The sequence below is a fragment of the Candidatus Methylomirabilota bacterium genome, from assembly GCA_036002485.1.
Classification (GTDB): domain Bacteria; phylum Methylomirabilota; class Methylomirabilia; order Rokubacteriales; family CSP1-6; genus AR37.
This window is the reverse complement of the sequence record DASYTI010000033.1, coordinates 1-57,671: the sequence shown is the minus strand read 5'-3', so window position 1 is coordinate 57,671 and position 57,671 is coordinate 1. Positions and strand designations below refer to the sequence as shown.

Sequence of the window (57,671 nt, the reverse complement as noted above, 5' to 3'; positions counted from 1 at the left end):
TGCTGCTTCTGCTCGATGGTCCAGGCGGGCGCGGGATCCCAGATGGTCAGGTCCGCATCCGCGCCCACGCGGATCACGCCCTTGCGCGGGTAGAGGCCGAAGATGCGCGCGGGGTTCTCGGCCATCACGCGTGCCATCCAGGTTACGGGCAAACCGCGATTGACCACGCCCTCGCTCCACATGAGCGAGGTCAGCGTCTCGAGCGAGGGCGCCCCGAAGGGGATGGGTTTGCCCTCTGTATCCACGAAGATGTTCGTCCGCCCAGGCTCCTTGGCCGCGGGCACGCGAGGGGAATGATCGCTCGCCACCGTCGACACGAAGCCCTGCGCGGTGCCCGCCCAGAGCGCGTTCTGATTGACCCCGTCGGCCGAGCGGAGGGGCGGGCCGATCTTGGCGAAGGGACCGAGACGCTCCATCTCCTTGTCGTTGAGCAAGAGGTATTGCGGGCAGGTCTCGGCCCAGACCCGCTGGCCTTCGCTCTGCGCCCGCTTGATGCGCTCGAGGCCAAGCCGGGTCGAGAGGTGGACGACATAGACGGGGCACTCGGCGAGCTTGCCGATCAGGATGGCGCGATTGATCGCCTCTTCTTCCGTCCAGTCGGGGCAGGTCCCCGGGAAATCCACGGGCGCCGTGCGCCCCGCCGCGATGGCCTTGTCCTCGAGGTAGCAGAGGATGTCGCCGTTCTCGCAGTGGAGCTGGCAGACGCCGCCCAGGCGGCCGAGGATGTCCATGGTCTTGGCGATGAACTCGTCGGAGACCATACGCTTGGGCCGCTTCTTGTACGTCATGAAGAGCTTGAAGGACGACACGCCCATCGAGAAGGCCTCGGCCAGGCCGGAGAGGATGGGGGGCTCGTGATTCAGGATGAAGTGGAAGCCGAAGTCGAGGACGGAGAGGGCCTGCGCTTCCTCGCGCAGCCGCGCCACGGCCTTGGGCAGCCTCTCGCCTTCGTCATAAATCACGAAGGGGAGGAGCGTGGTCAGGCCCGTCTGGGCGGCGGCGAGCGGGGCCGTCTTCCAGTCGTCGTACTCCGGGCCGACGTGGAGATGGCAGTCGATGAGCCCGGGCAGGACGTATCGCCCTCCCGCGTCGATGACGCGGTCGGCGGGGGGCAAGAGCTCCTCGGGACCGATGGCGGCGATCTTGTCGCCCTTGATGGCCACGGCCGCCTCGAAGACATCGGAGGCGGTCACGATCCGACCGCCGCGGACGATGGTGTCGACGCGCGGAGCGGTGAGTGCGCTCATCGGTGCGGCTCCTTCTCCGTCACGGGCTGGAGCAGGGTGGCGTAGTGCTGGGGCTGGCGGCGGCCGAGGAAGTTCCATCGCTTGCGCACAGGCGTCATCTGATCCAGGTCGATGCGCGAGACCACCAGCTCGTCGCCCGTGGTGGCCGCCTTGGCGAGCACCTGGCCGACAGGGTTGATGATGCACGAGCCGCCGATCAGCTCGATGCCGTCTTCCACGCCCGCTTTCGCGACGCCGACCACGAAGCACGCGTTGGCATAGGCGCCGGACCGCATGCACAGCTCGTTGAGGTCGAGAGCCAGCGCGGAGATGGGCGTGTTGTACCCGATCAGGATGATCTCGGCACCCTGGAGGGCCAGGGCCCGGTAGCTCTCGGGATAGCGGCGGTCCTGACAAATCGCGATGCCCACCTTGGCGCCGCAGGCCTCGAAGACCTTGTAGCCCGTGTCGCCGTGGGCGAAGTAATAGGGCTCGTAGACCTGGGCGAAGCCGTCGGCGGCCTTGGTGCCCGGGAGGTGGATTTTCCTGAAGGTCCCGACGAGCCGGCCTCCCGTGTCGGTCAAGAGCGCCGTGTTGAAGTACTTGCCGTCGGCCTTCTCGCAGAAGCCGACGTGGACGGCGACCCTGGCTTCCTTGGCGCGACGGAGCACGGGCTCGAGCGCCTTGGGCGGTATCTCGGTCTCGAAGAACTGATCGAAGTCCTTGCGGATCTTCTTGGGGAAATAGGTGGTGAGCGCCATCTCGGGATAGGCGATGAGCTCGGCGCCCTGCGCCTTGGCCTGCTCGAGGAGCGCGAGCATGCGCTCGACGATCTCCTCGCGGCTGCTACTTTCCTGATTGGGCCCCATCTGGGCGGCGGCGACGGTGACGATCCTAGCCATGGGCTCTCCTCTGCGGTGTTTTCAGTATCCTACCCGGTGACGCCGAGCTTGGCGACCTCTTCGCGGACCAGGCGCTTGATCTCCCGCTCGAGGGAGACGAACTCCGCGCTCGAGCGCTCACGCGGATGGGGCAGGGTCACGTCCACGATCTCCTTGATGGTACCGGGCTGCGTGGCCATGACCACGATGCGGTCGGCGAGGAAGATGGACTCGGAGATGCTGTGGGTGACGAAGACCACGGTCTTCTTGTCCTGCTGCCAGATCCTGAGCAGCTCCTCCTGCATGACCTCGCGGGTCTGGGCGTCGAGGGCGCCGAAGGGCTCGTCCATCAGGAGCACCGAGGGATGGTTGGCGAGCGCCCGCGCGATGGCCACCCGCTGCTTCATCCCGCCCGAGAGCTCGCGAGGGTACTTGCCCTCGTGCTCGGCGAGGCCCACCAGCGAGAGGTACTGGCGCGCGGTGGCGCGGCGGGCCGCGCGCGTCACGCCCTGGATCATGGGGCCGAACTCCACGTTCTCGATGGCCGTGCGCCAGGGGAAGAGCGCGTACTCCTGGAAGACCACGCCGCGGTCGGCCCCCGCGTGGGTGACCTCGCGGCCGTCCACCAGGATGTGGCCCGTGGTGGGCTCGAGGAAGCCCGCGATCATGTTCAGGAGCGTGGACTTGCCACAGCCGGAGGGCCCGAGGAGACAGGTGAAGCTGTTCTCTGACAGCTCGAGACTCACCTCGTCGAGGGCGAGGGCGCCCTCCGTGTAGCTCTTGGACACGCGCTCGATCTGGATGGACCTCACGACTGGCCCCGCGACTCCGCGCGCCAGCGCAGGAGACGGCCCTCGAGCTTGCGCAGGAGCACATTGGCGAGCACGCCGATGATGCCGATCACGGCCGCGCCCAGGAGCATGTTGGCGACGAGGAAGAAGGTCCGGGCGTCATTTATGAGATAGCCCAGCCCGGAGTCGGCGGCGATGAACTCCGCCGCCACGATGACGAAGAAGGACAGCCCGAAGGCCAGCCGCAGGCCCGTGATGATATTGGGCGTGGCCGCGGGCAGCACCACGTGCCAGAAGATCTGACGCTCGGTGGCCCCGAGGCTCGAGGCGGCCCGGATCAGCACCGGATCGACGTACTTGATGCCTTCGACCGTGGTGGTGAAGACGGGAAAGAAGGCGGCATAGGCGATGAAGGCGACCTTGGACGATTCGCCAATGCCGAACCACAGCACCATCATGGGCAGGAAGGCCAGGGGCGGAATGGGCCGCAGCATCTCGAGCGTCGGCTCGACCAGATGCTCCAGCACGCGGGAGCGGCCGAGGGCGGTGCCCACGACGACGCCGAGGACGGCGGCAATACCGAAACCCCAGAGGACCCGCGAGAGGCTCGCCGTGATGTGCCTCAGGAGCTCGCCCGAGGCGGCCATCTTGATCCCCGCCTGCAGGACCGCGTGGGGAGCGGGCAAGAGCACGGGGTTGAAGACCTTGAGCACATGCGCGTTGAGGAGGCTCACGCCCCACCACAGCGCGAAGAAGAGCAGCAGCGAGCACACGCGTAGCAGGACAGCGAGGGGGCGGCCGAGGGTCTTCCGCGGTCTCGGTCTCGCCGCGGCCGTGCTCGGAATGTCCGGTCGAGGAGAGACCGCGGCCGCGCCCGGCGTGTTTACCGCTTGGGCTTCCATGTCACGAGCTTCGGATCGATCTCGGCCAGGAGCTTGGGGGCCAGGATGTCCTCGGGCGCGACGGGCCCCTGGATGCGATTGATGCCGAGGGCCCAGTCGCTCTGGAACCGGATGCTGTTGGCCACGTCGTCGGTGAGGGCCAGGCTGTACTTGTTCTGCTCGGTCATCGCCTCGATGGCGTCGCGATCGATGCGGAGCTGCGAGACGAGCGCCTCGAGCGCCTTGGGCCGGTCCTTGACCATGAGGTCGTTGGCCTTGAGGAGCGCGCGCAGCACGGCCTTGAGCGTATTGGGCTTGTCCTTGATCCAGGCGTCGGCGGCCATGAGGACCGAATGGTTGAATTGCAGCTTGTCGGTGGCCGGATACGGCTCCGGCTTGCCTCCGATGAACGAGGTGGTGCCCGTCACGTACATGGTGCCGCCCATCTTGACGAGCCGGAAGAGGTTCGGCTGCCAGCCGAGGAAGCCCTGGACGTCTCCCTTCGATGCCGCGACCACCCCTTCCGACGGCTGCATGTTGACGAGCGTCACCTTGGAGGCATCGAAGCCGTAGATCTTGGCGAGCTTGGCCAGGATGAGCACCTGGGAATTGCCCTGGGTGAAGGCGAGCTTCTTGCCTTCGAGCTCGCGCGGATGGCCGAGCTTCACGCCGGGGGAGAGGGCGAAGCCCTGGGTGCCCGCGATGTCGGCGAGAGCGGAGATCGTGTGGACGGGAAGCTTCTGCCCGCCCAGGACGATCTGCGTGAAGGTGCCGCCGGTGCCGAGATACTGGCTGCCCCCCGCCATGAGGGTGATGACATCGGCGGCCGACTGCTGCCAGCGTACGTTGACGGTGAGGCCGACCTCCTTGAAGTAGCCGAAGGCATCCGCGATGGCAACCTGGGATCCGAGCTGTGGATCGCGGACGGCCGCGATCTCGATCTCCTTCTGCTCGATGGCGCCTTGAGCGCGGGCATGCCCAGGGGCGACGGTGAGGGCGAGCAAGATCAAGGCGAAGAGTCGAATGGCTGTGGCCACGACGTCCTCCTGAGATGGCGGTATGAAGCGTGGATCAGTGCTGCTCTAGGGAGATACTCCCATGCCTGTCCATTGGCAAGCTGCCGAAGACGCCGACACTCCGCGCCCCCTGCTTACCTCTCACTCACCCGGATGTATCACCCTGCCCTCCCCCCCGATGGGGGAGAGGGATGAATGAAAAGTCTCAACCTCAACGACGTCGTCTTGTTGCTTGGTAATTATCCCTCTCCCCGTCGCGGGGGAGAGGGCAGGGTGAGGGGGGTGACTCGACGAGCCGCGCGTCGCTACCTCATCTCCGGAATCACCCAGAGCGGCTTCTCCCCGCGCGCCACCCTTTGCACGTTGTCGAATGCGTTCCGGAACGCCTTCGGCCAGTTCTCCCACGTCGGCCCCGCCGAGTGCGGCGTGAAGGTCACGTTCTCCAGCCCGAAGAGCGGATGGTTGATGAGCGGCGGCTCCTCGACCATGACGTCGAGCCCCGCGGCCGCGATCTGCTTGGAGAGAAGCGCGTGCCGCAGCGCCTCCTCGTCGACCACGGGGCCGCGGCACGTATTGATGAAGATGGCCTCCTTCTTCATCATGGCGAACTCGCGGGCGCCCATCATCTTCCGCGTCGCCTCGTTCAGGGGCACGTGCAGGGTGACCACGTCGGAGGTCTGGAGCAGCTCGGGGAAGAGCGTGAACTTCACGCCGATGGCGTCCTCCTGGTCTTCGCTGAGCCGCGCGATGTCGTAGTACTGCACGTCCATGTCGAAGGCGAGGGCCCGGCGCGCCACCTTCTTGCCGATGGTGCCGAGCCCCACGATGCCCAGCGTCTTGCCGGCCAGCTCGTAGGTGCGCGTCTCGGAGAAGTCACCCACGCGCCACTTGCCGTGCACGACATTGTCGTGATGCCACGACAGCTTCTTGTACACGGCCAGGATCAGCATCATGGTGTGCTCGGCCACCGCCACGGAATTGGAGCCGCCGTTGTTCGCGATGGGCACGCCCGCCTTCTTGGCCGCGGCCAAATCCAGGCGGTCGTAGCCGGCGCTGATGAGCTGGATGAGCTTGAGCCCCGGCGCGGCCTTGAAGAAGTCCGGCCCCATCCCGGCCCGCGGAAAGCCCACGTAGTACTCCGCCCCGGCCACCGTCTTGAGGAAGTCAGGGCTGTCGGAATCGGTGACGACCAGCTCGAACCCCTGGGGCACCATGCTGCGGGCTCTTTCCATGATGGGGTCGGGCATCTTGGGAGCGAAGACGATCTTGGTGGCCACGATGGGGTCTCCTTTGATCCTGCTCGTCTAGGGCTTGGTGGTCAGCAGCATGTAGGTGGCACGGCCCACGGCGACCAGACGGCCCGAGGCATCGCTGATGCGGGCCTCGCCGAAAGCGATGGTGCGGCCGCGGCGGAGGAGGCGTCCCTCGGCGAAGAGATCGCCGTCGCCCGCCGCCGCGAGAAAGCTCACGTTGAGGTCGAGGGTGCTCTGGCCCACGCCGCCCCCCGGCCCTTCGTGGGTGGTGCCGACGGCGCCGCCCACGGCCATGTCCACGAGCGCGCTCAGCACGCCGCCGTGCACGGGCGCGCCCACGGCGTTGCGGAGCCCATCCTTGACGGGCACGCGCAGCTTGACCCAGCCCTCCCCGGCCTCCTCGACGTTCACCTCCAGATGCCGCCAGAAGAGGTTTTCCTGGGCGCGCTCACGGGCGAGAGTGAGGGGATCGGTGGGCATGGGTGAAGGGCTAGGTTATACCGAAAATGCGGGCGAGACTCAACGCCACCGCTCGGACTCACCACAGGCTCGCGAAGTGCTATGCTCGCGGCTCCGGGCGCGAGGCGCCCGAAATCCACGAAGGCAGGGGGAGACATGGCGACCAGGATCGGCATCATCGGCGCGGGGGCAATCGGGTCTGTCGTCGGCGGCATGCTGACGCGGGCTGGGCACGATGTCACGCTCATCGATCAATGGCCGGACCACATCGAGGCCATCAAGCGGCACGGTCTCCGGCTCTCGGGCACCTGCGGCGAGCACCTGATTCCCGTCAAGGCGCTGCACATTCACGAGACGCAGGGGCTCCGCGAGCCCTTCGACGTGATCTTCATCTCGGTCAAGAGTTATGACACCGAGTGGGCGACGGCCCTCGCCACGGTGTATCTCCGCCAGCCCTCCGGCATCGTGGTGGACTTCCAGAACGGGATCAATGACGAGCGCGTGGCCGCCGTGGCGGGACGCGAGCGGACGCTCGGCTGCGTCATCACCATCAGCGCCGGCATGTACGAGCCCGGCCACGCCATCCGCACCGACAGGGGCAGCATCGGCTTCAAGATCGGCGAACACGACGGCAAGGACACGCCGCGCGCCCAGGAGATCGCCCGCATCATGAATGACGTCGCGGTCACCAAGGTGACGCCCAATCTCTGGGGCGAGCGGTGGTCCAAGCTCGCCGTCAACTGCATGGTTAATCCGATCTCGGGGCTCTCCGGCTTCGACTCCGCCGAGGCGCGGACCAATCATGTCCCGCGCCGCATCGCCGTCTTCACCGCGGCCGAGGTCATCCAGGTGGGCCGGGCGCGCGGCTTCGAGGTCGAGCCGATCTACAGCATCGCCACCCAGCGCTTCGTGGACGCCGTGGCGGGCGACGGCCTCGCCGAGGTCGAAGCCGACATGTCCCGCGATGCCAAGAGCCGCGTGGGCGGCCGGCCCTCCATGCTCCAGGACGTGATGAAGGGCCGCCGCACCGAGATCAACTACCTGAACGGCTACGTGGCGGATCAGGGGCGCCAGGTCGGCGTCAAGACGCCCATCAACGACAAGATCGTCGAGCTGGTCAACGCCCCTGGGGTGGGCCAGCTCAAGCCGGATCCCAAGAACCTCGACCCCCTCTGGGCCATGGTCCCGCACTAGAGGAACGCCGGACAAGATCAACGGAGAATCTCGGGGTGGTGCAAGGGCCCGACCCCCTCACCCTGCCCTCTCCCCCAATGGGGAGGGATTTGGCCGAGAGGCATGGAGGTCACGCGCATGGAGCGAAAGAGAGCGGCGGATTTCGATCAGGAGCTTCTGAACCTCTTCGATCAGTATGTCCACGGGGCCATCGACCGCCGCGGCTTCCTGGATCGCGCGACGAAGTTCGCGGTGGCCGGCATGACGGCCGCCATGCTTCTCGACGCGCTGAATCCGAAGTTCGTGGAAGCACAGCAGGTACTCGAAGGACGACAAGCGCCTCAAGACTCAGTACGTCGACTACGAGTCGCCGCAAGGGTCGGGGAAGATGCGCGCGTACCTGGCGCGGCCGAGCGACGCCACCGGCAAGCTGCCGGGTATTCTCGTCGTCCACGAGAATCGCGGACTCAACCCCCACATCGAGGACATCACGCGGCGCCTCGCCCTCGACAATTTCATGGCCTTCGCGCCCGATGCCCTGACGCCGCTGGGCGGATATCCCGGCGGCGAGGACAAGGCGCGGGAGCCGTTCGCGAAGCTGGATGAGGCGAAGTCCCGCGAAGACTTCGTGGCCGCGGCGGCTATCTTGAAAGCCCGGTTTGACTGCACCGGCAAGATCGGCGTGGTGGGCTTCTGCTATGGGGGCGGCATCGCGCACATGCTGGCCACGCGCCTGCCGGATCTTGCCGCAGCCGTCCCGTTCTACGGCACCCAGCCCACCGCCTCGGAGGCCGCCAAGATCAAGGCGCCCCTCCTAGTTCACCATGCGGAAAACGACGAGCGGATCAACGCGGGCTGGCCCGCCTACGAGACCGCTCTGAAGGCGAGCAACGTGACATACGCTATGTATCAGTATCCGGGCACGCAGCACGGATTCAACAACGACACCACGCCACGATACGACGAGGCCGCCGCCAAGCTTGCCTGGCAGCGGACGCTGGAGTTCTTCACCAAGCACCTGCGGGGCTAGGCGCGGGCCGACATGCGTTTCGGCGTCTGCTTCATGGCCAATATCGACGAGATCGGGTTCTTCACCCATGCCGAGAGCCTGGGCTTCGATTCCGTCTGGGTCACGGACAGCCAGATGCTGTACTCCGACTGCTACGCGGTGCTGGCGCTGGCCGCCAAGGCGACCACACGCCTCCGCATCGGGCCCGGCACCGCGATCTCCGGCACGCGCATCCCGCCCGTGCACGTGGCGGGCGTGGCCACGATCAACCGGCTAGCCCCCGGGCGTGTGCATCTCGGCATCGGCACGGGCAACACGGCCATGCGCACGATGGGCCAGCGGCCGATGCGCGTGGCCGACTACGCCGAGTACCTCCGGGTCCTGAGCGCGCTCCTGCGCGGCGAGGTGGTGGACTACACCTACAACGGCGTCACGCGCCCCATCCAGATCCTCATGCGCGACCGCGAGTACATGAACCTCGAGCCGAGAATCCCCCTTTACGTCTCGGGCTTCGGGCCGCGGGCCATGGAGCTGGCGGGGCAATACGGCGACGGCCTGGTGTTCGCCATCCCGCCACGCGGGGTGCCGGTGGCGGAGGCCCTGGGGTATGCGGGAAAGGGCGCGGCGCGAGCCGGCCGCGCTCTCGAGGGCTTCCGCAACTGCGCGCTCACCAACATCGCGCTGCTCGACCCGGGCGAGGCCGTGGACTCCGAGCGGGTGATTCGCACCATCGGGCCCAACGTCATGGCCAGCGTCTACTATTTCTACGATGAAGTGCACGAGCGGGGGATCGATCCGCCGCCCTTCCTCCGGCCCATGTGGAAACGGTACTGCGCGCTCGTCGAGAAGACCCCGCCCGAGCACCGGCACTTCCGCACCCACGAGTTCCACTACACGCACCTGCATCCGGGGGAGGCCGAGCTGATCGATGCCGACCTGATCCGCGCCACGTGCCTGGTCGGCTCCGCAGAGGAGCTCGTCGAGCAGATCCGCGAGCTCGGCCGCCAGGGTCTGCAGGAGCTCATGTTCGCCACGGGTGTGGACGAGAAGTGGGGCTTGGCCGAATCCTTCGCGCGCCGGGTGATGGCGCGCGTCTAGCGACCGGTGATCGAGCGGCATCACCAGCATCGGGTAAGACCTGACCACCGATCCGGCCATCCCGTTGATGTTCGCGGTCGAGTCCGCTACAGTCCTCAGCCATCATGGCGACGGGCATCCCGCGTCGATTCGAGGACATCACGCCTGCCGGCCTAACCTCCCTCTTGCGTCAAAGTGGCGCCCTGCGTGCCGGTAGCGTGACGGCCGTCACGACCGAGTCGATCGGGACGGGCGTCGGCTTCCTCGGTCAAGTGGCCAGGATTCGTCCCACCTACGAGCGGCGCGACGACACTGCCCCGTGGAGTCTCGTCGGGAAGCTACCTACGCTGGATCCGGGGGGCCGCGAGATCTGTCGATTGTTCAGATTCTACGAGCGCGAGATCTGTTTCTACCGTGATCTCGCTCACCGCGTGCCGCTGCGGGTGCCGCGCTGCTACGCGGCCGCCATGGACGTGGCCGCCGACAAGTACCTCATCCTGCTGGAGGACCTCGGGTCCCTCTCGATGGGGAACGATGCGGCGGGATGTTCGGCGACGGAAGCCGAGCTCGCCATCCGGAGGATCGCGGGGCTTCATGCGGCCTGGTGGGCCAGCCCGGAGCTGGAGCGGCTGGATTGGATTCCCACGAGCAATGCGCCCGTGCACCAGTTCGCCGAGCCCGCCTACCAGGCGGCCCTCGTGCCTTATCTGAGGACGTTCGGCGACCATCTCTCGCCGAGGATGCGGGCGATCACCGAGAGTATGGGCACCCACGTCGTCGACCTGCTCAACAGCTTCACCGCGCCCCCGATGACGATCGCCCACGGCGACTATCGCCTCGACAATCTTTTCTTCGCCGATACGGGGCTAGCCGTCATCGACTGGCAGATTGCCTTCCGCGGACGTGGTGCGTTCGATGTCGCCTATTTCCTGTCCGGCTGCCTCGAGCCTCCGGTACGGCGGGCGGAGGAGATGCGCCTTCTCCGTCTCTGGCACGAGCTCGCAACGGGCGGCCGCGGGGACTACACGTTCGAGGATGCGCTCAGCGACTATCGGCGCTCGGTCCTGTATTGCAACGTCTACACGGTCATCGCCACCGGCTCGCTGAACCCAGCGAACGAGCGGGGGATGGCGGTATTCCACGCGTGGCTTCGGCGCCGGAGCGCGGCCATCGAGGATCTGGATGCGGGCGAGCTGATGCCCCGATGAGAGGCCCCACGGTGACGCTCACGTGCGGCCGGTGCTGCTTTCCAGGCGGAGGGCGGCGCATTCCTCGTAGAGAATCCCGTCGACGATGGTGACGGGCTGGTCGACCATGGCCAGCAGCTTCTCGATCGCGTAGTCGCCGAAGTGCAGGCCCATCCGGGCGTAGCGGGCGCCGATGACGACCCGGGCGATGCCGGATACGCAGATGGCGAAGCAGCACATGGCACAGGGCTCCACGGTGGTGTAGAGCACGCAGTCGGCGAGCGGACCCTGCCCCGCGCGGTAGGTGGGATTCACGACGCGGAGGCGGGTGGAGAGGCGTCGCAGGGCCACCGTCTCCGCGTGGGCGGTGACGTCGAAGGTGGACACTGCCTCGTTGTGGCCGCGCGCGAGCACTTCGCCGCCGCGCGCGATGACGCCGCCCACCGCCATGTTGCCCTCGGCGCGGCCGGCGCGCGCTTCTTCCAGGGCGATCCGCATGAACCGCTCGTGCTCTGTATCCATATCGCCTCTCCTCCGGAGCGTTCGACGTGTGGGCAGACAGCTACGCTCTTCGCATGCCCAACGCCGCATTGCAAGACCTTGCCCCAAGCCCTCGCGGATGACCGGTGGGGGGGTGTCGGGGGAGGAGCGGCGCCGCTCCCCCCTGACTTATCTAGACCGGTGGGGGGGTGTCGGGGGAAGAGCGGCGACGTTCCCCCTGACCTAAACAACCACGGCGAGCCAGCGGTCGAGGGCGGCGGTCAGGTCCGTGGGCTTCACCGGCTTGGACAGGTAGTCGTCCATGCCGGCCGAGAGGCATCGCTCTTGGTCGCCCTGCATGGCATTGGCGGTCAGCGCGATGATGGGGATCCTGGCCACTTCGGGCCGATCGGTGGCGCGAATCTGTAGGGTCGCCTCGAGCCCATCCATCTCGGGCATCTGGACGTCCATGAGCACCAGATCGTACCCGATCCTCGTGACCGCGTCGACGGCTTCGCGCCCATTGGCGACGACGTCCACGCGATGGCCCTTCTTCTCCAGGAGGCGCGCGATCAGCTTCTGGTTGACCGCGTTGTCCTCGGCCACGAGGATCCGTGCCGACCGAGTACCGGACGAGGGCAGCCCCACGTCCGTGGCCGGCCGCGGCGGGGTCGGGGCCTCGGCGCTGTCTCGACCGAGGAGCGCGACCAGCTGGGCGAGCAGGCGAGACGGGCGCACGGGCTTGGGTAGCCGCGCATCGATTCCCGCCGCCTGAACGTCGATGCTGTGGCCCGCTTCGGTCCAGGAGCTCAGGAGCAGGAGCTTGACGCCGGCAAGATCCGGATTGGCCCTGATGGCACGAGCCAGCGTGAGACCGTCCATGCCGGGCATCTGCATGTCGAGCAACGCTACCTGATGGACGGTGCCGGCGGCGGCGGCGTCGCGCAGGCCCTCGAGCGCGGTCGGCCCATCCGGCGCTACGTCCGCCTCCACACCCCATACGCGCAGCTGCTCGCGGAGGAAGACCCGGTTGGTGGCGTTGTCGTCGACGATGAGAATGCGCGCGCCCCGCAACGCCGCGGTCTGGGCGCCCCTATCGTGGGCACCGGCGAGGACCCGCTGGAGCCGCACGGTGAAGCGGAACGTGCTGCCCTGTCCCGGCTCGCTGTCCACCCCGATCTCGCCGCCCATCAGCTCCACGAGACGCCGGCAGATGGCGAGCCCGAGGCCGGTCCCGCCGAACTTCCGCGTGGTCGAGCTGTCGGCCTGGCTGAATGGCTGGAACAGGCGCGATCGGCCCTCGGCCGGGATCCCGATGCCGCTGTCGCGTACGGCAATGCGCAGATCGACGTCGTTCGAGCCTTCCTGCGCCACCTCGACCGTGATCACCACCTCGCCGCGCTCGGTGAACTTGATGGCGTTTCCGATCAGGTTGATGAGCACCTGGCGGAAGCGGCCGGGGTCGCCACGCAGGGTGGCCGGGATGGTCTCGTCGACCCGCGACAGGAGCTCGATTCGCTTGCTGTGGGCGCGCTCGGCGAGCAGCTCGGTCGCTTCCTCCACGGCGGCGGCCACGGAGAAGTCGATGTGCTCGAGCTCCATCCGGCCGGCTTCGATCTTGGAGAGGTCGAGGATCTCGTTCAGGATGCCCAGGAGCGCGCTGCCCGAGCTGCGGACGGTCTCCGCGTACTCGCGCTGCTCGGCGGTGAGGGATGTGTCGAGGAGGAGCCCGGTCATCCCCAGCACGCCGTTCATGGGCGTGCGGATCTCGTGGCTCATCATGGCCAGGAAATCGCTCTTGGCGCGGGCCGCCTGCTCCGCGGCGAGCCTGGCGCGATGAATCTCGTCCTCGGCCTCCTTGCGCGCCGTGATGTCCACGCACACGCCCAGCACGCAGCGGCCCCGTCCGGCGACGTCGATGGGCATCTTGCTGATCTGCAGCCACGTGCTTCGCCCGTGGGTGGTCAGGACCTGTTCGGGGATGAAGACCGCCTCACCCGTGTCGATGGCGCGCTGGTCGGCCTCGAGGAATCGCTGCACCTCTCCGTCGGGAGCGCCCAGGATTCGCCCGATTTCCATGTGGGACATGCCCGTCATGCGCTCGGCGGTCAGTCCGTAGACCGTCGCCATGGTCTGGTTGGCCAGGAGGAACGTCCCCTCCCGATCCTTGATGAAGATGAGGGTCGGGCTGGCGTCGATGATGCGCTGGAGGAGGGCCCGGTCGGCGGCGAGCATCGTCTGCGGGGCCGCCGGCCGGGCCACCTGTCGCGCTCGGCGGCCAGCCGCCCCGAGGGTGAGGCCGATCAGGATGCCCGCGCCCATGAGCGCGACGGCGGCCATGGGCACGATCGCGACCAGGAACAGCAGTCCAGTCAGATAGATGAGCCCGATGGACACCGTGAAACCCGAGGCGACATAGAGGCGCCGCAGGCGAAGTCTCCTCGATGTTCTCCGGCCCATGCTCCTCCCCACGCCTCCTCGGGGTCGTGGCACCCCAAGCCACAGTCTCCGGGCAGTGCCCATCGCGGGAGTTATCGGCGGGTGCCGGCCCGGAGCGGAGGGGGTACTGGGCCAATTTGCTTCGCCAGATCTACCCAGCTCTCGCCTCGCGGCAGGGCCGCTCGGCTCGAAACGCCACGTTCTCGGTCGCCAGCGACGCTCAACATACAATGTGGCTCGCAACTTGACCCAGTACCGGGGTGAGAGCGGAATTGACGGTTCCGACGGGTTGGGCTAGGCTCGGCGCGTGCTCGATCTCGTGATTCGCGGTGGACAGGTCGTGACGCCCCAGGGCGTGGCGATCTGCGATGTGGGCGTGGAGGGGGAGCGCATTGCCCTCCTCGGCACGCCGGGCTCGCTCCCGACGGAGTCGGCGCGCGTCATCGACGCCGCGGGCAAGATCGTGGTGCCGGGAGGCGTCGAGCCCCACGCGCACCTCGCGCATCCCATCATGTCCCACCCCGAGGAGCCCAGCCTCACCCTCGGCCCCGAGGAAGACACCAAGGGCATGGCCTGCGGCGGCACCACGACCCACGTGGATTTCTGTTTCGTGCGCCCCGGCGGCGAGATCATGCCGATGCTGGAGCAGCGGGCGGCGCGGTGGAAGGGACAGTCCTACGTCGACTACGCCTTCCACATCACGCTGGCCGGGGCGCTGCCCCTGCGGACCTTCGAGCAGATCCCCGAGGCGATCCAGCAGGGGCACCCGTCCTTCAAGGTCTTCACGACGAGCATCCTCCCCCCACATCCCAAGCGCCCCACGAACCGCATCGACTTCGGCCGCATCGGCTTCGCCATGGAGAAGGTGGCCAAGCACGGCGGCATCATGATCGTGCACGGCGAGGACGAGGATCTGGTCCAGTTCAACTACGAGCTCTTCCGTGAGCAAGGCCGGATGGAGGGGTCGAACCTGCACCTCGTGCACACCAATCTCTCCGAGCTGCTGGCCTTCCGCCGCACCATTGCGCTCGCGCGGGCCAAGGGCGCCGGCATTTACTTCGTTCACACCTCGGCGCGGGAAGGGGTGGAGGCCATCGCGGAGGCTCGCGCCGCGGGTCTACCCGTGTATGGCGAGACGCTCCACCAGTACGCGTGCTTCAACGCGGAGTACTACAAGACGCCGCGGGGCTTCTGCTCGCACACGTATCCCTCGCTGAAGTTCCCCGAGGATCAGGCCGCGCTCTGGAACGGGCTCGTGCACGGTGGGCTCTCCACCCTGGCCACCGACGAGTACCCGACGAGCCTCGCCCTCAAGCTCAGAGGACGGACCATCGAGGACGTCACGGGCGGCAATGTGGGCGCCGAGGCGCGCATGGGCATCGGCTTCACCGAGGGCGTGGGCAAGCGCGGCATGTCGCTCGAGCGGTTCGTCGACATCACCGCCACCAATGCCGCCAAGATCCTCGGCCTCTATCCGCGCAAGGGCGTGATCGCGCCGGGGAGCGACGCCGACTTCGCCCTCATCGATCCCACCATCCGCAAGACGCTGACCAAGGACGATTTCCACGTCACGGACTACAGCCCCTGGGAGGGCTGGTCGGTCACGGGCTGGCCGGTCACGACCATCCTGCGCGGGCGCGTCATCGCCGAGCGAGGCAAGCTCCTCGGCAGCACGGGCGACGGCCAGCTTCTCACGCGCAAGATCGACCCGCGGGTCCTGAACCGCCCCGCCTGCTGATCGGAGGCTCTCCCCATGGCCGGCAAGCTCTTCGAAGAGCTCGCGGTGGGCCAGGTGTTCCAGCACCAGCCTGGCCGCACCGTCACCGAGGCCGACAACGTCTTCTTCTCGTGCCTGACCATGAACCCGCAGCCGCTCCACGTGGATTTTCACGCCGCGGCCAAGGCTGAGTTCGGCAAGCCGCTCGTCAATAGCCTGTTCACCCTCGGGGTGGCCGTGGGGCTCTCCGTAGGCGAGACGACGCTGGGCACGACGGTGGGCAACCTGGGCTTCGAGAAAGTGGAGTTCCCCAAGCCGGTCTTCCACGGCGACACGATCTACGCGGAGACGGAAGTCGTGGACAAGCGCGAGTCGAAGTCGCGTCCCGAGTGGGGCATCGTCACCTTCGAGCATCGCGCCAAGAACCAGCACGGCGAGCTCATCATGCGCTGCCGGCGCGCCGCCATGATGCGGCGGAGGACATCCGCCTGATGCGGCGATCGCTCCACTTCGTCCCCGGCGGCCAGGAGAAGATGATGGCCAAGGCCCTGACCCTCCCCGCGGACGGGCTGATTCTCGACCTCGAGGACGCCGTGCCTCCCGAGAGGAAGCCCGCCACGCGTCCCATCGTCCGCCGCTGGCTCGAGACCCTCGACTTCGGCGGCCGTGAGCGATGGGTCCGGATGAATCCCATCTTCACCGAGCACGCCATCCCTGACCTCGAGGAGACCATCGCGGCCAGGCCCGATGGATATATCGTGCCCAAGCCGCGCTCGGCCGCGGACGTGCGTCAGGTGGCGGCGGCCCTCGAGAGGCTCGAGGAGAAGCACGGGCTGCCCTTCGGGTCCACCAAGCTCATCCTGATTGCCACCGAGACACCGCTCGGGCTGCTCAATGTCGGCGAGGTGGCGGCGGCCAGCCCGCGCATCGTCGCCGTCTCCTGGGGCATCGAGGATCTCTCGGCAGCCATGGGCCTGCCGCGCGTCCGCGATGAGTCGGGGCGCTATCTCGATATCCCGCGGCACGCGCGCGTCATGTGCGCGGTGGCGGCCTCGGCGGCCGGCGTCGAATCGCTCGACACCGTTTATACCGATATTCCTGATCTCGACGGGCTGCGGCGCGAGTGCCGGGACGGCGTGGCCATGGGCTTCAGCGGGAAGATATCCATTCACCCGAGCCAGATCGAGGTGATCAACCAGGAGTTCACGCCCTCCAAGGCCGATGCCGAGGACGCGCTGGCCCTCATGGCGGCCTTCGAGGAGCACGCGCGAAGGGGCGCGGGCGCCTTCACCTGGAAGGGCCAGATGATGGACCAGCCCCATCTCACGCGCGCCCGGAAGATCGCCGAGCGCGCGCGCCACGCGGGCGTGATCTGATCGAGGCCCTCACCCCGCGGCGCGCGCTGCTCGCGCTGGGGGTCGTGCTCGTCGCGAGTGCCGTCGTCTTTGCCCTGCCCCTCGGCCGGCGGCCCCTGGACAATCAGGACGAGGCGCGCTATGGCCTCCTCGCGCGAGAGGCCGTGGAGCGTGGCCACTGGATCTTGCCGCGCGTGCGCGACGAGGTCTATCTCAACAAGCCCCCGCTCTACTTCTGGACGGTCGCGTTCTTCTCGCTGCCCTTCGGCGCCGTCTCCGACGCCACCGCGCCCATCGCCTCCGTGCTCTCGGCGCTGCTGGGGCTGCTCGGCGTCTTCGCGATCGGGCGCCGATTGTGGGATGGCGACACGGGGCGGGCGGCGGCCCTGGTGCTCGCCACCAGCCCCTTCTACTTCTTCATGGCCCACCAGGTTCTCACCGACATGATGCTCACCGCGTGGATGACCTGGGCGCTCTATTTCTATCTGGCCTCCGTCGAGGAGGGTGAGGGGCGTCGCGCGCTGGTGGGCTTCTATCTCTGCGCGGCGGGCGGGCTGGCCGCCAAGGGCCCGGCCGCTCTCATGGTGGTGGCGGCGGCGCTCGCTGCGAGCCTCGCCACGGACGGCATGCGGGGGCTCAAGCGGCTCCGGCTGCTCATGGGTCTCGCCATTCTCGCGCTGACGGCGCTGCCATGGCTCTTGCCCTATCTCCTCCAGCGCGAGAAGAGCTATGGCCGGGCCGTGGTGATGACGGACTATCTTGGCTGGTATTTCAGGAGCGCGGTCAGCTCGAGGGTCCAGGCCGTGGCCGCGCACCTGCTGCGCTTTCTGCCCTGGGGCCTCTTCTTGTTTCCGGCGGCCTGGTGGTGGACGCGGTCGCGGGATACCGGCCGGCGCCGTCTCCTGGTCTGGGCCGCGACGCTCATCGTCCTCCTGAGCCTGTCGGGCGAGCAGCGCGCGCGATACTTCCTTCCTCTCTGGCCCGTGCTGGCGCTCCTGGTCGGGCAGTTCTTCACGAGGGCCCCGGCTCGCCTTGTCGCCTGGGCCAGCGGCGCCTACCTCTTCTTGATGATGGGGGCGGGCGCTTTCTTACTTTGGGGCCACCTGTCCGGCCCGGACGCCGTCTTCCTCCCCGCGGCGCCGTGGGAGCGCGGGGTGGTGGCCGGGGCCATCGTCATCGGGGCGGCGCTTGGATTCTGGCGGCTCGTCCGCGAAGGCAACGGTTTCGCGGCGGCGGCGTGGATCGCAGCTGGGCTCGGCGTCGCGCTGGCCGTGACGGCGGTCGAGTATCCGGCCCGGTTCGCCCAGGCCCATGACTACCGCGGCGTGGCCCAGCGCTTCGTCGCGCGGCTCGACCCCGGCCCTCCGCTCCTCTCCTATCCAGATGCGAACCTCGCCTGGGATTTCTACATGCGTCACCCCGTGCGCGAGGTGCGGAGTGAGGCCGAGGTGAAATCTCTCCTGGCCTCAGCGCCCGCGGCCCGCCTCATGCTGCGCGCCGAGGAGTGGGCTCGCCTTCGCCCCGCAACGAATCCCGCTTGGCGCGTGCTGGACGAGGGCACCGTCGGTAGCCGCCACTTCGTTCTGCTCGGCGGGTAGGCCCCTGATCTACTCGGCCCTCGTCTCGCGGCTGCGCCGTTCGAGCTGAGACGCTCGCCTCGAGCGACGAGGCGAGAGCTGAGTAAATGAGGGGGCGAGAGGCTACCTACGCGAACATCAGCACCGTGCGCGCGACTTCGCCAGCCTTCATGGCGCGGAAGGCTTCGTTCACATCCTCGAGCTTGCCGCGACGGCTGATCATCTCGTCGAGCTTGAGGCGGCCCTGACGATACAGGTCGATATACCGCGGCATGTCCACCTTGAAACGATTGGAGCCCATGCTGCAGCCCTGGATCTTCTTCTCGCGAAGGAACATGGGGCCGTCCAGCTCGATCTTCTGTCCCACCGGGATCATGCCCACCACCGTCGCGGTGCCGCCCGGCCGGATGCAGTCGAAGCACTGCTCGGCCGCGATCTTGAGGCCGATACACTCGAAGGAGTAGTCGGCGCCGCCATTGGTCAGGTCGCGGATGGCCTTCACGGGATCACCGGAAGACGCATTGACGCCGTGGGTGGCGCCCAGCTCACGCGCCTTGGTCAGCTTGGACTCGACGGTGTCCACGGCGATGATCATGCGCGCTCCCGCGATGCGCGCCCCCTGGATGGCCGCGAGCCCCACGCCGCCCGCGCCGAAGACGGCCACGATGCAGCCCGCCTCTATCCTGGCCGTGTTCAGCACCGCCCCCACGCCCGTGGTGACGCCGCAGCCGATGAGGGCCGCGCGGTCCAGCGGCATGGTGTCGTCGATCTTCACGAGGGCGTTTTCGTGCACGAGCATCTTTTCCGCGTAGGCGGAGAGATTGGCGAACTGATTGACGGCCTGCCCCTTCCAGGAGAGCTTGGGCGGATCCGTCTTGGCCCGGACGGGACGCGTCTGGCAGAGATGGGTCTTGCCCGTGAGGCAGTAGTCGCAATGGCCACAGAAGACGGAGAGACAGGCGATGACGTGATCGCCTGGCTTGAACTCGCCCACCTGGAGACCGACCTCCTCCACGATCCCGGCCGCCTCGTGACCCAGGATGGCCGGCGTGGGGAAGGGATAGTAGCCGTCCACGAAGTGCAGATCGCTGTGACAGACTCCGGACGCCACCGTGCGTACGAGCACCTCGCGGCCCATGGGCTTGTCGATGTCGACTTCCTCGATGGTCAGCGGCTGATGCGGACCGTGGAACATGGCAGCTTTCATGGAGACCTCCTCTGGGATTGTCGGGCTCGGGAGCAGCTCACCGGGCGCAGGCCCAGAGAGTGCGCCGCGGCGCCCGACGTGTCAAGGCCGCGATCAGACGGCGCCTGACTCCGAGAGGGGGGCGGGGTCGAGGCCGTCGAGGTGGGCGATGCAGTTGAGCAGCCGCACGCGCCAGGGGGCTGGATAGTCGACGATGGTGAGCGCGGTGTTCTCCCACCGCTCCGGCGCCTCCTGGCCTTCCGGCAGGGTCAGGTGCCGAGCGGCCAGCGAGCGACAGACCAGCCCATGCGTGACGACCGCGAGGTGACCTTTCGCGGCCGCGGCCGCCTGCTGCACGAGCACCCAGGCGCGATCCACGCGAGCGTGGAAGATCTCCCAGCTCTCACCGTGGGGCGGCGCGTAGCCGGGCGCGAACATGTCGAAGGCGAGCTCCGCATACGGCGTGCCGCGAATGTCGCCGAAGTTGCGCTCCTGGAGAAGCGGATCGTGGCGAATGGGCGCGCCCGTGAGGCGCCGGAGGCGGTCGGCTGTCATGACCGCTCGCGCGAGATCGCTCGAGAGGATGCTGGCGATGCCCTCGCCCTCGAGCCGGCGGGCCAGGCGCTCGGCCTGCACGACACCGCGAGGCGAGAGGGGATTATCCGGGAGCTGGACGGTGCGCGAGGCATTGCCCAGCGTCTCACCGTGGCGGATCAGAAAGATGGACACGAGATGTTGTCGACGGGGACGGTAGGTGTCGCCAGCGGCTCAGATCACGCGGTCGCGGCGAAACGCAGCAATGTCGCCCGCCGCATAGCCCAGGCCGGACAGCACCTCGTCCGTGTGCTGGCCGAGCTTCGGCGCCGTGACGCGCACGGCCACCGCACTCTCGGACATCCGCACGGGCGTCCGGATATGAGGCACGCGTCCCAGCTCCGCGTCCTCGGCGTGCACGACCATCTCACGGTGCAGCACTTGCGGATCGGCGAAGAGCTGCTCATAGGTGTAGACGGGCCCGCAGGGGACGCCCGCGTCGTCCAGGGCCTTGATCCAGTGGGCGGAGGGCGCCGTGATCAGGACCGAGGCGATTTCCCGCTCGAGGGCGGAGCGGTTCTTTCTGCGCTCGGGACCGTGGCGGAAGCGCGGATCCTCCAGCCATTCCGGATGCCCGAGGGCGGGCGCGCAGCGCTCCCAGATGCCCTGGCCGGCCGCGCCAATCATCATGTAGCCGTCCTTGGTCTCGAAGCGCTGGTAGGGCGCGTTCTGACGATGCCGCGAGCCCATGCGCGTGGGCTCCACGCGATCGGCCAGCCAGCCCGCGCTCGTCCATGAAGAGAAAGCCACCGCCGTCTCGAGGAGCGAGCACTCGACGCGCTGTCCCCGGCCCGTGCGCTGCCGTTCGTAGAGCGCGGCCAGGATGCCCTGCACTCCCCACATGCCGGTGCCGAGGTCGCAGATGGGCAGGCCCACGGAGGTCGGCGGACCATCCGGCTCCCCCGTGACGTGCATGATGCCGCCCATGCCCTGCGCGATGAGGTCGAAGCCGCCCTTTTCACGATAGGGGCCGTCCGAGCCGAAGCCGGAGAGCTGGGCATAGATGAGGCGCGGGTTCTTCTCTTTGAGCATCTCGTATCCGAGCCCCGCCCGCTCCATGACGGTGGGGCGATAGTTCTCCACGAGCACGTCCATGCCGCCCACCAGTTTGAGGAAGATCTCGCTGCCCCGGGGCGATTTGTAGTCCAGGGTGAGGCTCTTCTTGTTCCGGTTGATGTAGCGGAAGTAGGGATTGCGCTCGCTGCCGTCGCCCATGGCACGCGAGGAATCGCCGGCGCCGGGCCGCTCGACCTTGATCACATCGGCGCCCATGTCGGCCAGGATCATGGTGCAGTACGGGCCCGCCATGTGCTCCGTGAGATCCAGGACCTTGAGTCCGTCGAGCGGGCCGCGAGTACTTTTTTCCGCCATGCCACCTCCGTGACGCCAGCACGCGTGTGTCTCCGGATCCCAAACCCGGGAGAATCATAGCATTCCGCTGCGGGATCGGATCGAGTGGTAATCAATGACCGACCGCGGAATGCGCGGCCGGTCGCACGGATTTGCCCAAGGATCAGTGCGGCCGCCTGGGAACCTCCCGGTCTCTGACCGCATCAAAAACGTGATGGTCGCGCGTGAGCGGTAGCCGGGCATGCGAGGGAAGCCGGCGAAGAATGGAGGATCGGGAATGGGCGAGATCAGACTTCCGAGTTACGACGAGTTCATAGGGGCCGTTACTATTCTGGACGGTCAGGGACGAATTGTGCGGGTCGTTCCGGCCAGGGATTTCCGTCGCGCTCCGACGATCGGGAGGCAACCGATCGCGAGCCGCTCGCGTCGCGGTGAGAGGGTCGTCACCGCGAGAGGGGCAGAGCCTCGGGTCCCCCTCGGGCAAGCGGCCAGGCCGCGCGCGGGGGAGAGGACGTAGTGGACAAGATCCTGCGCATAAGCTCGCCCCGGGCGATCGATTTCTCGGATGGTTTCTATTCCTTTGTCGTCCGGCTGAACGAGCCGCCGGCCGAGCACTGGATCTACTCTTTCAAGATGGCCACGCCGGTGGCCACGGAGTTCGATCCCGAGCGCGTCGTCTTCGACCCTCAGCGCGGGCTCCTCTTCGAGGCCGAGGAGTCCCTCGTGCCGGGCTGGATCGCGCATATCGATCTCTGGATCGCCTCCGCCAACAAGCAGGTGGCGGCCGACGAAGCCGCGGAGCAGAAGCGCCACGCCGAGACCGAGAGTCGCGAGCAGCGAGATCTTCTCCTCGACCGGATCAACGAGAAGTTCAAGGATCTCTAGCGCTCCGACTCACGGCGGGGCGGCGACCGCTCCCCAGCCCCGCGCATCGGCCTTGGCCCGCTAGCGAAAGAGATTGACCTTGGCCAGATCGATGATTTCGTCGCCGCGGCCGCTGAGCACGGCCTTGAGCATGAAGAGGCTGAAGCCGGTCATCTGCTCGAGGTTGATCGTCGGAGGCATGGACAGCTCCTGCCGCGATACGTGGACGTCGACCAGCGCGGGTCCGCCATGCGTGAGCGCTTGCGAGATCATCGGCCGTACCTGTTCCGGTGTCTCCGCGGTCAATCCCAGGAGACCGGCCGCCTCGGCCATCTTGGCGAAATCCGGATTGTGAAGGTCCGTGGCGAAGTCCAGGAGGCCCGCCGCCTTCATTTCCAGCTCGACAAAGGCGAGGGCGTCGTTCCTGAACACCACGACCTTGACCGGCGCCTGCAGCTGACGGAGCGAGAGCAGGTCGCCCATGAGCATCGCGAGACCGCCGTCTCCGGAAAGGGAGACGACCTGGCGGCCGGGATGACTGACCTGGGCGCCGAGGGCCTGGGGGAGGGCATTGGCCATTGACCCATGATTGAAAGACCCGAGGAGCCGACGCCGGCCGTTCATCGTGAGATAGCGGGCGGCCCAGACGGTGGGCGTGCCCACATCGCAAGAAAATACGGCATCATCGGCGGCAAGCTCGTCGAGCACGCGGACGACATACTGGGGATGGATGGGCTTCTTGCCCGCTTCGCCGGTGGCAAGCTCATCGAGGCTCTTCCGTGCCTTCTCATAGTGCTCGAGTGATGCCTGCAAGTGTTTCTCGTCCCTGCTCTGTTCGAGCCTGGGGAGGAGGGCTCGGAGGGTCGTCTTCGTGTCCCCCACGAGGCCGTGGTCGACCTTGGTGCGCCGGCCGAGCTGTTCTCCGCGGAGGTCGATCTGGACGATCGTCGCGTCCTTCGGAAAGAACTGCCGGTACGGGAAGTCCGTGCCAATCATCAGGAGCAGGTCGCAGTTCATCATCGCGTGATAGCCGGAGGAGAATCCGAGCAAGCCGGTCATGCCCACGTCGAAGGGATTGGCATACTCGATGAACTCCTTCCCGCGCATCGCGTGCACGATGGGGGCTTTCAGCCTGCTCGCGAGCTCGATCAACTCCGTGTGAGCGCCGGCACAGCCCGCTCCCCCGAGGATGGTGATCTTCTTCGACCCGTTGAGAACCTTCGCCAACGCGACGATCTCGTCATCGGAAGGACACACGCGGGGGGTCGGCTCGGGAAAATGCGGGCGCGGGTGATCCTCGACGGCATCGCGCAGGGCCACGTCTCCGGGCAGGGCGATGACCGACACGCCGCGCCGCGCGAGCGCGGTCTGGATGGCGATCTCCAGGACCCGGGGCATCTGCTCCGGCTGGGAGACGAGCTCGCAGTAGTGGCTGCACTGGGCGAAGAGATGCTCCGGGCGGGTCTCCTGAAAGTATCCACTCCCGATTTCATGGCTGGGGATCTGCGCGGCGATGGCGAGGACGGGCACCCGGCTGCGGTGACAATCGTAGAGCCCGTTGATCAGGTGCAGATTGCCGGGACCGCAGCTGCCCGCGCAGACGGCCAATCGCCCGGTGAGATGCGCTTCCGCGCCGGCGGCAAACGCCGCCGTTTCCTCATGTCTGACATGGGCCCAGCGCATGTGCTCTTGTCTGCGAATCGAATCCGTGATTCCGTTGAGCGAGTCGCCGGCCACTCCATAGATTCTCTCGACTCCCCGCGCGGCGAGAGTGTCGACAAGCACGTCCGCTACGTTCTTCTTCGCCATGGCACGAGGCGCTCCTTTCTGGCTGCCGTGTGAAGATCCGGAACAAGTAGACCAGCGAAGGAAAGCGCACGAAGGCCCGCCGGCCCATACCCAGAGTACCAGGGTCTGGGCGAGGGGGGCCGCCGCCTCGGTGATGGTGGGCGAAGGCGGGGGAGACACGAGAACGCTGAGGCGTGGTCGAATGCCGGTTGATGATCGTGTCCTGTGTATGCCAGCATGAGCGCCGTTGGAAAGGGAAATCCGCATCCCACATCTAGGGCGCGATGCCATGCTGCTCATGCTCGCATGGGCCGCCGGCATCATCGACGCGGTCAGCTATCTGGCCCTCGACCGCGTGTTCACGGCGATGATGACGGGGAACACGGTGTTGCTGGCCTTGGCCATCGGGCAGGGAGAGGCCGCGGCCGTATTGCGGTCGGTCCTCGCGCTGGTTGGTTTCAGCGCCGGCGCGGCCATGGGAGCGCTGATCGTCCTGCGCGGTGAGAACCGGGGCGAGTGGCCGCCGGGCGTCACCGCCGCCCTGGCTCTCGAGGGCGTGCTGCTCGGTGGCTTCACGTTCGTGTGGCACGTGGCCGGGGCGGCGCGAACCAGCGGTGCTACCAATCTGCTGATCGTGCTGTCAGGTCTCGCCATGGGTGTCCAGGCCGCGGCCGTCCGCCACCTCGGCGTCCCCGGGGTGGCTACCACGTACCTCACGGGCACGCTCACCAGCCTGATGGCCGAGCTGGTGGGCTGGACCCGCTCATGGAAGGGGTCGTCGTCCCGCGCCGCCTCCACCGCGGAGGCGGCCGGTAATGCCGGAGACAGCGTGAAGTGGCCGCAGCGCATCGGGCTCCTCACCGGCGTGTTCTTCGTCTATGCGCTGGGAGCTCTGGTGGGCGGCGCTCTGCACGCGCGATCATCGACGCTGGTGACCTGGTTGCCCCTTGTCTCCGTCGCCGTGGTCGTGGTGAACGGCTTCGCCCACCACCGACATTCCGACGGTGAGGAGGGGGCCGGCGGCGGGGAACGTTCCAAAATGAAACAGTAATTGATGGTGCCCCGTCCCACGGGCGACTCTTTCGTCTGGCCTCCGTCCTGATCGAAGGAGTAGGCTCTACTGCCAGAGGCGATAGCCATGCCCACTCAGTTCATGCCGATCTTTCTGTCCGCTCTCGCCTTCGGGATCCAGTTCTTGATCTTCGTCTATCTGTACTCTTCACATCGGGTGTTGTTCTTCCGCTATCTGGTGTGGGCCTGGGGTTTTTTCACCCTCTCCCGGGGACTGAGGCTGCTGCGGGTGTTCGTCCCCGGCACAGTCGGACTGACCGAGCTCATGCAGGCGGCCAGCGTGATGGCGGTGTTCTGTGTTTTCTCGGCGGGGCTCTTGTATCGCTGGGACTATCGCCTGAAACGTCGGGATGTGCTGATCCCCTGCCTGCTCGCCCTCGCTTTGGGGATTCTCGGAGATTTTTCCGAGGCTCACCTGACGGTCCGAGTCATCGTGGGGCTGATCCTGGGCGGGGCTCTCATCGCCGCGGGGTGGGCTTTCTGGCCGCGCGCCGCCGTGAGCACCGGGTACCGTGGAGATCGGCTTCTCGCCACCTCGCTGTGCCTCTGGGGAGTCCATCGCGTCGGCGCCGAGTTCGTCCATGCCCAGCCGGGAAGCACGCTCCATCTCGCCGTTCACACGACGTTCATCGCCCTGTATTTCCTGTCGACATTTGCCATCATCATCATGGTCCTCGATCGCGCGCGCAGCGAGATGCGCTCCCTCAAGGAGCTCAACGAGCGCCTGTTCGACGGCCTCGGCGAGGGCCTCCAGCTCGTCGATGCCAACTTCGCCATCCGCCACGCCAACCGATGGCTGTTCAATGAATTCGGCCCCGTGGCGGGTCGCCGCTGCTACGAGGTCCTCACCGCCGATGGCCAGCCGTGCCCGAACTGTCCAATGGAGAACCTCCAGAGCATGGACCGGCCCTCTCGCGTCGAAGTCGACGCCTCCGGGGGGCGGCGACTGCTCCTGAGCTGCTCGCCGGTTCGTCAACCGACGGGGGAGGTGCTGCTCCTGGAGCTGGTGGCCGACATCACCGAACGAGAACAGCTCGGGGCGCGCTTGCATGAAGCGGAGAGGCTGGCCGCGGTGGGCGAGCTCGCAGCCGGGCTCGCCCACGAGATTCGCAACCCCCTCGCCGGCATCATCAATGCCACCACCCTCCTCAAGGGGGAGGAGACCCTGACGGGGGAGGAACGGGCGAGCACGCTCGATGCGGTCAAGCGGGAGGCCCGCCGGCTCGATCGCATCCTCTCCGACTTTCTCCTGTTCGCCCGGCCGCGCGAGCCCAAGCGCCGCGAGGGAGACATCGGCCAGGTCGTGGAGCACGTGGTCGCGCTGCTCCGCAACGATCCCGATCGGACCGCCCACGTCGACGTCGAGGTTCACGTGGATCCATCGTTGGCGCCCTTCTCGTTCGACGCCGACCAGCTGACGCAGGTGCTATGGAACATCGCCTTGAACGGCGTGGAAGCCATGGAGGGAGCCGGCCGCCTCTCCTTCGATGTCGCCTCGCGAAGCGGCGAGGTGCTGATCGCCGTCTCCGATACGGGGCGAGGGATTCCCGCGGACGAACGACGGCGAGTCTTCGAGCCCTTCTATTCGAAGAAGCTCGACGGGACCGGTCTCGGGCTCACCCTCGCCCAGCGCATCGTGGCCGCCCACGGGGGGCGGATCGATCTGGAGTCGGCTCCGGGAACAGGCAGCCGATTCCTGGTCGCCCTCCCCGTCCGGAGGGCGTGAGCGGTGGCCGCCATCCTCGTGGTCGACGACGAAGGGTCGGCACGCTCTACCCTGGCCCTCCTCCTGAAGAAACGGGGACATCGGGTGACCCAGGCCGAGGGTCTCATGGCGGCCGTGAAGGCTCTGAACGATGAGGTGTTCGAGCTCGTGGTGACCGACCTGCGAATGCCGGATGGAAGTGGGATCGACATCCTTCGCGCCGTGAAGACGCTCGGTTCCGAGGCCGACGTCATCCTGCTCACCGCCTATGCGGGTTGGGAGTCTGCCAAGGAGGCCCTGCAGCTCGGCGCTCTCGATTACTTCGAAAAGGGCCGCGAGCCCGATGAGCTTTTCGCTCGGATCGATCGGGCTCTCTCGGAACAGGCATCGCGCCGCGAGCACGATACCCCCCGCCTGACCATCGCCGCAGGCGATGGGGCCCCGGGGATCGTCTTCAGGTCCCCCGCCATGCGGCGGGTCCTCGACATCGTCGCGCGCGTCGCCCCCACGGACGCCGCCGTGTTGATCCACGGAGAGTCCGGCACCGGGAAAGAGCTCATTGCGCGGGCGATCCACGGGGCCAGCCGCCGAGCCCAGAGACCGTTCGTCGCGCTGAACTGTGGCGCCCTCCCCGAAACGCTCCTCGAGTCCGAGCTCTTTGGTCACGTCAAGGGCGCCTTCACCGGGGCCAGCGTCAACAAGAAGGGGCTATTCGAAGAGGCGGAAGGCGGGACGGTGTTTCTCGACGAGGTCGGGGAGATGAGCCCCGCCCTCCAGGTCAAGCTGCTTCGTACGCTCCAGGATGGTGAGGTACGCCCGGTGGGATCCAGTCAGTCGATCACGGTGGACACGCGAGTGGTGGCGGCCACGAACCAGAACCTCGAAGCGCTGAGGCGCCAGGGCCGATTCCGCGAAGACGTCTTTTATCGGCTGAACGTCATCGCCTTCACCATCCCTCCGCTCCGTGAGCGGCGGGAGGACATCCCTCTCCTCGTGGAGCACTTCCTCGACCGCTTCAATCGCCGGCAAGGACGCGAGATGCGGCTCGATGGGGAGGCCATGGAACGCTTGGTGGCCCATCCGTGGCCCGGCAATATTCGAGAGCTCGAGCACGCGATGGAGCGGATGGTGATTCTGGGCGAGAGTGACACGATCACCGTGGATGATCTGCCCCCCCTGCTGGCGAGTGGGGTGGGGTCGGAGCTGGCGGCGCCGAACGGGGGAAGCCTCGCGGACACCGAGAAGGCGCACATTCGTGAAATGCTCGAACGCCACGGCTGGAACTACTCGCGCACGGCCGACGCCCTCGGCATCAGCCGGACCACGCTGTGGCGAAAGCTCAAGGAGTACGGTTTCCACCGCTGATTTAGTTAGCTCTGCCTCTCTCAGGACGTTCCATCCTGTGACACCAGCGTCTCGTGATGGAACGCGCTCGCGCCAGAGACTCGCGTAAGTCCTGTCGGCATCGCCCAACCCCCTGGCATCTCGTTTGAATCTCTCGTTCCCGTCCACGCGGGCTCACCGCGCAGCGCCTCGCCCACCACCCAAGGGAGAAGACCATCAGAACCCTGATCCTTGCCGCAACGATATTGGTGGCCGCCATGCTCGTGTCCGGATGTGGAACGGGGGGGATCTACGCAGAGCCGATCCTGTACTCGTGTGGATTTCTCGTGGGAGACACGGCGCAGGACCACTGCCACGTCAGCGTGTACCGCGTGGATCCTGCCCAACGCTCCGCCGAGCTCGTCGAGGAAATCTCGAGAGCGGAGCGGATCGAGACTCCATGAGGAGACGGACCGCCCGCCAGACATGACGCCAGGCTGACTCCACCGTCGAGATACCCGGGTCAGCCGACCTTGCCACGCCAGTTCCCTATGAATGTATACTCTCGTCATCGGGGAGGGTCATGGCAACGATCACCGATCGAGATGGAGTTCGGAAGCTCCTTGAGCAGGGGGCGCAGCTCGTCGAGGTGATGCCCGCGAAGGAGTACGAGGCCGAGCATATTCCGGGGGCCATTAGCATTCCCCTGAGGATGCTCGGTCGCAAGACGGTCCAGCCGCTCGACCCCAACCGCCCGGTCATCGTCTACTGCTGGGACTATCAGTGAGATCTGAGCGCCCGGGCCGCGTCGCGGCTCGCGAGCCTCGGCTTCAAGCAAGTTCACCGCTACCAGGCCGGCAAGGCTGACTGGTTCGCCACCGACCTGTCCCGTGAGGGCCGTGAAGCCCGCACGCCGCGGGTGGCGGATACGGCGAGGCGTGACGTCCCGACATGTCGGATCGATGAGCGCGTGGGCGACCTGGGGGAACGCGTGCGAGCGGGCGGCTGGGATCTGTGCGTCGTCATCGACCAGGAGCGAGTCGTGCTGGGCCTCGTTCTCGCCGAGGCGCTGAGCGCCGACCCCGCGACCCCCGTCGAGGAGGTCATGGACCCGGGTCCCGTCACCTTCAGACCGAATCTCCGAACCGGTGAGCTGCCTCACTACCTGACCAAGCATCGGATTCCCCGCGCGCTCGTGACAACTTCCGATGGCGTCTTGATCGGGCTCTTGCCGCTCGAGGACTTCGCTCGCCAGAGGCCGGGCGGCGCCGGCGGAGCGCGCCACGTCGGGGAATCGGCCCGCCCGTGACCGAATTCGTCTCCCGTCCGACCGCTGACGCTCTTCGCGGCATGCTTCTCGACGCGCGTAGCGTCGAGCTCGAGCTGGCGGAGGGGTTGACGGACGCTCAGATGCTGGGGGCCCGGCAGCATTTCGTCGAGCCCCCGATCTGGGAGATCGGGCACGTGGGCTGGTTTCAGGAGTACTGGATCTTGCGCCACCTCGATGGCGCGCAGGCCCTCCTGTCCGGCTCCGACGGGATCTATGATTCTTTCAACGTGTCCTACACCCGGCGTTGGGACCATCGCTTCCCGTCCCGGCCTGCCACCCTCGCCTACATTGCCGAGATCCTCCGCCGCACCCTGGGCCGGCTGGACTCGCGCGAGCCGAGCCCCGAGGAGACATACGTCTACACGCTGGCCGCGCTGCACGAAGACATGCACGCGGAGAATCTGACCCTGGTGCGGCAGACCCTCGGCTATCCGCGCCCCACCCTCTCGCGCCTCGATCCGAAGTGGGCGACCCCGCCGATCGATTTGGCCTACCGACCTCGCGACGTCGACCTGCCCGGAGGCACCTTCATGCTCGGGGCGAGACCGGACGAGCCCTTTGTCTTCGACAACGAGAAGTGGGCCCATCCCGTGGAGGTGGCTCCCTTTCGCATCGCCTCGACGCCGGTGACGAACGCCGAGTTCCAGGCATTCGTCGAAGACGACGGCTACCGCCGACGTGAGCTGTGGGGACGCCGAGGCTGGGACTGGCGCCGCCGCGAGCAGGCCGAGCACCCGCTGTTCTGGGTCCGCGGTGATGACCGGCGCTGGTACGAGTGCCAGTTCGGTCTCCCCGTTCCGCTCGGGCCGTGGCATCCGATCGTCCACGTCAACTGGTACGAGGCGGAAGCGTATTGCCGCTGGGCCGGGCGGCGCCTGCCCACCGAGGCGGAGTGGGAGATGGCGGCCACCCTCGATTCCGCCACGGGTGGCAAGCGGCGCTTCCCGTGGGGCGACGAGGCGCCCACGCCCGAGCGCGCCAATCTCGACTACCGGGCGGGCGGGACGATCGACGTGCGTGCGCTGCCGGACGGCGACAGCGCGGCCGGGTGCCGGCAGATGATCGGCAACACCTGGGAGTGGGTCGAGGACACCTTCCTGCCGTATCCGGGCTACGTCTGCGATCCCTACAAGGAGTACTCGCAGCCGTACTTCGGCCAGAAGAAGGTGCTCAAGGGCGGGGGCTGGACCACCCGCTCGCGCCTGATCCGGAGCACCTGGCGCAATTTCTACAAGCACCACCGCCGAAACATCTTCGCGGGATTCAGAACCGCGGCGAGGTGATGGGCGAGCTCATACGCAAGACGCTGCTCAGATTCGCGTCCAGATGAGCAGATGAGTGGCCGCCTTGAGTCCGGGGATGGAAGACAGGCGGCTCCGCAGCACGCCAAGGAGAGCGCCGGCGAGCATGGCCTTGAAGGCACCCAGCCGACCAAGGGCCAAGACGATGAGGGTGAGAGCGAAGATGGCGATGGCCATCGGATCGGGGAGCGCGTACGGGGCAAGACGGAGCAGAGACACCGCGAGGAGCCCGATGACGGCGGGGCCCATGCCTTTCATCATCGCCCTCGTCCACGCCAGCGTCCTGACGCGATCGAGCGCGGGGAGAATGGCCAGCATGAGGATGAAGGAGGGGAGAAAGGCGGCGGTGGCGGCCACGGTGGCTCCCGCGACGCCCGCCACCTTGTAACCGACATAGGCGGCCACCATCAGGACCGGTCCCGGCGTGAACTGGCCGAGGGCGAGGCCGTCGATAAACTCGCGCGGGGTCAGCCAATGAAACTGGCCGACCACCTGGTCCTGGATGAAGGCGATCATCGTCAAACCGCCGCCCACGGTGAAGGCGCCCACCGTGAAGAAGTACGTCGCGATATCCATGAGGCTGTCCGGCTTCGGGATGGTCCCCGAGACACCTCCTACGGAAACGGGAGTCAACCAACCAGCCGCCGAGACCACGGCGAGCGCGCAGATCAATGACACGGCGAGGATGACGGCCGGCCTTCTGGAGTGGAAGAGCAGCAATCCGGCCCCGCCGGCGAGGGCCAGGATGGCCGCGATCCCCAGCGGAGTTCCCACGGTGGCGAAGGCGGCCAGCACGGCGATGATCACCTGGGGAATGGTGCTCGCGGCCGTGCGCCCGAGCCGGTAGACGGCGACCGCGAAGATGGCCAGGACGACGGGGCCCAGGCCGTAGAGGGCGCCGCGCAAGAGGGGACTCGCTTCAAGGCTGGCATAGGCAATGGTCAGCAGGAGCATGACGAAGAACGCGGGCAGGACGAAGCAGAGCCCGCCGACCAGCCCACCCCACCAGCCACCACGGGCGTAGCCGAGGAAGATGCCCAGCTGGGTGGCCGTCGCCCCCGGCAGCATGTTCACCACGGAGAGTCCCTCGACGAACCGCTCCTTGGACACCCACTGTCGCTTTTGCTGCAGCTCCGTCTGCATGACGCCCATGATGGCGGGACCTCCATAGGAGGTCGCGCCGAGCTTGAGAAACGACGAGACGATCTCTTTCCAGCTCCCCGCGAAGTCGGCGCGTGTCGATCGGGTCATGTTCGTCACCTCCGGGCAGTCCGGGAATCGACGCTCGCCGTGAAATATACCCGAGCAAGGTGTCCACGCGAGGCCGCATTTGGAAAGTGGCTCACGCTCCTTCCAGGGGGGGTGGAGTCAGCGCGTTCGACCGTCGTCCCGTTCTGCGGCGATAGATCACCCAGGCGCAAAGCGCGGGGATGGCGAGCGGGCTCAGTTGGGCGGCCAGGACCGCGGCGGCGAGGGCCAAGGCGAACGCCGTCGACCACCCCTCGGCGAAGGCCTGCTTCACTTGCTCGACAAAGCGGGGGAACAGGCCGTCCGGGGGAACGACGAGTGGGGCTCGCACGAGGGCCACCTGGATGGTGGCGAGGTCGGTCCGGGCCTTGAGGAAGCGCAGGCGTCCTGCCGTGCGCTCGATCTCGCCGCGCACCCGCGCCAGCTCGTTCTCGAGGCTCAGCAGATCCTGGACTTTCTGGGCCTTGCCCATGAAGCTCAAGAGCTGCGCCTCGTGGCGCTCGAAGTTCCGGAGGCGCGCCTCGAGGTCGACGAATTCCTCGCTCACGTCCTGGCCGCCGATCGAGCGTCGCGTCACGCGCCCGACCCCATCGAGGCCGCCCAGCACCCGCGCGAAGTGCGCAGGCGGGATGTAGGCAGTGACGGTCGCCCGCGCCGTGCCTTTCTGGTCCACCTGGGTCTCGGTGGAGCTGATGAAGCCGCCGACCGACTCCACGACGCTGGTAAGCCGGGCCACGCCCTGCTCGACGTCGGCCAGCTCGACGTCGAGGGTCGCGCGCCGGATGATGCGGCGGCCCCAGCCATCGGACACGGCATCCGTCGCATTGGTCGGCGGCGAGGAAGAGGGCACGATGCCGCGACGGGACGCCACCATCCCTCCGAACGCTGCCTGCTCCTCGTCGAAGAGCCGGTTGGCCGGGCGGTAGACGGGTGGTGACGTGGCCGCGCGATGGGGTTCGAGAAACCGGAGACTCGCGACCGCCGTCACCGCAACGAGCGCGACGAAGAGCAGAGCGAGGCTCGGCCTCGAGCGAACAGCTTGGTACAGGGCGGTGCCGAATGAAGAAACGGGCTTCAGCCAGGATCGCATGGTGTGTCCTCCTCGCCCCTTAGACTGACGGGGAGGGAGGAAGTTCCGGCCGTCTCGCTTGCCCCGGGCGGTCGTTCAGGTCAGAACGGCGATCTTCTTCCGCTCGATGAGGCCGAAGTCGATGACGGCGCCGAGCCCGGGGCCCTTGAAGGCGTGGACCAGCCCCCCCTTGTCGATCTCGATGTCTTCGGCGAGCCCGTACTTCTGGGCCCCCGCGGGCAGGAGCACCTCGAAGAACTCGCAGTTCCCGATGGCCATGGTCACGTGGAGGTTGGCCACGTTGTTGAGGGAGTTGCCGCCGTGGTGGATCTCGAAGTTCATGTGGAAGGCCTCGGCGAGATGCGCGGCCTTCACGAGGGCGGTGATGCCCCCCTTCACGGCCACGTCGCCGCGGAGATAGTCCGTGGCCTGGTGAACGAGCCACGGCGCGTAGGCGGTGAGCCCGCCCGGCGAGTACTCGGTGGCCAGGATCGGGATGGCGAGGTGCTGCTTGAGCTTGACGTAGCTCAGCAGATCGTCATCGGCGAGCGGGTCCTCGTACCAGTGGAAGCCGAGCTCCTCGACGACCTTGCCCACGCGGAGGGCCTCCGGGTACTGGTAGGCCCAGGTCGAGTCGAGCATCACGGTGAAGCCCTCGCCCACGGCGCGGCGGACGGTGCGACAGACCTCGGCATCGACGACGGGATCGGTGGGCGGATGGATCTTGTAGGCCGTCCAGCCCTCGGCCTTGAAGCGGGCCGCTTCCTCCGCGTACGCCTCCTTGCTCGGCAGCACGGCCGAGCTCGCGTAGGCGGGAGCGCTCTCACGGTACGAGCCGAGCAGGCGGTAGATGGGCAGCCCCGCCACCTTGCCCGCGATGTCCCAGAGGGCCACGTCCATGGCCCCGATCGCGCGATAGGTGGTCTGGCGGTTCTTGTGCCACATCGCCTGGTACAGGCGCTCGCGCTCGAGCGGGTCCTGGTTGAGCACGACGGGCTTCAGGTACTGGATGAGCGATTGCCCGTCCATGTGCGCGCCGCGCATCGAGGAGCCGAGGAAGGCGTGGCCCTTGACGCCCTCGTCGGTCTCGATGGTCACGAGGCCGAGCTGGCTCTTGCCGCTGAACTTCCCGGTGTGCCGGCCGTACGTGGTGGCGGGAATATCGTCCCAGCCGAACAGCGTGAGATGGACGTCGGTGATCTTCATGGTGCAGGGAGACTATCACAAGTGCTGTCACGCCGGCCCCCTCACCATCTCAGCCCTCGCCTCGCGGCTTTGCCGCTCAGCTCGAACTGCGGCCCTCTCCCCCGCCGCGGGGGAGAGGGATTCTAAAATGAAGGAGAGGGTATGCTTACGAATCCCTCTCCCCTCTGGGGAGAGGGCCGCAGTTCGAGCCGAGACGCCCGCCTCGGGCGAAGAGGCGAGGACCGAGTAGGTGAGGGGCGAGGTTTGTCTCACGTCACTCCGACCGAGGACGAAGGTTGAGCTGGTACTCGCTATGCTCCCATCTCGACCGCGCGGATGGACTCGATGCGGATCTCCTCGGTGAGGCGCGCCTTGTACGCGGAGAACTCGGGCGTGGTCTTGACCGTGTAGTGGCGCGGGTGGGGCAGATCGATCGCGATGTCGCTCTTGATCCGTCCCGGGCGGGCGGTCATGACGGCGACGCGGTTGGCGATGAAGATGGCCTCCTCGATGTCGTGGGTCACGAAGAGGACGGTCTTGCGGTCGGCCTCCCAGATCCCGAGCAAGAGCTCTTGCATGAGGGCACGGGTCTGGTTGTCCAGGGCCCCGAAGGGCTCGTCGAGCAGGAGCACCTTCGGATCATTGGCGAGGGCCCGGGCCAGCGCGGTCCGCTGCTGCATGCCTCCCGAGAGCATTCGCGGATAGTGGTGCTCGAAGCCGCCCAGGCCCACGCGCTCGATGTAGTGCGCGATGATGCGCCGGCGCTCGGCGGCGGCCGTGCCCTTCTCGCGCAGACCGAACCCGATATTCTCCTCGACGGTGAGCCAGGGGAAGAGGGTGTAGGACTGGAACACCATGCCGCGATCGGCGCCCGGTCCGGTCACGGGCTCGCCGTCGAGGAGCACGTGTCCCGTGGTGGGGTGATCGAGCCCGGCCACGATGCGCAGCAGCGTCGATTTGCCGCAGCCGGACGGTCCGAGCAGGCAGATGAAGTCGTTGTCGGCGACGCGGAGTGAGGTCGGCTCGATGGCCCGCGTCGGCGGCCCGCCGCGCACGCCCGGAAAAGTCCGGCTCAGCTCCTCGATGAAGAGGGTGGGCACGCGGCTCTCGCGCTCAGGCCAGGCTCCAGGGGAACAGCCGCTGGTTCAGCGTCTTGAAGAGGTAGTCCGAGACGAGCCCGATCACGCCGATGACCACGATGCCGAAGATGATCTGGCCCGTGTCGAGCAGGGCCTGGCTGTCGGTGATCATGTGTCCGATGCCGCTGGAGGCCCCGATCAGCTCGGCCACGATGACATAGGTCCACGCCCAGCCGAGGACCAGGCGCAGCGACTCGGCGATGTCCGGCGCGCTCGAGGGCAGGAGCACGCGCCGGACGATGCCCCCCGCGCTCGCCCCCAGGGTGTAGGCGGCCTCGACGAGGTCGCGCCGGGTCGAGCCCACGATGACGGCGACCATGAGCACGATCTGAAAGAACGAGCCGATGAAGATGACGGCGAGCTTTTCCTTCTCGCCGATGCCCGCCCAGAGGATGAGGAGCGGGATGAAGCCCGAGGCGGGCAGGTAGCGCGCGAAGGAGATGAAGGGCTCGAAGAAAGCCTCGATCGGCTTGTAGGCGCCCATCGCCGCGCCCAGGGGCACGCCGATGACGGTGGCGATGACGAAGCCCCCCACCACGCGCCAGATGGTGACGCCGATGTCGACATAGAAGCCGTGGAGGACGAGGAGCCGCCAGCCCGAGAGGACCATGGTGATCGGGTCGGCCAGGAAGGTCTTGTTGACGAAGCCGCCGAGGGTGGCCACGCCCCACCCGAGGAAGAACAAGGCGAAGAAGGCGAGGCCGAGGGTGATCTTGGCCGCCCGCGAGACGGGGACGAGCGGCGTCAGCGTCGGGCCCGCCCGCCGCTCACTTGATGAAGCGCGTGTCGATGGTCAAGGCGATGTCCGGCTGCGTCTTGATGATGCCGAGCTCGAGGAGCAGGTCGGTGGCCTCCTTGCTGAAGGCCTGGATCTCTCCCGCGAAGAACTTGCGGTTGGCCTCGCGGTTCTGCCAGCGGAGATACGACTGCGACTTCTCGAACTGCTCGCCCGTCTGCTTGACCACGGCGCCCATGATCTCGAAGCTCTTCTTCGGCTCGCGCCCGATCAGCTCGACGGCCTCGAAGTAGCTGTCCACCATGCTCTGGACGAGCTTGGGGTTCTCCTGGATGAACTTCGGGGTGCAGCCGAAGGTGTCCATGACCATCGGATAGTCGAGGGTGGTCGCGATGATCTTGCCCGCCTCTGGCTTGTCGCGGACGCCGGAGAGATACGGCTCGTAGGTCATGGCCGCGTCGTTCTGCCCCGCGATGAAAGCCTGGGCGGCGGGGCCGGGCTCGAGGGTGGCGATGGTCACGTCCTTGACGGAGAGCCCGTTCTTCTTGAGCATCCAGGCGAGCGTGAAGTAGGGTGCCGTCCCCGGGGCCGATGCGGCCACCGTCTTGCCCTTGAGGTCCGCGATCCTGGCGATGTTGTTGCGCACCACCATGCCGTCCGCCCCGTACGACTTGTCGAGCTGGACGACCTGCCGGGTGGCCACGCCGTTGGCGTTCCAGAGGATCCACGTCTCCACCGTGGTCGCCGCGCACTGCACGTCGCCCGAGGCGATGGCCAGATGGCGGTCCTTCTGCGGGATGAACTTGATGGTGACGTCGACGCCGTTCTTCTTGAAGATACCGGTTTTCTCCGCGAGGGACAGCGGGGCGAAGCCCGTCCACCCACTCATGGCCACAGTGACCTTGGGCAGATCTTGAGCGGGAGCGAGGGCGACACCCGCGAGGGCGAGGAGTCCCGCGATGAGGCATGTGACGGAGCGCATGGGCTTCCCTCCTGAACGATTCATGGGCACAGGCACACCGGGCCGGCTCGATCGTGCTACGCCGTTCACGGCGCCCCGAGAATACTACAGCGCGCGGAGAAGGGAGGCGGGAGGCTAGTCGACCCTCTTGGTCATCCGGAAGCGAAGGTTTGGGTTGCCTGGATTGATCATCATGCCTTCTATGGAGGCGCCGGCCATCCGTCCCCAGAGAACGATCTGGCATGTCGGAGCTTCCTCGCCCCAGGGCGTGACATGACAGCCGTTGGCGGGCGTCATCTCCACGCCGTCGCAGAGAAGCGTCCTGTCTCTCACCGTGTAGTGGCCCGAGTATCGGTAGAGCGAATCGCCGCCCGAGAGAGAGCGGTCCTCGTCGAGGGTGATCACCCCCTGGTTCCTGTCTCCCCTCCACGTGAGGTAGTCGATCGTCCACGTGCCCTGCCAGTCGCCTGCCTGCGGCATGGCCTCGGCTCCTTTCTGGCTCAGCGGATCATAGTAGCTACCATACAGCATCTTGGGCGTCTTCCGTCAATGGAACCCTATATCTTGTAGGCAAAGGGGGACAGGCCGGGGCGAGCCAAGCGGCATTACCTGCTGTCGCCTCTCGCGTACACTCCCCGAGGAGGCGCCGGCCTGACCTGGCCAGGGCCCGGTCGGGTGCCCTCCGAGATCGACAACCATCAAGATCAACGGGGAGGTTCTGCATGGGCTTGCTCGAGGGAAAGGTCGCTATCATCACGGGAGCGTCCAAGGGCATCGGGCGCGTCATGAGCCTGCGCTTCGCGCGCGAGGGGGCCAGCGTGGTCTGTGCCGCCCGCTCGGCCGATCTCGTCAGGGAGACGGCGGCGCAGGTGAGCGCGGCGGGCGGCAAGGCCATCGCGGTGGTGGGCGACGCCGCCATCGAGGCCGACGTGCGACGCCTCGTCGCCGAGAGCCTCAAAGCGTTCGGGAAGATCGACGTCCTCGTGAACAATGCGGGCGACGGCGGAGCCACCAAGCCCGTGCAGGACTATTCGATGGAGGACTGGCGCTACACCATCGACTCCTGTCTCACCAGCTCCTACCTCTGCACCCGCTTCGTGGTGCCGGAGATGATCAAGGCGGGGGGCGGCGCCATCGTGAACATCTCCTCGGGGGCGGGCCGGCGCGGCCTGCCCTACCGCATCGGCTACTGCTCGGCCAAGGCGGGGCAGGTGGGCATGACGTATGGCATGGCCCTCGAGCTGGCGCCCCACGGGATCCGCGTCAACTGCGTCGCTCCCGGCGCGGTGGATGGCGATCGCATCGACCGGGTCATCGCGGGCCAGGCTGAGGTCAAGGGGATCTCCGTGGAAGCCCAGCGCAAGTCGATGATCGAGCGCATGCCGCTGAGGCGTTTCGTGACGGCCGAGGACATCGTCGACGCCACGCTGTTCCTCGCCAGCGACATGTCGCGGAGCGTCTCCGGCCAGGTCGTGGCCGTCAATGCCGGCGAGCCCGCGGGCTGAGGGAGAGCGCTCCTAGCTGGAGGAGCGTTCGATCGGCGAGCGGGCGCGCCACTCCGCCACGACGGCCTCGACATCCAGAGGGCCCAGGCGAGAGGGAGGCCCTTCGGCGCCTCGTGAGTTCACCTTGGCGATCTCGGCGTTGAGGGTCTGCAGCCGCCGCCTGACCTCGGCTTCGTCACGTAGCCGCGGGAGCGCCGCCAGCTCGGTTTCGACTTTTCGCAGAAGCTCGAGCGCCGTGGGCAACGCCGATATCTGCTCTCTCTGCATGAGCTTCTTCTGCCACCACAGGGGATCATAGGGCGCCGTGAGATCGGGCAATGGCTTGCCCGCCCCGGGAAGGTGATCGAATTCGCCCTCTTCCCGGGCGCGCTGAATCTGCTGCTCGATCCACGACTCCCACGAGGTGCCCGGAGGCTTGCGCTCGGTCATCGCCCTCGTCTCCCCTCTCAGGATAGCAGAATCATTCCTTCTTGCTCGGGGGGAGGCCGGAAAGATTCGCCAGCGCGTCGAACATCACCGCGAAGTCGTACTGAGCGAGTCCGAGACCACGCGCCATGTTGAGCACCTCGTGGGTGAGGGTCGTCGAGGGCATGGTCACGCCGGAGGTGTGGGCGAGGTCGAGGGCCAGGCGCAAGTCCTTCTGCATCATGTTGACGTCGAAGAGCGCCTCGGCGGGCATGCCGAGAACGAAGGGACCGCGGTACTTGACCATTGGCGAGGCGACCACGCTCTTCATGAGCGCCTCGACGGCCCGCTCGCGCGCGATGCCGGCCTTCTCGGCGAGCAAGACGGCTTCAGAGAAGGCGAGCATCTGGACGGCCAGCCCGAGATTGACGGCGATCTTCATGGTCACGGCAAGGCCCAGCGGGCCCACATGGGTGATGGTCGGGCCGATGGCGAGGAGATAGGGGCGCACGCGCTCGAGGACGGACGGCTCGCCGCCGACCATGAAGGCGAGCTGGCCGGCCTCCAGAGTGATGGCGCTGCCTGACACCGGGGCATCGAGCATGGCCGCCCCGCGCGCGGCAACCTCGCCACCGAGCCGGCGCGTCAGATCTGGGCTGACCGTGCTCATCTCGACATAGATCTTGCCCGGCCCGAGGCCGGCCAGAATCCCATCGGGCCCGCTCGTCACCGCCTCGAGCGCCGCCGAGTCGGTGACCATGGTGAAGATCACGTCCGCTTGTTCCGCCACCTCGCGCGGGGATTTCGCGAGGTGCATGCCGGCATCCACGAGCCCCTGGGCCTTGGCGGCGGTGCGGTTGTAGCCCACGAGGGGCAAGCGGGCGTCGAGCAGCCGCTTGGCCATCCGTCCGCCCATGGCGCCCAGCCCGACAAAGCCAAGCGTCACTGGCGTCGTCCTTTCGGAGCGCGTCGCGCGATCCGGCGTCTGCGGGGCTTCTCGGGTGGCGCGGAGTCGGCGACGGCGATGGCGCTGATCTCGATCTTGCAGTTGCGATGGGTGGCGAGCCTCGAGACCTCCACGGTGGTCGTGGTCGGCAGGTGCCCGGCCAGATAATCGGCCCAGACCCGGTTGAGATCGTCCTGCTCGCTCACGTCGGTGAGATAGCGCGTGGCGGACACCATGTCGCCCAGCGTGCAGCCCGCAGCCTCGAGCGTCTTTTTCAGGTTCTCCATGGCGAGCACGGCCTGCTCGCGCATGGTCTGGGGCAGGTCGAACTCCTCCTCGCGGTGCGGATGGCTGTGGTAGACGGGCGCCGCGGTGACACCCGAGAGGAAGACCAGGCTCCCGCGGCGGACGAGCAGGGCCGGCGCGTAGGGCATCATCACGTCCCGTCGGCGGTCGGCGTGGTGCAGGGGGCGCACGTCTTTGGCCATGACCCCGGCATGATTCCCGTTCCCGGGCATCACGTCAAGCCATTCCCAGCCCCATCACGGAGCCGTGGGGGGGTCTGGGGGAGGAGCGTGGCTCGCTCCCCCCCAGAACCGAAGAAGACTCAGAGCCCGAGATAGGCTTCGCGCACACGCGCGCTCGCCAGCAGATCCTGACCCGTCCCTGACAGGACCATCCGGCCCGACTCGAGGACGAAGCCCCGGTGGGCAAGAGCAAGGGCATGCTCGATGTTCTGCTCGACCAGAAGCACCGTCACGCCGGCCCGGTTGATGTCTCCGATCACGCGGAACATCTCCTCGACCATGATGGGGGCGAGCCCGAGCGATGGCTCGTCGAGCATGAGGAGGCGAGGGCCGGCCATGAGTCCTCGGCCGATGGCGACCATCTGCTGCTCGCCGCCCGAGAGGGTGCCCGCGAGCTGTCGGCGGCGCTCGGCCAGCGTCGGGAAGATCGCGAAGACCTCCTCGAGCCGGCGAGGGCGCTCGGGCCGGGCCGTGCGCGGGTAACCCCCGATCAGGAGGTTGTCGAGCACGGTCATCTCGGGGAAGAGCTTCCGCCCCTCCGGCACGTGCACGAGGCCCAGCTCCACGATTTCCGCGGGGGAGAGGTGGTCGAGCCGGCGCTCGTCCAGGGACATCTGCCCCCTCTGGGGGCGAAGGAGGCCGGAGAGAGTCTTGAGCGTGGTGGTCTTGCCGGCGCCGTTTGCGCCCACCAGGGCGACGATCTCACCTTCCGAAATCTCGAACGTCACACCCCAGAGCGCTTGGATCTTGCCATAGGCGACCTCGAGGTCTTCCACACGCAGCATGTCAGCTTCTCCGCGTGCCGAGGTAGGCCGCGATCACGCTCGGGTCCTGGACCACGCGATCCGGCGCGCCATCCGCGATCTTCTCCCCGTGGTGAATCACCACCACGCGATCGGAGATGCGCATGATGGCCTTCATCACGTGCTCGACGAGGACGACGGCGACGCCGTCGGCGCGTATCCCCTTGACGAGAGCTGACGCCTCGTCCACCTCGCGAGGATTGAGGCCTCCCATGGGCTCGTCGAGGAGAAGGACCCTCGGGCGGGTGGCCAGGGCCCGCGCGATCTCGAGGCGCTTCTGCCCGCTCAGGGTGAGATCGGCGGCGGGGGTGCCCAGCCGGTCTCCCAGTCCCACGCGTTCCAGGAGGCCAGAGGCCACAGCTTCCGCGCGCCGCCGTGTCCGCTCGTGGGTGAAAGCGGCCAGGGTGACGTTCTCTCTCACGGAGAGCTTGGGGAAAGGCTTCACCACCTGGAAGGTCCGGGCAATGCCCTGCCGGATGACGGCATGAGGCCGCAGGCCGACGATGCTCCGTCGCTCGATTAGTATCTGACCCGATGTCGGGCGCAGGAAGCCGGTGATCAAGTTGAAGACCGTGGTCTTGCCCGCGCCATTGGGCCCGATGAGCCCCAGAATCTCCCCGCCCTCGACCTGGAAGGAGAAGCCGGCCACGGCGCGGAGACCGCCGAAGTCGCGGGTCAGATCGATGACGGTCAGGAGCGCCAAGGCTCGGCTCTCGGACGGCCCGCCAAGGCGCGCCGCAGACTGCCCCATATCCCTTCGGGCAGATAACGGATCGCGAGCATCATGAACAGCCCGTAGAAGATCAGGTGGCCGACCTGGAAGCGCTCGCGGAACAGCTCGCCGATGCTGGTGAGGAACACGGCCCCGATCACCGGGCCCACCACGGTGGAAAGCCCGCCCACCACCGCGATGAAGACCATCTCCACGGAGAGCGCGATGGGAAACACGGCATCCGGGTCCACGTAACGGTAGTAGAAGCCGTAGAAGCCGCCCCCCAGCCCCGTGAAGAAGGCGGAGAGGGCGAGGGTGAGCACCTTGGCTCGCACCGTGTCGATCCCGATTGCCTCCGCGGCGTCTTCATCTTCGCGGATGGCCACCAGATAGGCGCCCAGCCTCGCGCGTGAGAGTTGCCGGGTCGCGGCCATGGCCAGCGCGGCCAGAGCGGCGATGACGCAATAGAAAGGGAGCTTGCTCTCCCAGTTGATGACCCGCCCGCCCAGGGCCACGCTCGGCAGCCCCGTGATCAAGAGACCCACGGGACCGTTGGTGAGCGCTTCCCAGTTGAGGGCCACCAGTCTCACGATCTCCGCCACCGCGAGGGTGGACAGCGAGAAGTAAGGCCCCCGGAGGCGGAAACAGATCAGTCCGATGGGCAGCGAGACGAGCATCGCCGCGAGGCCGCCCAGGGCCAGCCCGTACCACGGGGCCAGGCCGAGGCGGAGGTAGAGCAGCATGGTGGCGTAGGCGCCCACTCCGAAGAAGGTCGCGTGCCCGAAAGAGACCTGGCCCGCGAAGCCGCCGAGGAGATTCCACGACGCGCCGAGCAGCGTCCACAGCAGCATGGTGATGCCCAGGTGGAGGAGGAAAGAGTTTGCCGTGAGCAACGGCGGTGCCATCATGAGGATGACGACGAGGGCGACGGCGGCCGCGCGGCTCACGATTTGCCGACGCCGAAGAGGCCCGAGGGGCGGAAGAGCAGCACGAGCAGGAAGATGACGAAGCCGATGGTGTCCTTGTAGGCCACGGAGACGTACACGGCGCCCAGTGACTCGACGAGGCCGAGGAGGATCCCTCCCGCGATGGCTCCGGCCACGGAGCCGAGGCCGCCGAGAACCACGATGACGAAGCATTTGGCGATGAGGATCTCTCCCACCGTCGGGTAGAGGTACAGCGAAGGCGCCAGGAGGATTCCCGCGGCCCCGGCGAGGGCACTCCCCAGACCGAAGGTGACCATGCTGACGCGCCCGGCGTCGATCCCCATCAAGGCCGCCGCCTCGGGGTTCTGACTGGTGGCGCGGATGGCGCGGCCGAGGTCGGTACGAGCGAGGAAGAGGTAGAGGGCCAGCGTGATGGCGGTGGCCAGGGCGAAAGCGAGGGCCAGGGGGATCGGCACGGCGATGCCGAACGGTCGGAGAGGCGTGATCGCGTAGGGCAGCTTGATCGTGCGGTAGTCGCCCGTCCACGAGAAGAGCGCGACGTTGGCGATGAGAAGAGAGAAGCCCGCCGTGTAGAGCAGGGTATTGAGCTCTCCCCCGGGGATGATCGAGCGCAGGAGGAAGCGATAGACGAGCGTCCCCCCCAGGAACATGAGGGGAACCCAGAGCACGAGGGAGATGAAGGGATCGATCCGCCACAGGACGTGGCTCCAGAAGGCCCCGTACATGCCGAGCATCACGAGGTCGCCGTGGGCCAGGTTGATGATGCGCATGACGCCGAAGACCACGGTCAGCCCCACGCCGATCATGGCGTAGAGCGAGCCGGTCAGAACGCCGCTGACCAGACTCTGAAAGAAGGTGTCCACGACGATGGTCCGCCCTCCGCCTGCTTCTCGGCCGAGAAGCGGGCGGAGGCGGGAGGAGGCGTCAGCGCTTGACCGTGTTGTCCGGGAAGACGTAGTTGGTTTCGGCGTTGGACTTGGGCCAGACGTTCTGGAGCTTGCCGTCCAGCCACTGCGCGAGCACCGAATGATCGGGGGAGTAGATGTTCTGGTTCGTGTACTTGTCGCCGAGCGGGCCGGCCCAGTTCCCGAACTTGACCTTTCCGAACACGGTGGTCATGTCCGTCTTGAGCAGCGCCTGGCGGATGGTCTCGCGATCGGCGTCCAGATTGCCGCCGAGCGACGAGCGCCGCAGCGCGTCGGCGATCACGTAGACGATGGCGTAGCCTTCGACCTCGTGCTCCTTGGGCCAGATGCCGTACTTGTCGTGGAACTTCTTGTAGAACTCCTTCACGGTCGGGTCGTTGGGATTGCCCGACCACGCGGCCGAGGAGAAGACGTTCTGGCTCTGCGGCCCCAGCTCCTTGGCGAGGTCCTCGACCCCGAACCCGCCGCCGAATCCGACGAAGGCCCGCGGGGCCACCCCGATCTCCTTGGCGTGCTTGGTGAGGAGGATGGCGTCCGTGGTCGCCACCGCGACCATGAGCAGGAAGTCCGGATTGCCGGCCTTGACCTTGGTCATCAGCGGTTTGAAGTCGAGACTGTTGACCGGGTAGGCCTCGTCATTGACGATTGGCACGTTCTTGGACTTGAGGAAGGTCATGGCGGAGTTCGCGATGGTCTTGCCGAAGACCGTGTTGTCGTAGACCACGGCGGCGGACTTCGGCATGGCCCCCGGCACTTCCGTGATGAACTTGTTGAAGGCCTGCGGGTAGATGGACCCCGTGGGGTTGTTCCGGAACACCCACTCGAAGCCCTTCGAGGTGATGATGTCGGCCGACGGGTGATCGACCACGTACGGCGTCTTGAGCCTCTGGGCCACGGAGGCGATCTCCACGGCCTGACCCGAGGCGCGGCCTCCGGTGAGAACGAGTACCTTGGTCTGGGTGATCAGCTTCTCGGCCACCGTGGCGGCCAGCGCGTTCTTGGCCTGGTGGTCGTCGATGATCACCTCGATCTTCTTGCCGTTGACGCCGCCCTTGGCGTTGATCTCCTCGACGGCCATCCCGTACGCCTTCTTGAACTTGTCGCCAAACGGCGCGTCGGGGCCGGTCATGGGCTGGGGCGCGCCGATCTTGAGCGTGTCCTGCGCCGCGGCGGGTGCGGGGGCGGCGACGAGAAGCATCCCTGACACGAGGGCGAGGACAAGGAATCGTCGCATGGCCAGTGCCTCCTTGCACGGTGACTGGGTGATGGGGCTGGCAGACTCTAGAATCGCGGCGGAAGCGTTGTCAAGCGCGCTCCGGTCGCGCATCACGTCGTCGGCCGAGGACGGCGACTCTCAGGTCACGGCTCCCCGCTCGCGGCGGACGAGCCGCGCGCCCTCCACGAGAGCCCGGAGCTTTCCTCGCGCCGACTCCCGGCTGCGGGGCACCAGCCCGCAATCCGTGCAGGGAAAGAGGCGCCCGGCATCCACGTACGGGAGCGCCTTCCTGATGCGCTCGGCCACGAGGGCGGGCGACTCGACCTCCTCGGTGCCCACGTCGATGACGCCGAGGAGGATGTCCTTCCCGCGCGCCTCCGCCAGGAGGGCCACGTCGACCCCAGAGGCCGCGCACTCGACGGAGATCTGATTGATCCGCGTCTCGCGAAGCAGGGGGAGGGTGACCGCGTACTGGCCCCATTCCGTGTTCTTGTGCTTCCAGGCGAGGACGCGGGGGATTCCATAGCTGTAGCAGATATGGATGGCCGTCGTGCAGCTCACGCCGTCGATGGCCGCCTCGAGGGCCCGGATCCCCCAGGCCTTCACCTTGTCGAGGTAGATGTTGAAGCAGGGCTCGTCGAACTGGATCACGTCGGCTCCCGCCGCGGTCAGGTCGCGGGCCTCGGCGTTCAGGAGGGCGGCGAAGCGCATGGCCAGGCTCTCCTCGTCCTGGCGGTAGTGCTCGTCGAGCGTGGTGTCGACCATGGTCATGGGACCCGGCAGAGCGACCTTGACCGGGCGCCGCGTGTGGGCCTTCGCGAAGGCGAGGGCCGAGCCCATGACGGGCCCCGGTCGCGTCACCTCGCCGATGATCCTGGCCACGTCCTGCTCGGCGACGTAGCGGCCGCCCCGCGTCCGCTTTTTCCCGAGCCGTTCCGTATCGGTGCCCGTCAAGCCATCCAGGAATCCCCAGATGTAGTGCCGGCGCCGCTGCTCGCCGTCGGAGACGATGTCGAGGCCGGCTTCCTCCTGGTCGAGGAGGGCCAGGCGCACGGCGTCGTCCTGGGCCTCACGCAACCGGTCGGCCGGGGCCACCCACGGCGCGAAGAGCTGAGCGCTCGGATCGGCGAGCCAGGATGGCTTGGGAAGGCTGCCCGCGAGCGTCGTCCTCAGCATGGCCGGGCCACAATAGCGGGGCCCGCGCGATCAGTCAATTCACATATCACCAACAAATCGCGTGGGAGAACCCGCGCTATAATCCCGCTGCATCGCGGCCGCGGCAGCCGTCTGCTCCAGAGAGCCACCCAAGACCAGAGGAGGCACAAGAAGATGAGACGAGCGCTGGCCCTGCTGATGATTGCCGGATTCCTCGGCGCGGCCGGTCCGGCCGCGGCCCAGGGCCCCGTCGTGGCCCAGTTCTGGTATTCCTTCGGGGGCACGAACCGCGAGGTCACCGAGGCCCACATCAAGCGGTTCAACGAGTCGCAGTCCAAGTACAGGATCGAGGGGACCTTCCAGGGCGACTACTTCGAGGCCCTGGCCAAGATCCGCGCCGCCGCGGCGACCAAGACCGCGCCCGCCACGTTCCACGTGATCGGCGAGGCCATCCCGCAGCTCGCCGCCTCCGGGCTCTTCGAGAACCTCGAGCCCTACGCCAAGGGTCCGAACGGCGCCAACCTCGAGGACTACCTGCCCGGGCAGACCCAGCACACCTATTTCGATTACCTGGGCAAGCCGGCGGCGCCGCTCATGGCGCTGCCCTTCTTCCGCTCGACGCCCATCCTCTACTACAACGCCGACATGCTCGCGGCCAAGGGCGTGAAGGTGCCGGCCACGTGGGACGAGCTGCGGGATGCGGCGGCCAAGCTCACGGTGCGCGAGGGCGGCGAGACCAAGACGTACGGCTTCGAGGTGCCGGTGGACTGGTGGTTCTGGTACGCGCTGCTCCACGAGGCGGGCGGCTCGCTGCTGACGCCCGACGGCAAGAAGGCCGCCTTCCGCGACAAGGGGACGGAGGCTCTCCAGTTCTGGGTGGACCTCGTCAACAAGGACAAGACGATGAAGCGGCCGCCGGGCAAGGACTACAACGCCTGGACCGTCACCAACACCGATTTCATCAACGGCCGGGCGGCGATGATCTTCACCTCGACGGCCTTCCTCAACTACATGACCGAGAACGCCAAGTTCAAGCTCGGCACCGCCTTCCTGCCTGGGAAGGTCAAGCAAGCGGTGCCCACGGGCGGGACTTTCTTTGTCATCGCCCGAGACGCGCCCCCGGCCCAGAAGGAAGCCGGCTGGGCCTTTCTCAAGTGGATGACCGAGCCCGCGCAGACCATCTCGCTGTCGAAGGCCACCGGCTACATGCCGATCCGCACCTCGGCCGTCAACTCGCCCGAGATGCAGGCCTTCTACAAGCAGAACCCGAACTACAAGACCGCCATCGACCAGCTCCGGACGGCGCAACGCTTTCCGTACACGCCCGCGCTGATCGAGATCCAGCGGGAAGTGATCCAGCCGAACCTCGAGGCCGCGGTGCTCGGCATCAAGACCGCGGCGGAGATCATGCAGGCGGCAGAGGCCAAGGCCAACGAGATACTCGCCAAGCAGCAGTAGGCGGGCGCGCGCGGAGGCGCGGCTGGGGTACGCCCTGGCCGCGCCCTCGCTGCTGCTCTTCGCCCTCGTCTACCTCTATCCGGTCGCCTACTCGGCGTGGGTGAGCCTGTACGAGTGGGACCTCGTGATGCCCGCGCGCTGGGTGGGCGCCGCGAACTACCGCGCGCTCGTCTCCACGGAGTTCTGGGAGGTCGTCACCAACACCGTCAAGTACTCCCTGGGAGTGGTGGTGCTGTCCCAGACGCTGGGGCTCGTTTTGGCGGTGCTTCTGAACGACCGCACGCGCCTGGGCGCGCTCTTGCAGGCGTCGATCTTCAGCTCCTACGTCGTCTCCTGGGTCGCGGTGTCCCTGCTCTGGATCTGGCTGCTCGACCCGCAGTACGGCCTGGTCGCCTACGTGCTTCGGCTCGTCGGCCTGCGAGGCGTGAACTGGCTCGGCGACCATCGCTGGGCACTCTGGACGCTCGTGCTCGTCACCGTGTGGAAAACGGTGGGCTACCCGATGGTGATCTACCTCGCGGGCCTGCAAGCCATTCCCGGCGACCTCTACGAGGCGGCGGCGCTCGACGGGGCGGGCGGCTGGCAGCGCTTCCGCCACATTACGTGGCCGCTGCTCACTCCCACCACCCTCTTCCTCGTGGTCACCCTGACGATCACGAGCTTCCAGGGCTTTGACATCGTGAAGATCATGACCCAGGGCGGCCCCGTCACCGCGACGATGATCTACGTGTACTACATCTACGAGCAGGCCTTTCAGTACTTCAAGCTCGGCAAGGCGTCGGCGGCGGTGGTGCTCTTCTTCATCGTGATCGTGGCGCTCACCTTCGCCCAGTGGCTGGCCTTCCGGCGCCGCGTCCACTACCTCACGTGAGCGGGCGCCGCGTGTCGATCCGCGCGCTCACGCTCGCCGCGCTCGCGCTGGTGGCGCTCATCGAGGTCTTTCCCTACGTGTGGATGGTCAGCACGTCGCTCAAGGACATGGCCGGCGTGACCCGGTTCCCGCCCGCCCTCTGGCCCGCCCCGCCCCACTGGGAGAACTACGCCAAGGCGTGGGCCTCGGGGCCGTTCCTGCGCTACGCCGTGAACAACGCGATCCAGACCGTGGGTATCGTCGTTTGCCAGCTCTTCTTCGGCTGTCTGGCGGGCTTTGCCTTCAGCAAGCTGCGCTGGAGCGGCCGGGATGCGTGCTTCCTGATCGTGATCGCCTGCCTCATCGTGCCGCCACAGGTGCGCTTCGTGCCGCTCTACATGCTGTTCAGCAAGCTCGGGCTGCTCAACACGTATGCTTCGCTCATCGTGCCCTACGCGGTCTCCGCGCTCGGGACCTTCCTGATCCGCGATGCCTTCCTGCAGGTGTCGGACGACATCGTGGACGCCGCCCGCGTCGACGGCGCCGGCACCTTCACGATCATCTTCCGCGTGCTGGCGCCGATCGCGCGGCCCACGCTCGTGGCCTTCTCGCTGTTCAGCGTGGTCTACCACTGGAACGACTTCTTCTGGCCGCTCGTCATGACGACCAGCGAGGCGGTGCGCACGCTGCCCATCGGCGTGGCCATGCTGCGCGAGGAGGGCACCGGCGATCGCTGGCACGTCATCATGGCGGGCAGCATGTTCGTGGTGGCCCCCGTGCTGGCGGTCTTCATCGTGGCCCAGCGTCACATCATTCGCGCGTTCACCTTCACGTCGCTCAAGTAGCCGCCCGCGGAACCTTGACAGGTCACGGCAAGTTTGCTAGAAGAAAGGGCATTTCGAGCTGTCCCCGGTCCATTTCCGGACCACTCGAGGAGGACTCTGATGACCATACCGCTGGGGAAACTCGTGGGCGCCGCCGCCGTGGCGCTGGCGCTTTTCGCCGCATCCGAAGCGCACGCGCAGGCCCCGATCAAGATCGGCGCATCGCTGTCGCTGACGGGCACCTATGCCCAGCCCGGCACGTACCAGAAGGAAGGGTACGAGCTGTGCGCGGAGCACTTGAACGCCAAGGGAGGGTTGCTGGGGCGCAAGGTCGAGTTCGTCTTCTACGACGACCAGTCCATGCCGGCCACCGGCGTGCGCCTCTACGAGAAGCTGATCACCGAGGACAAGGTGGAAGCGGTGATGGGGCCGTACTCCTCACCGATCACGGAGGCGGTGGCCAACGTGAGCGAGAAGTACCAGAAGGTCATGGTCTCGCCCCTGGCCGCCACCACGTCCATCTTCAAGAAGGGACGCAAGTACATCTTCATGGTCATCTCGCCCGCGGAGGCGTACCTGGAGGGGCTCATCGACATTGCCGCCAAGCGCGGGCTCAAGACCGTGGCCATCCTGAACGAGGACACGCTCTTCACCAAGGCGTCCGCGACGGGCGTGGCCGAGATCGCCAAGAAGAAGGGGATGCAGGTGGTCTTCCAGGAGGCGTACCCGAAGGGCAACACCGACTTCTCGGCGCTCCTGACCAAGGTCAAGGCGGCGAACCCCGACGTGATCGCGGCCTCCACCTACTTCGATGACGCCGTGGCCATCACCCGCCAGATGAGGGAGCTCAACGTCAACGCGAAGATGTACGGGGTGACGGTGGGCGGCGACCTTCCCAAGTTCTACGAGCTGCTCAAGCAGAACGCGGAATACGTCTATGGCTCGACGCAGTGGGAGGCCACCCTGCCGTATCCGGGCCAGAAGGAGTTCGTCGACTCCTACCAGAAAAAGTTCGGGCGCGAGCCCGTCTATCATTCGGCGGCCGGGTATGCCGGCTGCATCATCTACGCGGAAGGCGTCAAGCGCGCGGGCACCCTGGACTCCGACAAGGTGCGCGAGCAGCTGCTCAAGCTGGAGACGCGGACGTTCTTCGGCGACTACAAGGTGGACCCGGACGGCTTCCAGGTCGCCCACAAGATGGTCATGTTCCAGTGGCAGGACGGCAAGAAAGCGACGGTATGGCCGGATGACCTGGCCGGCGGCAAGGCGCGCTTCCCCACTCCCGCGTGGAATCAACGCTGACCACAGGATCGTTTGGCTCACCACAGGCAGGGCGCCCGCCGGAGCTCCGGCGGGCGCCGGCTCGTTAGGGCCTTCTCGACGCGCGAGGCTCCATGACTGTCGTCATCACCCCCACCATGATCGGCCAGGTGGTCATCTCGGGCCTCCTGGCCGGCTCGCTCTATGCGATGGTGGCCCTGGGCCTGGGGCTCATCTTCGGCGTCATGCGGGTGCTCAATGTGGCCCATGGACCGCTCCTCATGCTGGGCGCCTACACCACGTTCTGGCTCTTCCACTGGGTCGGGCTCAACCCGTATCTCTCGCTGCTCGTGTCCATGCCGGCGCTGTTCGTGGTGGGCGTCGTCCTCCAGCGCCTCCTCGTGCGACGGGTGGTGGACGCCCCGGAGCTGTCTTCCCTGCTCCTCACCTTCGGCGTCTCCATCGCCATCGTCAACCTGACCCAGCTCGCCTTCACCTCCGATCTGAGGTCCGTGGAGTACCTCACGGGATCCTTCGTCCTGGGGCCCTTCGCATTCTCCAAGTCTCGCGTGATCGCCTGTGCCTTTGCCCTCGTAATCACCGCGGGCGCCTTCTATTTCTTGCAAAAGACCCGTCTCGGCAAGGCCGTCCGCGCGGTGTCCCAGAGCCGGGAGGGCGCCCAGGTCTGCGGGATCAACGTGCAGGGGATTCACATGCTGGCCTTTGGCGTCGCGGCTGCCCTCGCGGCTGCGGGCGGCACCTTGATCGCCGTGATGGTGGCCATTCAGCCCGAGATGGGACAGGTCTACACCTTCAAGTCGTTTCTGGTGATCGTGCTGGGCGGAGCCGGCAACTACCCGGGCGCGCTGCTGGGCGGCCTGCTTCTCGGCCTCATCGAGCAGCTCTCTTCGCTGTTCCTCACCACCCAGGTCAACGAGGCGGTCGCCTATATCCTGCTCGTCCTGGTGCTGCTGGTGAGGCCCACGGGCCTGCTCGGGGGGCGCTCCTCGTGAAGCGCGGGTTCTTCGTCGGGCTCGCCGTCGTGCTGTTCGCCCTCGCGCTGTACCCGATGCAGGGCACGGGCTATGGCGTCCGCACCATGCTCCAGCTCTTCATGTGGATAGCGCTGGCTCAATCCTGGAACCTGATCTCGGGGCTCACGGGGTACGTGTCGTTCGGCCACGTGGCCTTTTTCGGCATGGGCGCGTATAGCACGGGCATCCTGATCACGCGACTCGCATGGCCGTGGCCCCTGGCCGCCCTGGCCGGCGGCGTCATGGCCATGGTGCTGGCGCTGGTGATCGGCTGGCCATGCCTCAGACTCAAGGGGCCGTACTTCGCCATCGCCATGCTGGGACTCAATGAGGTTTTACGCGTGATCGTGTCCTACTACGAGGGGCTCACGGGCGGCGGGAGCGGCCTCTCCCTGCCCACCCTCCACGCGAGCGTGCCGATCTACTATGCGATGGGTCTGGTGGCGCTCGCCGTCACCGGGCTCACCTACGTGATCATCACCTCCCGCTTCGGCCTGCGTCTCATGACGATCAGGGAGGATGAGGTGGCGGCCGAGGCGATGGGCATCGATACCTTCCGCTACAAGCTCTACGCGTTCCTCCTCTCGGCGGTGGGGCCCGGGATAGTCGGCGGGCTGGCCGCGCGGGACCAGGGCTACATCGAGCCCACCAGCGTCTTCCCCCTCATCACGACGATCACCATGATCGTGATGGCCCTCTTTGGCGGCAAGGGGACCATCTGGGGCCCCGTGCTGGGCGCCATCCTCCTGTTCACCTTCCAGGAGCTGGTGTGGGCCCGCTTCATCTACCTCCACCAGCTCCTCTTCGGCGCCATCATCGTCGCCGTCGTCCTCCTCATGCCGCGGGGCATCCTCGGCGTCCTCCAGCAGAAGTACAACCTCCCCCGCACCATCTAACGAATGTCTTCTTGCAGCGGTTCGTCGGCTCGCGGCGGCGAGTGGGGCAGGGGGCATCCCCCGTGGACCCGTATCTTCTGCGCGCTGGCGAAGCGCAAGACTAGAGTCTCGTGGCCCCTTACGAGACGACGCAGCGGGTTGCGAGTCAGCGTGGTCCACGGGGGATGCCCCCTGCTCCATTCGCCGCACTGCCGGCACGCACTACGCTGATGCCGCCCATCCTCGAGGTGGACCGGGTCCTCAAACGCTTCGGCGGCGTCACCGCCGTGGATCGCGTATCGCTCAGCCTCGAGCCCGGCCGCATCTACGGCCTCATCGGGCCCAATGGCTCGGGCAAGACCACGCTGTTCAACTGCATCACCGGCATCGAGCCGCGCGACGAGGGCGAGATCCGCTTCAAGGGACGGCGGATCGACGGCCTCAAGCCGCATCAGGTCTTTCACGAGGGCATCGGCCGCACCTTCCAGATCATCCGGGTCTTTCCCGAGCTGACCGCGCTCGAGAATCTCCTCGTCGTCACCACCAATGACTATGCCCCGGCCCGCGCTCGCGCCGAGGAGCTCCTCCGCTTCGTCAAGCTCGAGCGGCTCGCCGGGGAATACGCGGGCAATCTCTCCTACGGGCAGCAGAAGCTGGTGGAGTTCGTCCGGGTGCTCATGACCGACCCGGACCTCATCCTGCTCGACGAGCCGGCGGCGGGGGTCAACCGCACCCTGCTCAACGAGCTCCTGGACGCCGTGCGGCAGCTGCGCGACCGGGGCAAGACCGTGCTCCTCGTGGAGCACGACATGAAGGTCGTCATGGGACTCTGCGAGACGGTCTTCGTCCTCGACCACGGCGAGAAGCTGGCCGAGGGCCCGCCCGGCGTCATCCAGACCGACGAGCGAGTGATTGAAGCCTATTTTGGCCGCTAGCGCCGGGCTTGCCCTCTATCTCGGCTGGCTCTCGCGGGGCTGGCCGCTCATCCACGACGCCCCCCTCATGCACTATGTCGCCTGGCTCACCACCCAGGGCCTCGTGCCGTACCGCGACGTCTTCGACATGAATCTGCCCGGCATCTACCTGATCCATCTGGCCGTGATCAAGACGCTGGGCGAAGGGAGCCTGGCCTGGAGGCTCTTCGATCTCAGCTGGCTCGCCGCTACGGCGGTGGCGCTGTGGGGATACTGCCGGCGAATGGGCGACGACTGGAGCGGGCTGGGCGCCGCGCTGCTCTTCATTCTCTATCATCTCGCCGGGGGCGCGTGGCGGGTGGGCCAGCGCGATTTTCTGCTCGCCCTTTGCCTTGTCCTCGCGGCCTGGGGCGTGGCGCGCGGCTGGGAGACGGGCGGAGCGCTCGCGCCGCTGGTGTGGGGCGGCCTCGCCGCGGGCGCCGGTATGACGATCAAGCCCCATGTGGCGGGCTTCTGGCTCGCCTGCGCGCCCATCGTGCTCCTGGGCTCGCGTCGAGGGGGCCGCTCGACATTCGCCGCGGTGGCGGTGTGGATGGGCACCGGGCTCGCGGCGCCCGCCCTGGTCCTCGGCTGGCTCGCGATTCGCGGCGGGCTCGGGCCCTTCGCCGCCATCGCGACGGAGTATGTTCTGCCGCTCTACAGCCGCGTAGGAGGAGAGTCGATCTGGCAAACGATGCGCGGGCATGCCTATGGCTGGCAGATCTGGACCTGCCTCGTGGCCCTCACCCTCGTGGGCGCAGCGTATCGCATCGCGGCGCCGTACGGGATCAGGCGCGCCCTCGCCGTCCTGGGGGCGGTGTATGGCGGCTGGCACTTCGCGAGCCAGGGCAAGGGGTGGGAGTATCACCTCTATCCGCTGGCCGTCTTTCTCTGCGCTCTTGGCTCCGTGGCGCTGGCCCCCGCTTCTCCGGCGACGCCGCGTCGGTGGGACGTCGCGCCGCGCCTGTCGCGCGCGGCGAGCCTGGGCCTCCTCGTGATCGTCGTGGCTCTTCTGGGCGTCAAGGGCGTGGACGCGGCCGATGCGCCCTGGATCGCCGCCAAGGAGCGGCGCGTCTCGGCCCTGGTGCGCGATCTCGAGCCGCTCGTGGTCCCGGGGGAAACCGTGCAGGTAATGGATGTGACGGAGGGCGGAATTCACGCGCTCCTGCGCCTGCACCTTCGCCAGCCCACGCGCTTCCTCTACGACTTCCATTTCTTTCACGACGAGGGAGACCCGCGCATCCAGGCCCTTCGCGCCGAGTTCGCGCACGGTCTCGAGGAGGGGCGGCCCGCGGCCGTGGTGATCTTCCGCGACACGTGGCGCCGCGCCGGCTATGCTCGGCTGGACGCCTGGCCGGCCGCCGCGCGCGTTCTTCAGGGCGACTACCGCCTGGCCGTGGAGGGCGACGGCTATCGGATCTATGCGCAGCGAGTCCGTTCTTAGAGTCATCCGCGCTTACGACGATTGGATCGTCCGCGGCTACTGCTGGGGGCGCTTCTGGATCCTCCGCCAGCGCTTTCTGGACGAGATCGGCCAGTATCTGCCCGTGCGTGGGCGCGTGCTCGATCTCGGCTGTGGATTCGGCCTCTTCTCGCTCTACTACGCCAGCGTGCTGCCGGAGGTCAGGCTTCAGGGGCTCGACCGCAATCCGCGCCGAATCGCCATGGCGCAGGCGGCGGCGCGGCGGCTCGGCCTCGCCAATGTCCGCTACGACGTGGGCGACGTCATGGATTTTCGTGGCGGGGAGGGGTTCGACGCCGTCTACATGCTCGACATCGTGCACCATATCCCGGTGGAGGCCGTCCGGCCTCTCCTCGAGCAAGTGGCCAAGGTCCTCCCGCCCGAGGGGATGCTCGTGATCAAAGACGTGGATCGCACGCCCGCCTACAAGCGGTGGTTCACCCTGATCCTGGACAAGATCATGGACCCGGCTACCCCCGTCCACTACTGGGAGGCGGGCGAGCTCACCGCGCTGCTGAGCGATATCGGCTTCGGCGTTCGCCGCCATCTCATGGTGGACATCCTGCCGTATCCCCATGTCCTCTACATCTGCCGGCGCGAGCCATGAACCCCATCCTTCTGCAGGCTCAGGGGCTGACGGCCGGCTACGGCAAGATGCCCATTCTCCACGATGTCTCCCTCGAGGTACGCGTGGGCGAGATGGTCAGCGTCATCGGGCCCAATGGCGCCGGCAAGTCGACGGCGCTCAAGAGCATGGTCGGCTTCGTGAAGGTCACGACCGGCCGCGTCCTCTTCGACGGCCAGGAGATCACCGGGCTGCGTCCCGATCAGGTCCTGCCGCGGGGCCTCGCCTACGTGCCGCAGGGGCGGATCGTCTTTCCGCAGATGACCGTGCTGGAGAACCTCGAGATGGGCGGTTATATCGAGCGCGATGGGCGCCGCCTCCGCGAAGCCCAGGAGCAGGTCTTCGGCCTCTTTCCCATCCTGAGCGAGCGGCAGCGTCAGAAGGCCGGCACCATGTCGGGCGGCGAGCAGCAGATGGTGGCCATCGCCCGCGCCCTGATGACTCGTCCCAAGCTCATCCTTCTCGATGAGCCGTCGCTGGGGCTCTCTCCCAAATTCGTCTCGCTGATCTTCGAGAGGCTCATGGCCATGAAGCAGTCGGGCTATACCCTCGTGGTGGTGGAGCAGAATGCGGCCAAGGCGCTGGCCGTGGCCGATCGCGGCTATGTCCTCGAGCTCGGCAGGAACCGCTTCGAGGGAGCCGGCGCCGCGTTGCTGGCCGACCCCGAAGTGAAGCGTCTTTACCTCGGCGGCTAATTTCTGTATCGTGTACCGGGTTTAAAGGAGGAGAGAAACTCGAATGGATCGTTTCTTGCGGCCTTCCGCCGCGGCCGGCCTCGTCATTGCGGTCGCTTTCATCGCGCTGCTGGCCGGGTTCCCGAGCTTGGCCGCCAGGATCACCGCCAATCGCGTTCAGGCCGCCACCGCGCCCTCCGACCCCAAAGCGGGCTCCGCTGACTCTTCAAAGAAGGTCGAGCGCGCCGGCGGTGGGCCCGCGGCTCACATGGACAAGGCCATCCTCGAGCGGGGCAAGCAGACCTACGCGCAGTACTGCGCCTCCTGCCATGGCGACACGGGCCAGGGCGATGGGCCGGGCGGCGCCAACCTTCCGATCAAGCCGCAAAACCTCACGCTCGGGCTGGTGATGAACCCGCTGCCTGATCACTTTCTGCACAAGATCATTGCCGATGGGCCCCAGGTGGTCGGGTTGTCTGCGCTGATGCCGCCCTTCAAGCCGCAGCTGGGAGATCGTCAGATCAACGAGGTCATCGCGTATATGCGCACCCTGGCCAGTCCGCCGTACGAGCCGGAGCGGGTGCTGCCGGTGGCGGAGAAGCGCGAGGGCCCCGTCCAGCCCATCCTGTTCAGCCACGTCATCCACGCCGGGTCGTACCGGCTGGACTGCCAGTACTGTCACACGGGCGCCCGGCGAAGCAGCGCGGCCGGGCTGCCGTCGGTGGAGCGATGCATGGGGTGCCACAAGATCGTGGCCGCCCAGGGCAACGAGCAGGTCCAGAAGCTTCACGCGTACTGGGAAAAGCAGCAGCCCATCCCCTGGGTGCGCATCTTCAAGATTCCCGAGCACGCGCAGTTCCCGCACAAGAATCACATCGCGGCGGGGCTCCAGTGCCAGACCTGCCATGGGCGCATCGAGGCCATGGAGCAGGTGCATGCCAAGACGGGGCAGAACATGGTCAATGATCTGGCCAACCTCTCCGGGATGCCGATACCGCCGACGAAGCTGACCATGGGCTGGTGCGTGGAGTGCCATCGCGCGGTGAACGAGAAGGGCGTGCAGGCGGTGCAGCCCGTGGCCGCCGCGTGGGGCTCGGCGCCCAGGCCGCCGACGGCGGATGACAAGAAGCCGCGCAAGGCCCC

At 67.1% G+C, this 57,671-nt stretch carries 56 protein-coding genes and 1 pseudogene (1 of these 57 running past the window's edge); 28 read left to right on the top strand and 29 right to left on the bottom strand.

The window, feature by feature from the left end; translation table 11 throughout:
• The 7 genes from VGT00_03850 to VGT00_03820 form a co-directional block, all read right to left on the bottom strand.
• Positions 1-1,247, bottom strand: the 5' portion of a protein-coding gene (locus tag VGT00_03850; GenBank protein HEV8530532.1) for an amidohydrolase family protein. It extends 178 nt beyond the left edge of the window; the window shows 1,247 of its 1,425 coding nt (coding positions 1-1,247); it begins with the start codon at positions 1,245-1,247; the stop codon falls past the left edge of the window.
• Entirely contained in the window at positions 1,244-2,128 is an 885-nt protein-coding gene (locus VGT00_03845) for a nitrilase-related carbon-nitrogen hydrolase (protein ID HEV8530531.1), read from the bottom strand. Before VGT00_03845 ends, VGT00_03850 begins: the two co-directional genes overlap by 4 nt.
• A 29-nt stretch (positions 2,129-2,157) precedes the next feature.
• Complete coding sequence (locus VGT00_03840) at positions 2,158-2,919, bottom strand: ABC transporter ATP-binding protein (protein ID HEV8530530.1); 762 nt, start codon at positions 2,917-2,919, stop codon at positions 2,158-2,160.
• Positions 2,916-3,800 carry an ABC transporter permease gene (locus tag VGT00_03835; GenBank protein ID HEV8530529.1) on the bottom strand — a complete coding sequence of 295 codons (885 nt, stop codon included), beginning with the start codon at positions 3,798-3,800 and terminating at the stop codon, positions 2,916-2,918. Before VGT00_03835 ends, VGT00_03840 begins: the two co-directional genes overlap by 4 nt.
• Positions 3,782-4,816: an ABC transporter substrate-binding protein gene (locus VGT00_03830; protein ID HEV8530528.1), complete on the bottom strand. Its 1,035-nt coding sequence runs from the start codon at positions 4,814-4,816 to the stop codon at positions 3,782-3,784. The genes VGT00_03835 and VGT00_03830 overlap by 19 nt, the downstream gene beginning before the upstream one ends.
• Before the next feature lie 284 nt (positions 4,817-5,100).
• Positions 5,101-6,072, bottom strand: a complete 972-nt coding sequence (locus VGT00_03825; protein HEV8530527.1) for a 2-hydroxyacid dehydrogenase — start codon at positions 6,070-6,072, stop codon at positions 5,101-5,103.
• A gap of 27 nt (positions 6,073-6,099) precedes the next feature.
• Positions 6,100-6,528 carry a PaaI family thioesterase gene (locus VGT00_03820; protein ID HEV8530526.1) on the bottom strand — a complete coding sequence of 143 codons (429 nt, stop codon included), beginning with the start codon at positions 6,526-6,528 and terminating at the stop codon, positions 6,100-6,102.
• 135 nt (positions 6,529-6,663) lie between these two features.
• On the opposite strand from VGT00_03820, the gene VGT00_03815 reads away from it, so the two are divergent.
• From VGT00_03815 to VGT00_03800, 4 genes and pseudogenes are all read left to right on the top strand, one after another.
• Positions 6,664-7,701, top strand: a complete 1,038-nt coding sequence (locus VGT00_03815; protein ID HEV8530525.1) for a 2-dehydropantoate 2-reductase — start codon at positions 6,664-6,666, stop codon at positions 7,699-7,701.
• 117 nt (positions 7,702-7,818) lie between these two features.
• Positions 7,819-8,710 (top strand): annotated as a pseudogene (locus VGT00_03810) (dienelactone hydrolase family protein).
• 12 nt (positions 8,711-8,722) lie between these two features.
• Positions 8,723-9,787, top strand: coding sequence for an LLM class flavin-dependent oxidoreductase (locus VGT00_03805; protein ID HEV8530524.1), 1,065 nt, complete (start codon positions 8,723-8,725; stop codon positions 9,785-9,787).
• 197 nt (positions 9,788-9,984) lie between these two features.
• On the top strand, positions 9,985-10,974 hold the full coding sequence (locus VGT00_03800; GenBank protein HEV8530523.1) for a phosphotransferase: 990 nt from the start codon (positions 9,985-9,987) through the stop codon (positions 10,972-10,974).
• An 18-nt stretch (positions 10,975-10,992) separates the two neighbouring features.
• On the opposite strand, the gene VGT00_03795 is transcribed toward VGT00_03800, so the two are convergent.
• The gene (locus VGT00_03795) at positions 10,993-11,475 is read right to left on the bottom strand and encodes a nucleoside deaminase (protein HEV8530522.1); all 483 of its coding nucleotides are present in this window, start codon (positions 11,473-11,475) and stop codon (positions 10,993-10,995) included.
• A gap of 201 nt (positions 11,476-11,676) precedes the next feature.
• Positions 11,677-13,893, bottom strand: coding sequence for a response regulator (locus VGT00_03790; protein ID HEV8530521.1), 2,217 nt, complete (start codon positions 13,891-13,893; stop codon positions 11,677-11,679).
• 286 nt (positions 13,894-14,179) lie between these two features.
• On the opposite strand from VGT00_03790, the gene VGT00_03785 reads away from it, so the two are divergent.
• The 4 genes from VGT00_03785 to VGT00_03770 are packed head-to-tail and all read left to right on the top strand — an operon-like array spanning position 14,180 to position 18,542.
• The gene (locus VGT00_03785; GenBank protein HEV8530520.1) at positions 14,180-15,610 is read left to right on the top strand and encodes an amidohydrolase family protein; all 1,431 of its coding nucleotides are present in this window, start codon (positions 14,180-14,182) and stop codon (positions 15,608-15,610) included.
• A gap of 15 nt (positions 15,611-15,625) precedes the next feature.
• Positions 15,626-16,081 (top strand): MaoC family dehydratase, encoded by a 456-nt coding sequence (locus VGT00_03780; GenBank protein HEV8530519.1) that lies wholly within the window; start codon positions 15,626-15,628, stop codon positions 16,079-16,081.
• Entirely contained in the window at positions 16,081-16,965 is an 885-nt protein-coding gene (locus VGT00_03775) for a CoA ester lyase (GenBank protein HEV8530518.1), read from the top strand. The genes VGT00_03780 and VGT00_03775 overlap by 1 nt, the downstream gene beginning before the upstream one ends.
• Positions 16,966-17,009: 44 nt before the next feature.
• Positions 17,010-18,542: a glycosyltransferase family 39 protein gene (locus VGT00_03770; GenBank protein ID HEV8530517.1), complete on the top strand. Its 1,533-nt coding sequence runs from the start codon at positions 17,010-17,012 to the stop codon at positions 18,540-18,542.
• 106 nt (positions 18,543-18,648) lie between these two features.
• On the opposite strand, the gene VGT00_03765 is transcribed toward VGT00_03770, so the two are convergent.
• From VGT00_03765 to VGT00_03755, 3 genes are all read right to left on the bottom strand, one after another.
• Positions 18,649-19,728: a Zn-dependent alcohol dehydrogenase gene (locus VGT00_03765; GenBank protein ID HEV8530516.1), complete on the bottom strand. Its 1,080-nt coding sequence runs from the start codon at positions 19,726-19,728 to the stop codon at positions 18,649-18,651.
• Between the two features lie 93 nt (positions 19,729-19,821).
• On the bottom strand, positions 19,822-20,436 hold the full coding sequence (locus tag VGT00_03760; protein HEV8530515.1) for a histidine phosphatase family protein: 615 nt from the start codon (positions 20,434-20,436) through the stop codon (positions 19,822-19,824).
• Positions 20,437-20,475: 39 nt separating this feature from the next.
• Positions 20,476-21,672, bottom strand: coding sequence for a CoA transferase (locus VGT00_03755; protein HEV8530514.1), 1,197 nt, complete (start codon positions 21,670-21,672; stop codon positions 20,476-20,478).
• 495 nt (positions 21,673-22,167) lie between these two features.
• Between VGT00_03755 and VGT00_03750 the strand changes: the two genes are divergently transcribed.
• Positions 22,168-22,536: a hypothetical protein gene (locus VGT00_03750; protein ID HEV8530513.1), complete on the top strand. Its 369-nt coding sequence runs from the start codon at positions 22,168-22,170 to the stop codon at positions 22,534-22,536.
• Positions 22,537-22,596: 60 nt separating this feature from the next.
• Here VGT00_03750 and poxB read toward each other — a convergent pair whose 3' ends face one another.
• Complete coding sequence (gene poxB / locus VGT00_03745; protein ID HEV8530512.1) at positions 22,597-24,324, bottom strand: ubiquinone-dependent pyruvate dehydrogenase; 1,728 nt, start codon at positions 24,322-24,324, stop codon at positions 22,597-22,599.
• 277 nt (positions 24,325-24,601) lie between these two features.
• Between poxB and VGT00_03740 the strand changes: the two genes are divergently transcribed.
• The 7 genes from VGT00_03740 to senA all read left to right on the top strand — a co-directional run bounded on the left by VGT00_03740 (position 24,602) and on the right by senA (position 31,015).
• The gene (locus tag VGT00_03740) at positions 24,602-25,354 is read left to right on the top strand and encodes a YoaK family protein (protein ID HEV8530511.1); all 753 of its coding nucleotides are present in this window, start codon (positions 24,602-24,604) and stop codon (positions 25,352-25,354) included.
• Positions 25,355-25,441: 87 nt separating this feature from the next.
• Positions 25,442-27,100, top strand: a complete 1,659-nt coding sequence (locus VGT00_03735; protein ID HEV8530510.1) for an ATP-binding protein — start codon at positions 25,442-25,444, stop codon at positions 27,098-27,100.
• Positions 27,101-27,103: 3 nt separating this feature from the next.
• Positions 27,104-28,444 carry a sigma-54 dependent transcriptional regulator gene (locus VGT00_03730; GenBank protein ID HEV8530509.1) on the top strand — a complete coding sequence of 447 codons (1,341 nt, stop codon included), beginning with the start codon at positions 27,104-27,106 and terminating at the stop codon, positions 28,442-28,444.
• Positions 28,445-28,671: 227 nt separating this feature from the next.
• Positions 28,672-28,866, top strand: a complete 195-nt coding sequence (locus VGT00_03725) for a hypothetical protein (GenBank protein ID HEV8530508.1) — start codon at positions 28,672-28,674, stop codon at positions 28,864-28,866.
• Between the two features lie 119 nt (positions 28,867-28,985).
• Positions 28,986-29,189 carry a rhodanese-like domain-containing protein gene (locus VGT00_03720; GenBank protein ID HEV8530507.1) on the top strand — a complete coding sequence of 68 codons (204 nt, stop codon included), beginning with the start codon at positions 28,986-28,988 and terminating at the stop codon, positions 29,187-29,189.
• Between the two features lie 183 nt (positions 29,190-29,372).
• Positions 29,373-29,711 (top strand): CBS domain-containing protein, encoded by a 339-nt coding sequence (locus VGT00_03715; protein ID HEV8530506.1) that lies wholly within the window; start codon positions 29,373-29,375, stop codon positions 29,709-29,711.
• A complete protein-coding gene (gene senA, locus VGT00_03710; GenBank protein ID HEV8530505.1) occupies positions 29,708-31,015 on the top strand; it encodes a selenoneine synthase SenA in 1,308 nt (435 codons plus the stop codon). Before VGT00_03715 ends, senA begins: the two co-directional genes overlap by 4 nt.
• 27 nt (positions 31,016-31,042) lie before the next feature.
• Here senA and chrA read toward each other — a convergent pair whose 3' ends face one another.
• The 7 genes from chrA to VGT00_03675 form a co-directional block, all read right to left on the bottom strand.
• Entirely contained in the window at positions 31,043-32,284 is a 1,242-nt protein-coding gene (gene chrA, locus VGT00_03705; GenBank protein ID HEV8530504.1) for a chromate efflux transporter, read from the bottom strand.
• Positions 32,285-32,375: 91 nt separating this feature from the next.
• Positions 32,376-33,371, bottom strand: coding sequence for a DUF4349 domain-containing protein (locus tag VGT00_03700; GenBank protein HEV8530503.1), 996 nt, complete (start codon positions 33,369-33,371; stop codon positions 32,376-32,378).
• Between the two features lie 75 nt (positions 33,372-33,446).
• Complete coding sequence (locus VGT00_03695; GenBank protein ID HEV8530502.1) at positions 33,447-34,556, bottom strand: enolase C-terminal domain-like protein; 1,110 nt, start codon at positions 34,554-34,556, stop codon at positions 33,447-33,449.
• Positions 34,557-34,846: 290 nt separating this feature from the next.
• Positions 34,847-35,635 carry an ABC transporter ATP-binding protein gene (locus tag VGT00_03690; GenBank protein HEV8530501.1) on the bottom strand — a complete coding sequence of 263 codons (789 nt, stop codon included), beginning with the start codon at positions 35,633-35,635 and terminating at the stop codon, positions 34,847-34,849.
• A gap of 13 nt (positions 35,636-35,648) precedes the next feature.
• A complete protein-coding gene (locus tag VGT00_03685; protein ID HEV8530500.1) occupies positions 35,649-36,338 on the bottom strand; it encodes an ABC transporter permease in 690 nt (229 codons plus the stop codon).
• Positions 36,339-36,441: 103 nt separating this feature from the next.
• Positions 36,442-37,392 carry an ABC transporter substrate-binding protein gene (locus VGT00_03680; GenBank protein ID HEV8530499.1) on the bottom strand — a complete coding sequence of 317 codons (951 nt, stop codon included), beginning with the start codon at positions 37,390-37,392 and terminating at the stop codon, positions 36,442-36,444.
• A gap of 114 nt (positions 37,393-37,506) precedes the next feature.
• Positions 37,507-37,902: a hypothetical protein gene (locus tag VGT00_03675; protein HEV8530498.1), complete on the bottom strand. Its 396-nt coding sequence runs from the start codon at positions 37,900-37,902 to the stop codon at positions 37,507-37,509.
• Positions 37,903-38,093: 191 nt separating this feature from the next.
• Between VGT00_03675 and VGT00_03670 the strand changes: the two genes are divergently transcribed.
• The gene (locus VGT00_03670) at positions 38,094-38,876 is read left to right on the top strand and encodes an SDR family NAD(P)-dependent oxidoreductase (GenBank protein ID HEV8530497.1); all 783 of its coding nucleotides are present in this window, start codon (positions 38,094-38,096) and stop codon (positions 38,874-38,876) included.
• 12 nt (positions 38,877-38,888) lie between these two features.
• Here VGT00_03670 and VGT00_03665 read toward each other — a convergent pair whose 3' ends face one another.
• From VGT00_03665 to VGT00_03625, 9 genes are all read right to left on the bottom strand, one after another.
• A complete protein-coding gene (locus VGT00_03665) occupies positions 38,889-39,305 on the bottom strand; it encodes a DUF1992 domain-containing protein (protein HEV8530496.1) in 417 nt (138 codons plus the stop codon).
• Between the two features lie 31 nt (positions 39,306-39,336).
• A complete protein-coding gene (locus VGT00_03660) occupies positions 39,337-40,227 on the bottom strand; it encodes an NAD(P)-dependent oxidoreductase (GenBank protein ID HEV8530495.1) in 891 nt (296 codons plus the stop codon).
• Positions 40,224-40,715 (bottom strand): RidA family protein, encoded by a 492-nt coding sequence (locus tag VGT00_03655; protein HEV8530494.1) that lies wholly within the window; start codon positions 40,713-40,715, stop codon positions 40,224-40,226. The genes VGT00_03660 and VGT00_03655 overlap by 4 nt, the downstream gene beginning before the upstream one ends.
• A gap of 119 nt (positions 40,716-40,834) precedes the next feature.
• Positions 40,835-41,539, bottom strand: coding sequence for an ABC transporter ATP-binding protein (locus VGT00_03650; GenBank protein HEV8530493.1), 705 nt, complete (start codon positions 41,537-41,539; stop codon positions 40,835-40,837).
• A 1-nt stretch (position 41,540) separates the two neighbouring features.
• Positions 41,541-42,260 carry an ABC transporter ATP-binding protein gene (locus tag VGT00_03645; GenBank protein HEV8530492.1) on the bottom strand — a complete coding sequence of 240 codons (720 nt, stop codon included), beginning with the start codon at positions 42,258-42,260 and terminating at the stop codon, positions 41,541-41,543.
• Positions 42,248-43,216 carry a branched-chain amino acid ABC transporter permease gene (locus VGT00_03640; protein ID HEV8530491.1) on the bottom strand — a complete coding sequence of 323 codons (969 nt, stop codon included), beginning with the start codon at positions 43,214-43,216 and terminating at the stop codon, positions 42,248-42,250. The genes VGT00_03645 and VGT00_03640 overlap by 13 nt, the downstream gene beginning before the upstream one ends.
• Positions 43,213-44,079, bottom strand: coding sequence for a branched-chain amino acid ABC transporter permease (locus VGT00_03635; GenBank protein ID HEV8530490.1), 867 nt, complete (start codon positions 44,077-44,079; stop codon positions 43,213-43,215). Before VGT00_03635 ends, VGT00_03640 begins: the two co-directional genes overlap by 4 nt.
• Before the next feature lie 61 nt (positions 44,080-44,140).
• The gene (locus VGT00_03630) at positions 44,141-45,376 is read right to left on the bottom strand and encodes an ABC transporter substrate-binding protein (protein ID HEV8530489.1); all 1,236 of its coding nucleotides are present in this window, start codon (positions 45,374-45,376) and stop codon (positions 44,141-44,143) included.
• A gap of 120 nt (positions 45,377-45,496) precedes the next feature.
• On the bottom strand, positions 45,497-46,534 hold the full coding sequence (locus tag VGT00_03625; GenBank protein HEV8530488.1) for a methionine synthase: 1,038 nt from the start codon (positions 46,532-46,534) through the stop codon (positions 45,497-45,499).
• Between the two features lie 153 nt (positions 46,535-46,687).
• Between VGT00_03625 and VGT00_03620 the strand changes: the two genes are divergently transcribed.
• The 11 genes from VGT00_03620 to VGT00_03570 form a co-directional block, all read left to right on the top strand.
• Positions 46,688-47,971 carry an ABC transporter substrate-binding protein gene (locus VGT00_03620; GenBank protein HEV8530487.1) on the top strand — a complete coding sequence of 428 codons (1,284 nt, stop codon included), beginning with the start codon at positions 46,688-46,690 and terminating at the stop codon, positions 47,969-47,971.
• Positions 47,972-48,071: 100 nt separating this feature from the next.
• Positions 48,072-48,842 carry a sugar ABC transporter permease gene (locus tag VGT00_03615; protein HEV8530486.1) on the top strand — a complete coding sequence of 257 codons (771 nt, stop codon included), beginning with the start codon at positions 48,072-48,074 and terminating at the stop codon, positions 48,840-48,842.
• An 11-nt stretch (positions 48,843-48,853) separates the two neighbouring features.
• The gene (locus VGT00_03610) at positions 48,854-49,666 is read left to right on the top strand and encodes a carbohydrate ABC transporter permease (protein ID HEV8530485.1); all 813 of its coding nucleotides are present in this window, start codon (positions 48,854-48,856) and stop codon (positions 49,664-49,666) included.
• Positions 49,667-49,765: 99 nt separating this feature from the next.
• Positions 49,766-50,947: an amino acid ABC transporter substrate-binding protein gene (locus VGT00_03605; protein ID HEV8530484.1), complete on the top strand. Its 1,182-nt coding sequence runs from the start codon at positions 49,766-49,768 to the stop codon at positions 50,945-50,947.
• Between the two features lie 92 nt (positions 50,948-51,039).
• Positions 51,040-51,918 (top strand): branched-chain amino acid ABC transporter permease, encoded by an 879-nt coding sequence (locus VGT00_03600; protein HEV8530483.1) that lies wholly within the window; start codon positions 51,040-51,042, stop codon positions 51,916-51,918.
• A complete protein-coding gene (locus VGT00_03595) occupies positions 51,915-52,835 on the top strand; it encodes a branched-chain amino acid ABC transporter permease (protein HEV8530482.1) in 921 nt (306 codons plus the stop codon). The genes VGT00_03600 and VGT00_03595 overlap by 4 nt, the downstream gene beginning before the upstream one ends.
• A 209-nt stretch (positions 52,836-53,044) precedes the next feature.
• Complete coding sequence (locus tag VGT00_03590; protein ID HEV8530481.1) at positions 53,045-53,749, top strand: ABC transporter ATP-binding protein; 705 nt, start codon at positions 53,045-53,047, stop codon at positions 53,747-53,749.
• Complete coding sequence (locus tag VGT00_03585) at positions 53,739-55,211, top strand: glycosyltransferase family 39 protein (GenBank protein HEV8530480.1); 1,473 nt, start codon at positions 53,739-53,741, stop codon at positions 55,209-55,211. Before VGT00_03590 ends, VGT00_03585 begins: the two co-directional genes overlap by 11 nt.
• Complete coding sequence (locus VGT00_03580; protein ID HEV8530479.1) at positions 55,189-55,836, top strand: class I SAM-dependent methyltransferase; 648 nt, start codon at positions 55,189-55,191, stop codon at positions 55,834-55,836. The genes VGT00_03585 and VGT00_03580 overlap by 23 nt, the downstream gene beginning before the upstream one ends.
• On the top strand, positions 55,833-56,549 hold the full coding sequence (locus tag VGT00_03575) for an ABC transporter ATP-binding protein (protein ID HEV8530478.1): 717 nt from the start codon (positions 55,833-55,835) through the stop codon (positions 56,547-56,549). Before VGT00_03580 ends, VGT00_03575 begins: the two co-directional genes overlap by 4 nt.
• Positions 56,550-56,592: 43 nt before the next feature.
• A partial coding sequence (locus tag VGT00_03570; protein HEV8530477.1) for a c-type cytochrome occupies positions 56,593-57,671 on the top strand: 1,079 nt, incomplete at its 3' end.

Coding starts and splice junctions, on each gene's coding strand:
- VGT00_03650 (HEV8530493.1), bottom strand. CDS start 41,539: ATGCTGCGTGTGGAAGACCTCGAGGTCGCCTATGGCAAGATCCAAGCG.
- VGT00_03835 (HEV8530529.1), bottom strand. CDS start 3,800: ATGGAAGCCCAAGCGGTAAACACGCCGGGCGCGGCCGCGGTCTCTCCT.
- VGT00_03735 (HEV8530510.1), top strand. CDS start 25,442: ATGCCCACTCAGTTCATGCCGATCTTTCTGTCCGCTCTCGCCTTCGGG.
- VGT00_03755 (HEV8530514.1), bottom strand. CDS start 21,672: ATGGCGGAAAAAAGTACTCGCGGCCCGCTCGACGGACTCAAGGTCCTG.
- VGT00_03675 (HEV8530498.1), bottom strand. CDS start 37,902: ATGCTGTATGGTAGCTACTATGATCCGCTGAGCCAGAAAGGAGCCGAG.
- VGT00_03575 (HEV8530478.1), top strand. CDS start 55,833: ATGAACCCCATCCTTCTGCAGGCTCAGGGGCTGACGGCCGGCTACGGC.
- chrA (HEV8530504.1), bottom strand. CDS start 32,284: ATGACCCGATCGACACGCGCCGACTTCGCGGGGAGCTGGAAAGAGATC.
- VGT00_03695 (HEV8530502.1), bottom strand. CDS start 34,556: ATGAAGATCACCGACGTCCATCTCACGCTGTTCGGCTGGGACGATATT.
- VGT00_03665 (HEV8530496.1), bottom strand. CDS start 39,305: ATGACCGAGCGCAAGCCTCCGGGCACCTCGTGGGAGTCGTGGATCGAG.
- VGT00_03680 (HEV8530499.1), bottom strand. CDS start 37,392: ATGCGCTCCGTCACATGCCTCATCGCGGGACTCCTCGCCCTCGCGGGT.
- VGT00_03790 (HEV8530521.1), bottom strand. CDS start 13,893: ATGGGCCGGAGAACATCGAGGAGACTTCGCCTGCGGCGCCTCTATGTC.
- VGT00_03765 (HEV8530516.1), bottom strand. CDS start 19,728: ATGAAAGCTGCCATGTTCCACGGTCCGCATCAGCCGCTGACCATCGAG.
- VGT00_03720 (HEV8530507.1), top strand. CDS start 28,986: ATGGCAACGATCACCGATCGAGATGGAGTTCGGAAGCTCCTTGAGCAG.
- VGT00_03620 (HEV8530487.1), top strand. CDS start 46,688: ATGAGACGAGCGCTGGCCCTGCTGATGATTGCCGGATTCCTCGGCGCG.
- VGT00_03605 (HEV8530484.1), top strand. CDS start 49,766: ATGACCATACCGCTGGGGAAACTCGTGGGCGCCGCCGCCGTGGCGCTG.
- VGT00_03820 (HEV8530526.1), bottom strand. CDS start 6,528: ATGCCCACCGATCCCCTCACTCTCGCCCGTGAGCGCGCCCAGGAAAAC.
- VGT00_03845 (HEV8530531.1), bottom strand. CDS start 2,128: ATGGCTAGGATCGTCACCGTCGCCGCCGCCCAGATGGGGCCCAATCAG.
- VGT00_03700 (HEV8530503.1), bottom strand. CDS start 33,371: ATGCGATCCTGGCTGAAGCCCGTTTCTTCATTCGGCACCGCCCTGTAC.
- VGT00_03740 (HEV8530511.1), top strand. CDS start 24,602: ATGCTCGCATGGGCCGCCGGCATCATCGACGCGGTCAGCTATCTGGCC.
- VGT00_03780 (HEV8530519.1), top strand. CDS start 15,626: ATGGCCGGCAAGCTCTTCGAAGAGCTCGCGGTGGGCCAGGTGTTCCAG.
- VGT00_03625 (HEV8530488.1), bottom strand. CDS start 46,534: ATGCTGAGGACGACGCTCGCGGGCAGCCTTCCCAAGCCATCCTGGCTC.
- VGT00_03600 (HEV8530483.1), top strand. CDS start 51,040: ATGACTGTCGTCATCACCCCCACCATGATCGGCCAGGTGGTCATCTCG.
- VGT00_03655 (HEV8530494.1), bottom strand. CDS start 40,715: ATGGCCAAAGACGTGCGCCCCCTGCACCACGCCGACCGCCGACGGGAC.
- VGT00_03630 (HEV8530489.1), bottom strand. CDS start 45,376: ATGCGACGATTCCTTGTCCTCGCCCTCGTGTCAGGGATGCTTCTCGTC.
- VGT00_03670 (HEV8530497.1), top strand. CDS start 38,094: ATGGGCTTGCTCGAGGGAAAGGTCGCTATCATCACGGGAGCGTCCAAG.
- VGT00_03815 (HEV8530525.1), top strand. CDS start 6,664: ATGGCGACCAGGATCGGCATCATCGGCGCGGGGGCAATCGGGTCTGTC.
- poxB (HEV8530512.1), bottom strand. CDS start 24,324: ATGGCGAAGAAGAACGTAGCGGACGTGCTTGTCGACACTCTCGCCGCG.
- VGT00_03590 (HEV8530481.1), top strand. CDS start 53,045: ATGCCGCCCATCCTCGAGGTGGACCGGGTCCTCAAACGCTTCGGCGGC.
- VGT00_03805 (HEV8530524.1), top strand. CDS start 8,723: ATGCGTTTCGGCGTCTGCTTCATGGCCAATATCGACGAGATCGGGTTC.
- VGT00_03580 (HEV8530479.1), top strand. CDS start 55,189: ATGCGCAGCGAGTCCGTTCTTAGAGTCATCCGCGCTTACGACGATTGG.
- VGT00_03795 (HEV8530522.1), bottom strand. CDS start 11,475: ATGGATACAGAGCACGAGCGGTTCATGCGGATCGCCCTGGAAGAAGCG.
- VGT00_03775 (HEV8530518.1), top strand. CDS start 16,081: ATGCGGCGATCGCTCCACTTCGTCCCCGGCGGCCAGGAGAAGATGATG.